Here is a 56294-nt window from a genome sequence, read left to right as displayed (position 1 = left end):
GCCGCACCGAAACCACCGCTCCGATCTGGGTGTACCGACCGGGCAGCCGACCGCAGGTCACGACCGACCGCAGGACCTACCGGGTCGGAAGCCCGATCCGGGTCAGCTGGACCCGGGCGCCCGGCAACAACCTCGACTGGGTCAGCTTCTTCCGGTGCCGCCTCAGGTGCGACGGCCCGGGCGGCTACCTGGCCTATCGGTACACCGACACGGCTGTCGTGGGCTCGGTGACCTTCGGGAGGGACAACTACCTGAACTATGGCTCCGTCAGGTCTCTGGCTCCCGGCCAGTACGTCGCGCGCCTGCTCACCGACGACGGCTACCACGCGATCGGGGTGTCCTCGCGCTTCCGTATCGTCCGCCGCTGAGCCGCACGCCTACCTGGCCTGCGAGACGCTCGACATGTTGAAGTCGGGCACCCGCAGGGCCGGCATCGCGGTGCGTGAGAAGTAGTCGTCACCCCATTCGCGGCTGAACGCAGGCAGGGTCGCCGACGCGTGGCTGAAGCGACGGAGCAGGTCGACCGGGCTCTCGTTGAAACGGAAGTTGTTCGCCGCGCCGGTGATCTCGCCGTTCTCGACGAGGTAGATGCCGTCGCGGGTCAGGCCGGTCAGCAGGAGCGTCTGCGGGTCGACGGCGCGGATGTACCACAGGCAGGTCAGCAGGAGCCCGCGCTCGGTGGCGGCCACGAGGTCGTCCAGGGACTCGCTCGCACCGGCGACGTCGAGGACCAGGTTGTCGATCGACGGCGTCACCGGAAGGCCGGTGAGCGCCGCGGTCTCGCGAGTCTGGCGGAGCGCGGACAGCGTGCCGCCGCTGATCCATTCGGTGCGTGCCAACGGGATGCCCGTGTCGAAGACCGAACCGTCGTTGTCGGAGGACTCGTTCACGACATGTGCAGCGCACTCCAAGCCGGGGTACGCCGGGTCGGAGGAGAGGGTGACCTCGGGCCGGGCCACCGGCTCGCCGACCCGGGTGCCGCCGCCCCGGCGGCTGAACACCGACTGCCCGTCGTGGGCGTCGCGCGCCCCGGCGTACCAGTAGGCGTCGATCATCAGGTCGGCCATCGCCGTCGGCGGCAGGATCGTGTCGTAGCGGCCGGCCGGCAGGTCGACCCTCCGGGACCCCCAGCCGAGCCGTCGCTCGAGCTCCGACTCGAGCGCGAGCGCGTCGACGCCGACGAAGTCGCGGGTGGCCCCGCCGACCCAGGCACTGTTGGTCAGGTCGGCGGTCTTGCCGGTGCATCCGTAGTGACCGGTCGGCTGGACGTGCCGCAGCCGCAGGCCCGTCGACGATGCGACGTACGTCGTGGTGAGGCGGTGGTCGACGAAGCCGTACAGCACCCTGTCGCCCGAGCGCGCCCGCCCGAACGCCTCACCGAGCGCAGGGGCGAACCGGTCGAAGACATGGATGTCGGTCTCTGCGGGCGGCTCGGCCCAGTCGGACCCGGCGACGTCCCCGACGAGCTCCTGGGCGTCTGTCGCCGGGTCGGCGGCGCGGGCCTCGGCGTCGGCCGCGGCGACCAGCGCTCCGACCTGCTCGGGCGTGGTGGCGCTCCCCGACATCGAGCCGGCGGCGGGACCACCGGCCTGCCGCACGAACGACACGACCGCGATGTCGATGCGGCGCATGGAGCCGTTCGTGGTCAGGGTGTTGTTGGCCCAACGCAGGTTGGCGCTGGTGGTGTGGTGGGCGATCACGATGCAGTCGTCGGCGGTGGAGACCGCGAGCGCGTGCTCGACCAGCTCCTGGACCGGGGCGATCGTCGTCGCAGACATCAGTGAGCCGCCTCGTGGTCGGTGTTGAGGATCCGGACGCCACGGAACAGGGCCGTCGGGCAGCCGTGGCTGACCGACGCCACCTGGCCGGGCTGCGCCTTGCCGCAGTTGAAGGCGCCTCCCAGGACCCAGGTGTCGGGGCCGCCGACCGCCTCCATCGAGCCCCAGAACTCCGTGGTCGTCGCCTGGTACGCCGCGTCGCGGACCTGGCCGGCCAGTTGGCCGTCGCGGATCGCGTAGAAGCGCTGTCCGGTGAACTGGAAGTTGAACCGCTGCATGTCGATCGACCACGACTTGTCCCCGACGACGTAGAGGCCGCGCTCCACGCGTCCGATCAGGTCCTCGGTCGAGCTGTCGTCGGCGCCCGGCTGCAGGGAGACGTTGGCCATCCGCTGGATCGGGATGTGGCCGGGGGAGTCGGCGTAGGCGCAGCCGTTGGAGCGGCCGTCGTTCAGCTCCGGATGCAGCCGCGCCATCGGGCGGTCGAGCTGGTACCCGACCAGCACGCCGTCGTCGACGATGTCCCAGCCCTGCGTGGCCACCCCCTCGTCGTCGTAGCCGATGGTGGCGAGGCCGTGCTCGACGGTGCGGTCTCCGGTGACGTGCATGACCGGGGAGCCGTAGCGCAGCGTGCCGAGCTGGTCGATGGTGGCGAACGACGTGCCCGCGTAGTTGGCCTCGTACCCGAGCGCCCGGTCGAGCTCGGTGGCGTGCCCGATCGACTCGTGGATGTTCAGCCAGAGGTTGGACGGGTGGATGACCAGGTCGTAGGTGCCGGCCTCGACCGTCGGGGCGGCCAGCTTCTCGGCGAGCAGCTCCGGCACCTCGCCGAGCTCGGCGTCCCAGTCCCACACGCCGTCGGCGGGTGAGCCCACGACGTACTCCCAGCCGCGTCCGGCCGGGGGCGCGATCGAGCTCATGTCGTCGAAGACGCCGCGCTCGTCATCGGAGCCCATCGCGGTGAACGTCGGGCGCAGCCGGATGCGCTGCTGCGTCGTACGGGTGCCGGCCAGGTCGGCGTAGTACTTGTTCTCGTGGACCTGCAGCACCTCGGCCGTCGCGTGTTGCACAGCGGAGTGACCACGCAGGCGATCGGTCCAGTCGAGCAGCACCGCGGTCTTGTCGTGGACGGAGACCTCGAACGGGTCCTGCGCGTACGACGAGACCCAGGTGACGTCGTCGTACACCGGCTCCGGTGCGATCTCGACCGGGACCGCGGTCAGCGCAGCCGAGACCTTGGCGACCTCGACCGCCGACTCGGCCACGCGTGCCGCCTCGTCCACGGTGAGGTGGGCCCCCGACGCGAAGCCCCACGCACCTCCGTGGATCACGCGGACCGCGAAGCCGAGGTCCTCGTCGTCCGCGGTGCCCTGGAGGGCACCGTCGCGGACCCGGACGTCCTGCCAGCGCACACGTTCGAAGCGGAAGTCGGCATGACTCACCCCCAGGTCCTTGGCCCGCTGCAGCGCGGCGTCCCCGAGGGCGCGGTAGGGGAGCGAGACGAAACCGGGGTCGAGACCAGGCATGGCCCGAACCTAGCGTTCGGATCCGACCACCTCGAGGGTGGACCCCGAGCGAGCCTTGCGGACCACGAGCTGGGTCGGGATGCGGTCGCGCATCTCCGCGACGTGGCTGACGACGCCGACCGTGCGGCCGTTCTCCCGGAGGGTGTCGAGGATGTCGAGGACGTCGTCGAGGGTCTCGGCGTCGAGGGAGCCGAAGCCCTCGTCGACGAACAGGGTCTGCAGGTCGGTGCCGCCGGCCTCGTGCGCGACGACGTCCGCCAGCCCGAGCGCGAGGGCCAGGGAGACCACGAACGTCTCGCCACCGCTGAGGGTGGCAGGATCGCGGGACTCACCCGACCAGTCGTCGCGCACCACGAGGCTGAGGCCGCCGCGTGCCTCGCCCGCTCCTCGTCGGCCGACGTGCTCGAGGGAGTAGCGCTGGTCGCTCATCCCGGCCAGCCGGGCGTTGGCGGCGGCGACCACCTGGGAGAGGCGATGGGCGAGGACGTACGCCGACAGCCGCATCTGGAGGCGGTTGTCGGGTGCCTTGCCCTCGGCGAACGACGACACGGCCGTGGCCAGGGCCAGGCTCTCGCGCACCGGGGACCAGGCGGCGAGGGCGGCATCGACGCGCTCGGCCAGTCCGCGGACCCGCTCGTCGGTCCGCCGGGCCACCTCGTCGGTCGTGCGGCACCGCTCCGACTCCTCGGCCGCCATCAGGGCCGCCGCGTCGAGAGCCTCGACCTCGGGAGGCGGTGCACCGAGCAGGGCCGAGGACTCCGGCTCGTCGAGGACCTGACGCGCGGCCGCCAGCACCGTCCGGTGCTCCTGCACCGATCGATCGAGCTCGGCGAGAGACTCCGGGGAGAGCACCGCCCCGCGGGCCCCGTCGATGTCACCGAACCCGGCCTCGAGCGCGGCTCGACCGAGGGCGGTCGCGGCTTCTGAGAGAGACTCTCTGGCGGACTCGAGGGCCGTGGCGTCGCCCATGACCGTGCGTAGGAGGTCGCGGTTGGCGGACAGCGTCGCCACCGCCGCGCGGAGCTCGGGGTGTTCGCCGCGCGCCGCCGTGACCTGTGCCTCCAGCTCGCCCAGGCGGCACCGCAGGTGCTCCAACGAGGTGGTCAGCTGAGCCGCGCGTACCCGGCGCTCCGTGGTGGAGGCGTCGAGCTCCGATGCCCGGGTCGACGTCTCCTCCAGACGTGTGCGCAGGGCCTGGCAGCCGGAGGCTTGGCTGCGGAGGTCGGCGAGCGTCCGCAGAGCCTGACTGAGTCTGCACCGCACGTCGTCGGGGTCCTGTTCGCCGGCGCCTTCACGCACGACGGCCAGGGAGGCCTCGACCTCGCGCACCCGCAGCTGAAGGGCGAGCTCGACGGCCTGGGCGTCGTCGAGCGCCCGTTGCGCCGTGCGCTCTGCCTCAGCGTCGGGGTGGAGGTCGGACGGAAGCGCGGGGTGTGGGTGCTCGGGAGAGCCACACACGGGGCAGTCGCCGCCCACGACCAGGCCCCCAGCGAGCTCCGCTGCCATCCCGGCGATGCGGCGCTCACGGAGGTCGAGCAGGTACCCGCGCAGATCGAGCACGGTACGCCGCGCGGCGCCGTGATCCACCGAGATCGTCGCGAGCACGGCCGTCAGCCGGACCAGCTCCTCGTGGGCGTTCGCCACGGTCCGCAGGTGCTCGAGCTCGCTCTCAGCCGCCGGCACGGCCTGCGCCGCCGCGTCACCGGCCGCGACCGCATCACGCAGCTCGCGATCGAGCGCCGCCAGCGTGGCCAGCTCCGCCCGGGTGAGCTCGTCGGCCCGGCCGACCTCCTGGACCTGCGCCAGGAGAGCCGCCTCCTGCTCCCGCAGCTCGTCCACCAGCCGCTCGGCGGGCAGGAGCGCGGTCAGCGCGGCCAGCTCAACGGTCGTGCGTTCCAGCTCGATGGGAATCGTGGCGACGTCGATCCCGCTGCGTGCAGCAGCCTCCTGCGAGGCGGCGGCGCGCTGCTCGGCGTCGTCACACGCATCCCGGCGTTCGTCGGCCAAGCGAGCCAGTGGCGTCAAGCCTGCGGCCCGCCGGGCGCGGTCCAGCCGCGCAACGTCGGACGCGTGACGCTCGGACACCAGGTCAAGCCGCTCCATCGTCTCGGCCGCGGCGACCACCCGCGATCGGGCCCGTGCGAGGTCCTGCGCCGCCGCGAGCGCCGCCGTGGCCGACTGGTGTGCGACGGCGGCCTGCTCGGCCGCCGCCGCGGCGGAGGTACGTCGCGCGCACGACTCCGCACGGACTGCCTCGGCCCACTCCGCCACTTCCTCGTCGACGACCGACGCGAGGTCATCGAACTCCTCGGGGACCGTGTGGCGGGCCGCCTCGGACAGTCGGCTGACGAGATTGCCGACCACCAGGGCGTGCTGGTCGGAGCATCGCCGCAGGGTGAGCCGGTGGTCGCGGAGCCACGCCTCGACGCGCTCGAACCGCCCGGTACGGAACAGTCGCGCGAGCAGCTGGTGGCGCTGGGCCGAGTCGGCGCGCAGGAACGCCTGGAAATGACCCTGAGGCAGCAGCGCGACCTGGCAGAACTGGTCGAGGTTCATCCCGAGCAGCCCCGAGATCAGGTCGCCGGCCTCGTCGAGACGACTGGTCAGCGGCACCCAGTCGCCGTCGACGTGCTCGGTCACGCTCACCCGGGCCTGCTCCCGGGTGGTGCCGGTGCCGCGCTTCTTCGGGCGCTCCCAGGCGGGGGAGCGGACGATGCGGAACCGGCGTCCGGAGAGATCGACCTCGAGCGTCACCGAGGGCGCCCAGGTGGGTGGTGCCTGGTCGGAGCGGAGCCGCCCTGCGTGCTGACGGTCGCCCGGGACCGCGCCGTACAACGCGAAGCAGACGGCGTCGAGGACGCTGGACTTGCCGGCGCCGGTCGCGCCGGAGAGCAGGAACAGGCCCGCATCGGACAGCGCGTCGAAGTCGACGTCGGCGGTCTCGACGAACGGCCCGAACGCGGTCACGGAGAGGTGGTGGAGCCGCATCAGCCGCTCCCGTTCGCCGCCGTCACCAGCATGTCGACGTCGGGGTCGTCCGCGCAGGCGTCGCACGCCCGGAGGAGCAGGGCCGACTCGTCGTCGGAGGCCGGGGAACCGCGCAGCTCCTCGACGAAGTCGAGCGAGATCTGGTGGTCGCTGCGCCCGCGGGGTGCCGCCACGACGGACGGCGCCGGCGTGCCGGCCGGCGCGAAGGACAGCACCAGGGCGTGGGGGAAGCGGGCTCGTAGCCGTTCCATGGGCCGGTCGGGACGCACCTCGTCGGTGAGCGTCGCCTGCACCCAGTGGACTTCCGCGGAGGCGAGCCGCGGGTCGGTCAGCAGCGCCTCGAGGTCGCCGGTGAGGACCGAGAGCCGCCGAGGCACCGGCGCCTCTATGAACGTCGTACCGGTCACGCCGTCGCGCCCGAGGTCGACCAGCCAGCCGCCCTTGGTGTGGCCGGCCTCGGAGAAGGAGTAGGCGAGTGGCGAGCCGCTGTAGCGCAGGGTCTCGCCCAGGGTGGCACGCCCGTGCAGGTGTCCGAGGGCGGTGTAGGAGATGTCGTCGAAGAGCGCGCTCGTCACCACGGAGACGCCGCCCACGCTGATGTCCCGCTCGGAGTCGCTGGGCAGGCCGCCCGCGACGAACGCGTGGGCGAGGACCACGGACCGGGTCGGCCGCGCCGCGAGATCGGCGCGGACACGACGCATCGCCTCGGCCAGCGCCGCCTCGTGGGTGCGGGCGGCCAGCCCCCACGGCTCGTGGAGCGCCTGCGGGTCGAGGTAGGGGATGCCGTGCACCGCCACCGGCCCGTGCTCGTCGTCGACCACGATCGGGGTGCCGACCGACGACGCGTCGGTGCGGAGGTGGATGCCCGCGGCGTCGATCAGCCGGGACCCGAAGCCGAGACGCTGCGCGGAGTCGTGGTTGCCCGACGTGATCACCACCCGGGCCCGCGACGCGGCCAGCCGGGCCAGCGTCTCGTCGGCGAGGCGTACGGCGTCGACGTGGGGGAGTGCGCGGTCGTAGATGTCACCGGCCACGACCACGAGATCCACCCGCTCGGAGGCGACGACGTCGAGCAGGTGGTCGACGTACGTCGCTTGGTGCTCGAGCATGCCGACCCGATGGAACGAGCGTCCCAGGTGCCAGTCGGAGGTGTGGAGGATCCGCACACCACGAACCTAGGTTCGAGCGCCGACACCCCGGCGACCCCACGCCGTCAGGCCCCACAGGCATCGCCGAGTCGGCGCAAGCAGGCGTCGAAGGCGGTCAGGAGTAGCGGACGGTGCGCTCGTCGCGGGTGAACCCGAACAGGCCGAGGCCCGCCTCCCGCGCCAGGTGTACGGCGAGCGAGGACGGCGCGCCCACCGCGACCAGCGACCCGACGCCCGCGGCCACGGCCTTCTGCACCAGCTCGAACCCGGCCCTGCCGCTCACCACGAGGTACGCGTCGGCGACCGGGTCACCCGCGAGCAGCCGGGCTCCGGTGACCTTGTCGACGGCGTTGTGCCGCCCCACGTCCTCGCGTACGACGTGCCGCTCGCCGTCCGCGGTGAAGAGGCCGGCGGCGTGCACCCCACCGGTGCGCGCGAACACCGACTGCTCCTCGCGCAGCCCCGCCGGCAGCCGGCGTACGACGTCGGGGCTGGGCGGCGGGCCGTCCCAGCGAGCACCGCGCACCGTGGTCAGCGCCGCCTCGATGCTGTCCTTCCCGCAGACCCCGCAGGCAGACGACCCGGCGGACATCGCGTCGTGCCGGTGCCCCAGGTCCACCGGTCGTGCCGACCGCAGCGTGACGACGTTGAACTCCTGCTCCGGGGTGAGGTCCTCGTCGGTGCAGTAGGCCACCTCGGTCAAGGACTCCGCCCCGACGATCCCCTCGTGGAACGCCCAGCCGGCGGCCAGCTCGAAGTCGTTCCCCGGCGTCCGCATGGTCACCCAGGCCCGCTGCGGCTCCGCACCCGGCCAGGCGATCCGGATCTCGAGAGGTTCCTCCGCGACGACCAGGTCCTCCCGCTCGTGGTCGTCGGGCGAGGACTCCACGACCCGCACCCGCGCGGTGGGGCCGATCCGGCGTACCAGGTCTGTCACATGCCCAGCCTAGGTCCGCCGCGCGGTGGACATTTGGCTACGTACGCAACCGATCGCGAGACGGACGCGTCCATTCGGGCAACACGCCGGCCACGGGGGACGGCGCGTTCATGAGAGGGAAACAGATGAACACACGCACTCGGGCCCGGATGGCCGTCTCCGCTGCCGTCACGGCGGGGCTCTGCCTCGCCGGGACGGCAGCACTGGGCACACCGTCCCAGGCCGCCACGGGCACCTGCGACACGGCGTACCCGGTCGCCGACGTCACCCAGGGCCAGCCCGTCACCGGGCTCACCGTCAGCAACGGCACCACACCGTCCGCGTTCACCGGCACGGTGCTCGGCGTCATCACGGACGGAGTCGAGCCCGGCGTCGACCTGGTGATGGCCAAGCTGTCCTCGCCCGACATCGACGACGCCGGCATCTGGGAAGGCATGTCCGGCTCGCCGGTGTACGCCGCGGACGGCAGCCTGATCGGAGCCGTCTCCTACACGCTGGCCTGGGGCCAGACCCCGATCGCGGGCATCACCCCGTGGGAGGACATGCAGCAGTACGCCGGCAGCGCGACTCCGGCGAACCTGCGCGTCCCCGCCTCGGCGGCCGAGTCCATCGCCGGCCGCTCCGCGGTCACCCGAGCCCAGGCCGCACAGGGCTTCCACGAGCTCAAGGCGCCGGTGGTCGTCGCCGGCCTCTCGGACCGCGCCTTGAACAAGGCGCGTCACCGCCCGTACCTCAGCAAGGACACCAGCACCGCCGGCCACACGTCCACACCCTCGTCGCTCTCCGACATGGTCGCCGGTGGCAACCTCGTCGCCACGATGGCGACCGGCGACGTCACGATCGGCGGGCTGGGCACCATCACCTCGGTCTGCAGCGACCGCGTCGTGGGGTTCGGCCATCCGATGGACTTCGCGGGCAAGACGACCTACGGCCTGGCCGGTGCCTCGGCCCTGTACATCCAGAAGGACCCGATGGGTCCGTCGTTCAAGGTCGCCAACATCGGCAGCCTGCTCGGCACGATCGACCAGGACCGGATGACGGGCATCTCCGGCCTGCTCGGCACCACACCTGCGGACCTGCCGATCACCTCGCGCGTGACCTACACCGACGGGACGACGACGCGGTCGCGCACCGGTACGTCGCACGTCCAGCTGCCCGACGCGGCGGCAGAGACGGCGTACTACGAGCTGGTGGCCAACACCCAGGCCGTCGTCGACGCGGTGCAGCCGGGTGGCGAGGAGCAGCGGTGGACGATCAAGGGTCACACGGCCGGCGGCCCGTTCACGTTCACCGGTAGCAACGTCTACACCGACACCTACGACATCTCGTACGGCTCGTCGTACGACGTGCCCGACCTGCTGTACCTGCTCACGCGTCTCAAGCGCGTGACGGTCGACTCCGTCGACGTGCACTCGGCGGTCAACGACAGCACCTCGCGGCTGAAGATCACCGGCGTGCAGCAGCGCCGCGGTGGCACCTGGGTCGCCGTCGACCGGCACCACAGGGCGATCGTGACCGCCAGCTCGACCGCCACGATGCGTCTGGTCTTCAAGGGTGGCACGACCCGGAAGTTCCACCTGGCCGTCCCGGCCAAGGCTCAGGGCATGGACGCGGAGATCGACATCTCGGGCGCGAACAGCTACCCGTTCGAGCGTGGCGGTCTGGGCACCTTCGCGGCGATCAGGAACGCGGTCGACCACCTGACCCGCAACGACCAGGCACAGGTCCGGTTCCTGGCCTTCGGCAAGCGTCACGTGGTCAAGGTGAACACGACCACCGCGCCCGCCGGGAAGGTCCTCAGCGGGCGAGCGTTCATCCCGGTGAAGGTCAAGTAGCCCCGACACCAGAGCGGCACCCGACGGCCGCGTCCCTCGCCAGGCGCGAGGGGCGCGGCCGACCTTGGGTCGGCTCCCGAGATCGCCTCGACTGTGTCGGGCGCGACCCCTGATCGGTCATGGTCGGAACGGGTGTGGGAAATCGATCGGTCGGGTCGGGGCCACTACCGTGGCGGGCATGAGCGAGGAGACCCTGCGTCAGCTCGACCTGACGCAGATCGGTGAGGGTCGGTACAAGGCGGTCAACGCCCGCGGGGGAGTGCTGCCCGTCGGCTCGGGCGGCGACCCCGACTTCACGCCGGTCGAGCTGCTGCTCGCCGCGCTCGCCGCCTGTACCGCGATCGACGTCGGGCTGATCACCGGCAAGCGAGCGCAGCCGGACTCGTTCGACGTCCACGTCGAGGGCCAGAAGGTCCGCGACGACGGTGGGTCCCACCTGGTCGACCTCGAGGTCACCGTCGCGATCTCGTTCCCCGAGGGGGAGGGCGGCGACAAGGCCCGCGAGGTGCTGCCGATGGCGATCCAGCGGAGCGCCGACCGGCTCTGCACGGTTGGCCGGACCCTCCAGCTCGGGACCACGATCGAGTACCGACAGGAGTGACGCGAGTGCTGTTCAGCCGCCGGTGACGCTGTCGATGGTGACCGGGACCTTCGGGTGGCCGTCGCCGTCGCCGAAGGCGTTGTCGGTGCCCTGCTTCGCCACCTTCTGCACCGCCTTGAGGCCGGCCGCGTCGACCTGGCCGAACACCGTGTAGTTCGGAGGCAGGGGAGTGTTCTGGTAGACGATGAAGAACTGGGAGCCACCTGAGTTCGGCTGTTGCGTCTTGGCCATCGCCAGCGTCCCCGGGCCGTAGGTCTCGTTGCCCGAGAGCTCGTCGGGGATCGTGTACCCGGGACCCCCGGTGCCGGTGCCGGTCGGGTCGCCGCACTGCAGGACGAAGATGGTGGCCGGAGTCGTGGTCAGCCGGTGGCACGGGGTCTTGTCGAAGAAGCCCTGCCTGGCCAGCGACACGAAGGAGTTCACGGTGCACGGCGTCTTGTCGGCGTCGAGCTTCGCGCCGATAGAGCCGATCGACGTGGTCATCGTGACGTCGACCGTGCCCTGCACATCTGGTGTCGACGGCGGCTTGGAGACGTTGCCCGTTGCCCCCTGGGGTGCGTCGGGGTAGTCGCAGGTGACGTTGCTCGTCGGGCTGCTCTGAACGGGGGACTGGGCGGAGTCCTGTGCCGTGCTGCTCGAGGAGCCACCACCACTGCCGCAGGCGGCGAGCAGGGAGACCAGAACGGCGGCCGCGCCAGGGACGGCGTACCGCCTCAGCGCTGGCTTGGACACGGGGTTCGGCACGGCGTCGAGAATAGGAGAGATGTGGTGAGGCGCCGACGGTCGGGTCCCTGGGAACACCTGCTAGACAAGGATCATGGCTACCACCTCGCCCGACCACGACGCGGCCGTCGCCGTCCGCGGCTGAGGCAGCTCACCCCATGTCACGGACCCTGCGGCGAGTGGTCGTCTTCGTCTCCGGGCTCCTGCTGATCATCACCGGGCTGGTGCTGATCGTCCTGCCAGGGCCGCTGACGATCCCGCCGATCCTGCTCGGGGTGTGGCTGTGGTCGCGTGAGTTCGAGTTCGCGCGCCGGTGGCTCCGCCCGATGCGGGCCAAGGGCGCGGTCGCTTGGGAACAGGCCAAGCGCAAGCCGGTCCACACCGCGCTTGTCACCGCCCTGGGGCTGGTCGGAGCGGCCGTGCTCATCTGGGCGTCGTTCCGTTACGACCTGATCGCCCGGGGCAGCGACCTGGTCGGGCTCGGCTGACCCGAACGGCCCGCCCGGACAGGGACGACCCCGGGCGCCGATGGCACCCGGGGTCGTCGTACGCCGCTTCGGGCCTCGATCACGCCTGGGGCGCGAGCGCGAACTGCACCCGACCCGCCTCGTCGACCGAGGCGTCGAGGATCTGGTCCTCGAGCTGCTCGGAGGCCGGAGGGTCGAGGTACACGACGGCGCCGTGCGCCTCGACGGTCTGGTCACCGGGGTGCGGTTGTTGCGCTGCGGTCACCATCAGACCCTGCTGAGGGTCCTCGGCGCTGATCCGCAGGCCGGTGGACTCGACTCCGCCCTGCTGGGCGGCGATGTCCTTCACGATCGTGCTGGCGTTCTCCGTCAGGGTGAGCATGTGCTCTCCTTCGTCGATTGCTGGCAGGACCCGTTCCACCATTCCTCGCATCCCGCGCCCATGCAAACCGGGCGTGTCGTGGGCGGGCGCTACCCCAGCTGGTCGCGGCGGCGGGTCAGGTAGGCGGTCTCGGCGGTGTTCCCCGCCAGCTCGATGGCTTCGTCGTACGCCGCGCGCGACTCCTGACTGCGGCCCAGCCGGCGCAACAGGTCGGCGCGGGTCGCGTGATAGGCGTGATAGCCGGCCAACGTGTCCCCGAGACGGTCGACGACCGCCAGCGCCACCTCCGGGCCGTCGAGCTCGGCGACCGCGACGGCCCGGTTGAGCGCGATCATCGGCGAGGGGTCGAGGCGGAAGAGCTGGTCGTAGAGGGCGACGATCTGCGACCAGTCGGTGTCGCGTACGTCGCGGGCGGAGGTGTGCACGGCGTTGATCGCGGCCAGGATCTGGTAGCGACCCGGAGCCACCCCCGCGGCCAGGCGCTCGAGCACCAGCCGATGTCCTTCGTCGACCAGCGCCGCATCCCAGGACCCACGGTCCTGCTCGTCAAGGGTGACCAGCTCGCCACCCGCCGAGACCCGGGTGGTACGGCGGGCCTCGGTGAGGAGCATCAGCGCCAGCAGCCCGGCCACCTCGCCGTCCTCCGGCATCAGGCCACGGATCAAGCGCGTGAGCCGGATCGCCTCGGCGGTCAGGTCGTGACGTACGGGATCGGTGTCGGGGCCGGTCGCGAGGTAGCCCTCATTGAAGACGAGGAAGAGGACGGCGAGGACACCGGAGACGCGTGTCGGGAGATCCTCCGCGGACGGCACCCGATAGGGGATGCGAGCCGCCTTGATCTTGGCCTTCGCCCGGGTGATCCGCTGCCCCATGGTGGTCTCCTGCACCAGGAAGGCCCGGGCGATCTCGGGCACGGTCAGGCCGCCGACCATGCGCAGCGTCAGCGCCACGCGGGTCTCCATCGCGAGCGCCGGGTGGCAGCAGGTGAAGATCAACCGGAGCCGCTCGTCGTCGATGGAGCCGAGAGGCTCGGGCGGGTCGTCGTCGTACAACATCTGAGCCTCCTTCTGCTTGTCGTCGCGCTTGTTCTCTCGGCGGATCCGGTCGATGGCCTTGCGGTTGGCGGTGATGGTCAGCCAGGCGCCGGGGTTGGGGGGTACGCCGTCCACCGGCCACCGCGCGACGGCGGTCGCGAAGGACTCGGCCGCCGCCTCCTCGGCGATGTCGAGGTCACCGAACCGTCTGGTCAGGGACGCGACGACCCGCGCCCATTCCTCGTGGTGGGCCCGGGTGATCGCCTCCTGGACGTCGACCACGCTCACAGGAACGGCCGCGCCTCGACTCTGACGGAAACCAGGCACCCCATCTCGGATCATCCCCTGTGGTCGGAGGCGCCCCTCATGGGCGGCCGCTCACTTCTGCTACGAACACGTCTGCCCCGATCCGACACCGCCATGCGGCCTTCTTTCAAGGACTCCGGGGCATTCGAGCAAGGTGATCCGGCGTGTGGTGGCCGGGGACGGACGCGTCGGGTCAGTCGCGCTTGCTGCTGCGCAGCCCGTCGGCCAGCAGGCCGAGCCCGATGCCGAGCATCCAGACGTCCTTCGAGACGGCGACGCCGCGCTGCGTCGGCCAGATGCTCCCGGGCTTGTGCAGGCCGTCGGTGCGCAGATACATGGCGACCAGACCACCCGAGAAGCCAGTGAGGGCGGCACCGGCGAGCGCGGGCGGGACGAACGGCGTCAGCAGCGCGGCTCCGAGCGCCAGCTCGCCGACCGAGAGCCTCTTGAGGAAGTCGGTCGACTTCATCGAGTTGAACGCCGGGAACGCGTTCGCCGCCATGCCATGGACGGCCGCGGCCCGCTCCTCGTCGCCGTGCCACTTCTCCCAGCCGGTGTGCACGATGTAGGCCCCGGTGGCCAGACGAGTGGGCACGTTGCGCAGCTTCATCAGGAACTCCCGAGCTCAGGTAGTTGAGGACTCAACCGTAGCGCGACCGTTGTCGCGGACAACCGTGGTGTGGACGCTCGGGGCATCGCCCGATCCCGGGGAAGTGCGGAGCGGTCGATCGCCCGTCAGTCATCTGAGGACAACGCACCGGATCGAACAGGTCGCCGCCCAACGCGGGCAGGCGATCACGCGGGATGGCGTGGATGCACGGAAGGGGAGCGGACTCTCTTCACGAGTTGACATAATGTCAGTTATCGGCGAAGCAGATGAGGGAGGCGGAGCGGGGTTCAAACCCGATCCCGGACCATGGAGGCACGGGCCTGAGCGGTCGTCATGCGCCGACGTACGCCGCGAGGTGCTGACCGGTGAGCGTCTCGCGTGACGCGACCAGGTCGGTCGGTGTGCCCTCGAAGACGACCCGGCCACCGTCGTGCCCGGCGCCGGGTCCGAGGTCGATGATCCAGTCGGCGTGCGCCATCACGGCCTGATGGTGCTCGATCACGATCACCGACTTCCCGGACTCGACGATCCGGTCCAGCAAGCCCAGCAGCTGCTCGACGTCCGCGAGGTGGAGACCGGTGGTCGGCTCGTCCAGGACGTAGACACCGCCCTTCTCACCGAGGTGTGTGGCCAGCTTGAGGCGCTGGCGTTCGCCACCTGAGAGGGTCGTCAGCGGCTGGCCCAGACTGACATAACCGAGTCCCACGTCCGCGAGGCGCTGGAGAACCTTGTGCGCCGCCGGCGTCGCCGCCTCGCCTTCCCCGAAGAAGGTCGATGCCTCGTCCACGGACATCGCGAGCACCTCGCTGATGTTCTTCCCCCCGAACGTGTACTCGAGCACCTCTGCCTGGAACCGCTTGCCCTCGCACGCCTCGCACGGCGTGGCGACGCCCGCCATCATGGCCAGGTCGCTGTAGATCACCCCGGCCCCGTTGCAGCTCGGGCAGGCGCCCTCCGAGTTGGCGCTGAACAACGCCGGCTTGGTGCCGGTGGCCTTGGCGAAGGCCTTGCGGATCGGGTCGAGCAGACCGGTGTACGTCGCCGGGTTGCTGCGGCGCGACCCCCGGATCGCGGCCTGGTCGACCGCCACCACGCCGTCCCGGCCAGAGACCGACCCGCGGAGCAGCGAGCTCTTGCCCGAGCCGGCGACCCCGGTGACCACGGTCAGGGCACCGAGCGGGATGTCGACGTCGACGTCCTGCAGGTTGTTCGTGGCGGCGCCGCGCACCTCGAGCGCGCCCGACGCCTCCCGCACCGACTCCTTGAGCGAGGCGCGGTCGTCGAGGTGGCGACCCGTGATCGTGTCGCTCCTCCGGAGCCCCTCGACGGAGCCTTCGAACACGATCTCGCCTCCCGCGGTCCCCGCGCGCGGCCCGAGGTCGACGACGTGGTCGGCGATCGCGATCGTCTCCGGCTTGTGCTCGACCACGAGCACGGTGTTGCCCTTGTCGCGCAGCTGCAGCAGCAGGTCGTTCATCCGCTGGATGTCGTGCGGGTGCAGTCCGATGGTGGGCTCGTCGAAAACGTACGTGACGTCGGTCAGGGACGACCCGAGCTGCCGGATCATCTTGACCCGCTGCGCCTCACCACCGGACAGCGTGCCCGACGGCCGCCCGAGCGAGAGGTACCCGAGCCCGATCTCCACGAACGAGTCCAGGTTCTCCCCCAGCGCCTCGACCAACGGGGCCACCGACGGCTCCTTCAGCTTCTGCACCCACTCCGCGAGGTCGCGGATCTCCATCGCGCAGAGCTCGGCGATGTTGACGCCCTTGACCTTCGCCGACAGCGCCTCCTTCGTGAGCCGGGCGCCGTCGCAGTCGGGACAGGTCGAGAACGTGACCGCCCGCTCCACGAAGGCGCGGACGTGGGGCTGCAGCGAGTCGACGTCCTTGGAGAGCATCGACTTCTGGATCTTGGTGATCACGCCCTCGAAGGTGAGGTTGATGCCGTCGACCTTGATCCTCGTCGGCTCCTTGTAGAGCAGGTCCTCCAGCTCGCGCTTGGTGTACCTCGCGATCGGCTTGTCCATCTCGAAGAACCCGCTGCCGCCGAAGATCCGGCCGTACCAGCCGTCCATGCTGTAGCCCGGCACGGTCAGCGCGCCGTCGTTGAGCGACCGGGTCTCGTCGTACACCGCGGTGAGGTCGATGTCGTTGACCGAACCCCGTCCCTCACAGCGCTGGCACATGCCGCCGAGATAGACGACCTTGCGTACGACCTTCCGCTCGCCACGCCCCTTGGCGACGTCCATCGCCCCGCTGGCGGTCCGGGTCGGGACGTTGAAGGAGAACGCCGTGGGCGGGCCGATGTGCGGCTCGGCGATCCGGCTGAACAGGATCCGGAGCATCGCGTAGGCGTCCGTGGCGGTGCCCACTGTCGATCGCGGGTCGCTCCCCATCCGCTCCTGGTCGACGATGATCGCCGTGGTCAGACCGTCGAGGAGGTCCACCTCGGGCCTAGCCAGCGACGGCATGAAGCCTTGGACGAAGGCGCTGTAGGTCTCGTTGATCAGGCGCTGCGACTCCGCCGCGATCGTGCCGAACACCAACGAGCTCTTACCGGAGCCCGAGATCCCCGTGAACGCCGTCAGCCGCCGCTTGGGCAGCTCGACGCTCACGTCCTTGAGGTTGTTCACTCGCGCCCCGGTCACCCGGATCAGGTCGTGGCTGTCGGCGGCGTGCGAGGTCGACGCCTTGCTCATCGTTCTCCATCCGTCGGGCTTGTCGTGATCACGCTACGACGCGGTCTCCCAGGCGAACCCGTCCAGGTCGGTGAACGACCCCGTGTCCCCGGCGACGACGATCCGGTGCGACCCGGTGCCCTCCGCGGGCACGCCCGCGTCCTTGGCCAGGGCCCGGTGTCCGTAGAGCGCCAGCTTGACCCGCGACCCGGGGACGTCGAACTCGACGTACTTGCTGCCGAAGCTCTTGCCCACGGCCAGGCCGCGCTCGACGTAGAACTGCTTGGTGGCCTTGACGGCCGCGACACCGAGCAGCAGCACCACGTCGTCCACCGTCCGGGTCGTCGGACCGGTGTCCTTCTTCGAGGAGGTGGCGATCTTCCAGATCGTGCCGTCGGGGGCCTGCACGACGCCGCCGTAGCCCCAGAAGCTCTTCCGCGCCGGCTTCAGCTCGCGGGCGCCGGCCTCGAGCGCCGTGCCGACCAGGCTGTCGACTGTGCTCGGCTGGGACACCACCAGCGAGAGGTTGAAGCCACGGAACCCCGAGGTCGCCTCCTGTGACTCTCGGACCTGGACCAGGTCTCCGAGGTCGAACGCGGTCTTGTGGAACAGGTCGGACTCGGCGGTGTCGGACACCTCGAGGACGACGTGGTCGATGGCAGGCATGACGGCTCCTTCGTCGGTGATGGGTGAGGGGCGATGGTGATGCCGCGGACCGGTCGTGGCCGCGCACATCACCGCCGGGTCGAGCCCGGGGTGACACATGGCGTGATGGGGCGGCTCAGGGCCGCTGCTGGATGCGGACCAGATTGCCCGCGGGGTCTCGGAAGGCGCAGTCGCGGATGCCGTAGGGCTGGTCGGTCGGCTCCTGGACGACATCGAGGTCATGGGTCGTGAGCTGCTCGAACGCGCCGTCGACGTCGCCCGATGCCAGGAGCAGGACGCCGTACGTGCCCTTCGCCATCATCTCGCTGATGGTGCGGCGCTCGTCGTCGGTGATCCCCGGGTCGAGGGCGGGCGGGGTGAGCACGATGTTGGTGTCGGGCTGGTTCGGCGGCCCGACCGTGATCCAGCGCATCGTGCCCTGGCCCACGTCGAGCCGCACCTCGAAGCCGAGGGCGTCGCGGTAGAAGGCGAGGGAGGCGTCCGGGTCGGTGTGCGGGAGGAAGCTCGAGTGAATCGTGATGTCCATGCACGCCACGCTAGGGGCGCGTGGGAGTGGGTGCTTCTCGATTCCTGATCGGTCTGGTCACCTGCTTGGTGATGCACGACGGGGTCTCCGCGACGCTGTCGGTCAGCTGCGCCGCCATCCGCTCGCGGTAGACGCTCGGCGAGACCCCGACCAGCTCGGTGAAGCGGGTGCTGAACGTCCCGAGTGACGAGCAGCCCACCTCGAAACAGACGTCGGTCACGCTGAGGTCACCGCGTCGCAGCAGCGCCATGGCGCGCTCGATCCGACGGGTCATCAGGTATGAGTACGGCGGCTCGCCGTACGCCCGCTTGAACTCGCGACTGAGGTGGCCGGCCGACAGGTGCACCCCGCGTGCCAGAGCCTCGACGTCCAGCGGTTGTGCGTAGTCGCGGTCGATCCGGTCGCGTACACGACGCAGCAGCACGAGATCCTTCAGGCGCTGGTCGTCGGCCGCACTGCTGGTCACGATGTCATCGTGCCATGCTGGGGCGCGAAGTCGACGGCGTACCCGAACCTCTCGGCATCGACTGAGGTTCACCGCTCCAGGTGCAGGTCGATGAACGGCACGTTGTGGCCGTCGAGGACGTACCGGTCGTGCTCGACGAAGCCGTGCGCAACTGCGAAGGCGAGCCCGTCGCCGTTCGACTCGAGGACGACGGTCTCGATCCGGGCTGCCCCCATGCCCCGGGCGTCCGCGAGCACCTGCTCCAGGTACGACGTTCCGAGTCCGCGTCGGCGGAACGGCTCGAGGATCCGGACGATCAGCGTGGCCGTGCCGGACTCCCCCGCCGGGGGACGGACCGTGGCGCAGCCGACCAGGGCCTCACCGACGTATGCGACGGTGAGATGGTTGCGGGTGGCGCGCTCGGCGACCTCGTGCTCGCTCAGCGGCGACGTCGGGATGATCTGGTTGTGGATCTCGCGCCACGGAGCGAGCAGGTCGGGCGCCGCCGGGACGATCCGCAGCAGGTCCGCACCGAACACGAGCGCGTCGCCGCCGTTCTTGAACACGCGCCGCTCGAGCCGCAGGCCGATCTTCTGGGCCACCCGCCGCGACGGGAGGTTCTCCGGCCGGATGATCGCCACCAGGTGATCCACACCGGCCGCCGTGGCTGCCGCTCGAACCGCCGTGGCCGCCTCGGTCGCGAGCCCGTCACCGCGCAGGTGCAGGTCCACGTGGTAGCCGACCTCCACGTACCAGTCGCCCGCGATCTCCTGCATGGTCAGACCGCAGTCACCGACGAACCTGCCGTCGTGGGTCTCGACGATCCACAGGCCGAAGCCGTGCTCTGCGTAGTTCCGCTGGTTCCAGGCGATCCAGCGCTCGGCGTCGTCGCGTGTGCGCCTGCGCCGGTTCGGACGCACGGGGTCGGGTGCCCCGAGAACCGCAGCCATCTCGTCCAGGTCGCCCGGGGTCATCTTGCGGAAGCGCAGGCGGTGGGTGGGGCTCGGCAACACCCACCTCAGCCTAGGGCCGGTCCGGGTCGCGGTCCGGGGCCGGCGCGTCGAGTCCCGCCGCCGACACCCAGCGACCCAGGATCCGCTCGAGCCAGGCACGATCACGCGTCGACAGCGGAGCCAGCATCTCCTCGTCGGCCGCGATCACGGCCGCGAACACCTCGTCGAGCTTGGCCGAACCGCCCGGCGTCAGGGCGACGTACACGGTCCGCCGGTCGTGGTCCTCGCGCACGCGCTCGACGTACCCGTCCTGCTCGAGCCGCTGCACGCGCTGCGTCGTGGCCCCCGGCGTGACCCGGCACCGACGCGTGAGCTCGCCCGCGGTCAGCCGGTACGGCGTACCCGTGCGGCGCAGCGCTCCGAGGACGTCGAGCCGGCTCTGGTCCAGCCCGAACCCGGCCAGCGCCTCTGACCTTGCGTGTTCGAGCGCCGCCCCGAGCCGCCAGATCGGCGTCACCACGAGGATGGACGACACGTCGTCCTCCGGCCGCTCACGCCTCCAGGCAGCGACGATCTCCCCCACCGCGTCTCCCTGGCCGTTGGTCATGGAATTATTTTAGCGCTAAAATGAGTTCATGACCGACGACACCCAGCACCTCCTGGTCGTCACCGGGGCCGGCTCCGGCATCGGCCGAGCCGTCGCCGTAGCGCTCGCGAGCCGTCCCGAGATCCTCGTCCTCGTCGGACGCAGGCGCACGGCTCTCGTGACCACCTGCCGGGAGCTCTCCACCCCCTCTCCTCCCCTCCTGGTCGACGCCGACCTGTCCACCCCGGACGGCGCAGCGCATCTCGCAGAGGCGGTCGGCGATCGACCCGTCGCCGGCCTGGCGCTGGTCGCCGGCGGTGTCGGCGCCTCGTCGGGGCGTCCCGGGCTCGCCGGCGTCGCCGAGTCGTGGGAGGCCTCGTGGCGCATGAACGTGCTGACCGCCGTCCTGACCGTCCAGGCTCTCCGCGACACCCTCACGGACAAAGCCTCGGTCGTCGCACTCGGGTCGATCGCCGGCACCCGTGGCGGCGGCGCCTACGGTGCGGCCAAGGCCGCCCTGACGCCCTGGGTACGCGACCTGGCCCGCGCGCTCGGCCCGCGCGGCGTCACCGCGAACATCGTCGCGCCGGGCTTCACCGAGGGCACCGAGTTCTTCGGAACGTCCATGACCTCCGACCGCCGCGAACGTCTGCTCGCCGAGACCTTCACCGGTCGCGCGGGGAGGCCGGAGGACGTCGCCGGGGTGGTGGCTTTCCTGATGTCTCCGGCTGGACGGCACCTCTCCGGACAGGTCCTCCACGTCAACGGCGGAGCCCTCCTGGCGGGCTGAGGGGCGAGAAATCTTCTCCGACCGACTCTCGCCGTCGGGTCTTCTACTCGTTGCGGTTTGGTCCCAAACCGCAATTTGGATCGATCCAACCATGCGGTTTGGTCCCAAACCGCACTCCACGGTCGACCTGGACGGCTCACTCCTCGGCGGCGGCGAGGAGTCGCCGGCCCAGCTCGTCCATCGCCGCCCGGACCTCGGGCGAGCCGACCAACCGGAACGACATCGGCAGATGGGCGAGCTGCGCGGCGTACCACTTCGGCTCGTCGGTGGTGGCGACCAGGCGCGTGGCGTGCTCGTCCACCCCCTCGAGCCGGCCGAAGCTGCGCGGCAGCCAGTGCCGGCACTCGTCTACCGGAGCGTCGATGATCACCTCGACGGCGTGCTTCCAACCCATCGAGAGCTGCTCCTCGACGGCCTCGAGCGCATCCAGGCCGGCCGGTGTCTCGAACCGCTCGGGCAGCACCTCCACCCCCTTGACCCGGTCGACGCGCAGCACACGCCGGGCACCCTTGTCGTGCGACCAGCCGAGCACGTACCACCGCCGGTGCCGGACGACGACCGCCCACGGGTCGAGCTCGATGTCCCACTCGCGGCCGGGGTCTTGGCCGTACCGCAGGCGCACCCGCTCCCCCGCGTCCGAGGCCTGCACCAGTCGAAGGGTCACATCCACGTCGGGTACGACGACGTGCCAGCCACGAGCCGGCACCCGGCGTACGGCGTCAGCGGGCCGCGCGAGGGGCTCGGGCAGGGCGCGCACGATCTTGCCGAGGGCCTGGCCGACGGGGTCGTCCTCGCCGGCCGGGTGGCCCTCGAGCACGGCCATCACCAGGCCCAGCGCCTCGGTCGGGGTGAACATCAGCGGCGGCAGCCGGAGTCCGCGCCCGATCCGGTAGCCGCCGTACCTCCCCCGCGTCGACTCCACCGGGATGCCGGCCTCGCGGAGGATGCCCACGTGGCGGCGGATCGCGCGTTCGCTGAGGCCGAGCCGCTCGGCCAGACGGTCCGCGGTGATCCCGGGCGCGTTCTGGATCATCTCGAGGACCAGCAGGGCCCGCGCGGCGGGGCTGGCATCGTGCACTACCACAGGTTGCCTCGGTATCCGGAAGAGAAGCGTCCGGAAGGCATTCTAGGGTTCCAGCCATGACCACGACGAACCAGACAGCCATCGTCTCCCTCCCGGTCGCCAGTGAGGAGATCGAGACCCTGATCGGCGCCCTGGAGCGGAACCGACGCACCTTCGTCTGGAAGTGCACCGGCCTCGGCCCAGACGACATGAGGCGCACCCTCGGACCGGGCTCGGTCACGCTCGGGGGCCTGCTCAAGCACCTGGCGCTGGTCGAGGACGACGCCTTCGTCCGGCAGCTCACCGGCGCCCCGACGCTGTCCCCGCCGTTCGACGCGGTCGACTTCGATGCCGACCCCGAGTGGGAGTGGCGCACCGCCGCCGACGACTCACCCGAGGCACTGCTGGCCCTGTGGGAGGCCGTGGTTGCCCGCTCGCGCGAGAACATCGCCGCGGCGTACGCCGAGGGCGGCCCGGAGGTGCACACCCGCATCGCCTGGGCCGACGGCCACACACCGACCCTGCGCCGGATGATGGTCGACATGATCGAGGAGTACGCGAGGCACACCGGCCACGCGGACCTGATCCGCGAGTCGATCGACGGCCTGGTCGGCGAGGGAGTGCCGTCCGCCTGACCCGTCGCTCGCCGCCTACTCGGAAGGAGACCCCGTGTCCGACCGCGTCTACCCGCCGTGGGAGCCACCCTTCGCCGGCACCGAGACCGAGCACCTGCTCGGCTCGCTCGACCGCCTGCGCGCGACGTTCCGCTGGAAGGCCGACGCGCTCGACGCCGAGCAGCTCACGACGCGCATGCCGTCCTCCACCCTGACCGTCGGTGGACTGCTCAAGCACCTGGCCGCCCAGGAGGACTACGCCTCCTCGGTCAAGGTCGCCGGCGGCGAGCTGCCGCCCGTCTGGAACGACAACGGCTGGGACGGCGACGACGACTGGGAGTTCACCTCGGCCGCCGAGCAGTCCGCGGAGCAGCTCTACGCGCTGTACGACGCGGCCGTCGACCGCTCCCGGGCCGTCATCAGAGCGGCGGTCGAGGCCCGCGGGCTCGACGGTGACTCCGGGGTGACCCTCGACGACGGCACGAAGGCCAGCGTCCGCCGGATCCTGTTCGACCTGCTCGAGGAGTACGGCCGACACACCGGCCACCTCGACCTCGTGCGCGAGGCGGTCGACGGCCGGACCGGTGAGGACCCTCCCAGCGACTGGCCCTGAGCGCCGGTCACCCGTACGTCGGGCGCTGGGGCCTGCCGTCGGGTGTTGTTGGATGAGGGCATGGAACCCGAGTCGGCCGAGGACTTCTACGCCCGCGTGCAGGCGGCCACCGGCCCGGACGGCAGGCTCGACGTCGCCGTTGAAGAGATGCCCGGATGGGACATCTACCCGTTCGAGATCGACTCGCTCCGGATGAAGCCCCTGCAGCCGCTGGCCGCCGAGGAGCCACCGCGAGGCGGTGAGGACCCGGCCGAGTGCTACTGCGCCCGTCCGCCCGACCCGGCCGCGGACGAGCGATTGGTCTGGAGCAACGAGCGCTGGCAGCTCCACCTCGCCCCCGACCTGAAGCTGCCGATCGGCCTGAACCTCGGCCCGCGTGAGCACTGCGACCTGCCGACGGTCCCCGACCACCTCGCCGGCGAGATGGGCCGACTCCTCGTCGCGGTCTCCGCCGGCGTCGAGTCCCTCCCCAGCGTCGGCCGCGTCCAGATCGCCAAGTACGGCGACGGCGGCGCGCACCTCCACCTGTTCGTGTTCGGCCGCCCGGCCCGGATGCTGCAACTGCGTGGCTCGCCGCTCCTCGACTGGGAGGAGAACCTCCCGCCCGTCCCGCTCGAGGTGCAGCGAGCGAACGCCGAGCACGTCGCGACGCACCTGCTCGCCACCGTCGGTGGGACGGGTCCGGGCTGGCTCTGAGTTATACAAGAGCTCTTGTACGACGGGTGGTGACGCGGTCAGGCTGGGGCCATGACCCGACGTACCGCCCAGCAACGCCACCGGGACACCGTCCCGACGCGCCCTGCCGGACAGGAGTCCGGCGGCGACCTGCTCGACGTCCTGATGGCCTTCCACCACCCGACCCGGCGCTGGCTGGCCGAGCTGCTGGAGATCGAGGGCCCGGCCACGGTGGGCCGTCTGGCCAGTCGCACCGGTCTGGCCGTCGGGTCGGTGAGCCATCACCTGAAGGCACTGCACCGCCACGCCTTCATCGAGCCGGCGCCCGACCTGGCGCGGGACACCCGGGAGAGCTGGTGGCGCTCGGTCCGCCGGCCGCTCAGCTGGAGCGCCGACGACTTCGCGGAGGGAACCGGCGGGCGTCGTATCGCCGACGCTGCGGAGGCGGAGAACTTTCGGCACCAGGTCCGGGCCGTGGGTCACTGGCTGCGCCACTCCCACGAGGTCGGAGTCGACTGGCGACGAGCCGCGAGCGCCACCGACACCGTCGTCCCGGCGACCCGCCGGCAGCTCGCGGATCTCTCCGAACGGCTCCGTGACACCGCCGAGGGATGGGCACTCGAGTGTCTGGAGGACCGTGCCGCGAGTCCGGACGAGGATCGGCTCCCGATCCGTGTCGTCCTGCGGGCCTTCCCGAGCGGGCCGGTGCGACCCTGAGCACCGCCACTGAGCCCGAGCTGGTCGGCGCTCCGCCACCGCCGGTCCGCAAGGACGCCATGGTGCTGGTCTGGCTGGCCGCCGTGGGCTTCTCGTGGTTCGGTGACTACGCCTGGAGTGTGGCGCTCGCATGGACGGCCGCGCACACCCTCTCGCCGGTGCTCGCCGGCGTCGTCCTCGGCGCGGAGATGCTCCCCCAGGCGCTGCTGGTGCTCGTGGGCGGTGTGATGGCCGACCGCTATGACCCGCGCCGGATGCTCGTGGCCGGGCAGATCGGGCAGGCAGTCGTGCTGGTGCTCGGCGCACTCGCCTGGTCGTCCGGGATCCACGGCGCCCCGATCCTCCTCGCGATCGCGATCTCCTTCGGGATCGCCAGCGGCCTGACCATGCCCTCCGGCACCACACTGGTGCGGCAGATCGTGTCGGGTGACGACCTGGGGACGGTCCAGGGCTGGAACCAGATCAGCAGCCGGGCGATGAAGCTGCTCGGCGCCCCGGTGGGCGGCGTCCTCGTCGCCTGGCGCGGACCGGTGGCCGTGATGTTGGTCGATGCGGCGACGTTCTTGGGGATCGCTGCGGTGCTGATGCTCGTCGTACGCGCCCGCTACCGGCTGCCTCGGGCCACGCACGACCGGTGGCGCGACTCGTTCGCCGACGGGCTGCACTATCTCCGCAGCCACGACACGGCCAAGCTCTTCGTTCTCGGGCTGACCGCGCTCAACGTCTTCGTCACGCCCGTCACGGGGCTCGGTGTCGCGCTGCGGGTCAGCGGTTCGGGCTGGGGCGCCCACTGGCTCGGCGTCGCCGACGCCTGCCTGGCGGCCGGGGCGATCGTGGGCAGCGTGGTCGGCATCCGCTGGCAGCCGACGTACGGCGCAGCGGCGGCGTTCCGGATGCTTGTGCTGCAGGGCCTGGCGATCGCCGCGGTCGGGATCGGCTGGCGCCCGACGCTGGTGGTTGCGATGACCGTGCTGGGCTTCACCGCAGGTGCGGCGTCGGTCTGGCTCAGCGCGGCGTTCATCCGCGCGATCGATGCCTCGCACCTGGGCCGGGTCTCCTCGGTCACCAGCCTCGGCGACATGACGCTGATGCCGCTGTCCGTGCCGGCCCTGGGTGCCGTCGTCCGGGCGTCCAGCGTGCAGGCCGCGACGCTGATCTTCGGCCTGGCGATGTCGGCGCTGTGCCTGTGGTTCGCCTCTCGGCGCGCCATCCGCTTCCTCGCGGCCTGAGCCATCCGCGTCATGACGTGGGTCGATGGTCCTGTTCTCGTAGCACGTTGTGACCATTTGTCATCTTTCCGACTGTCGCTGACCAACCAGCAGAGCAGCATGGGATCCACTCCGGGTGAACAGCAGCCGGGGAAAGGACAGACGTCATGTGGGACACGGTCAGCGACAACGACCAGCACCTCTCACACGACCTGCCCTGCCCCCGGTGCGGTCACGCGATGCACACCTTCCTGGTCTGCGACGAGCACTGCGACTGCGCGCCATGTGAGATGCCGGGCAGTCAGATGCTGAGTGCGCGTCACCGCTAGCCCACCCGGACCGGCCATCCCCGGCCAATCCTCCGACCGGCTCCCACGACCAGTGGGAGCCGGTCGTCATTTCTGTTGCGGTTTGGTCCCAAACCGCAACATTTCCACTCCGATCTCTGCGGTTTGGGACCAAACCGCGCACCTGACCGCCCCCGTCACTACCCCGCTGTTGTCGATCACCTCGAGCACCGAGCCGATGTCGAGCACCACGGCCGGATCAACGCAGACTCCCCGGCCGGCTCCCGACCGGACCCGGAATTGCTCCCCTCGCCCACTTGGGTAACGTCATGCCGGACATTCGGACCCCCCACCGAACACGCCGAGCAGGGAGAGTGGACTTATCTCACACATGAGATACCGTGGCATCATGACGGAGGACTTCAAGGGCCGCATCGGGAAGCTGATCCGCGACGCCCGCACCCACCGTGGGCTCACGCAGCAGCAGCTGGCCGAGCGCCTTCAGACCAGCCAGAGCGCCGTGAACCGCATCGAGAAGGGCCACCAGAACCTCTCCCTCGAGATGGTCGCCCGCATCGGCTCGGCCCTCGACTCCGAGATCGTCGCGCTCGGTGCCGGCCCGACCCATCTGCGGATCACCGGCCCGACCACCCTCTCCGGCGAGATCGACGTCAAGACGTCGAAGAACGCCGGCGTCGCCCTGCTCTGCGCCTCGCTGCTGAACCGCGGCAAGACCACGCTGCGCAAGGTCGCCCGCATCGAGGAGGTCAACCGCCTGCTCGAGGTGCTCGGGAGCCTGGGCGTCCACACCCGTTGGATCGGCGACGAGGGCGACCTGGAGATCGTGCCGCCCAAGGAGCTCGACCTGAGCTCGATCGACGAGGCCGCGGCCCGCCGGACCCGCTCGGTGCTGATGTTCCTCGGCCCGCTGCTCCACCGCGCCGACACCTTCGAGCTCCCGTACGCCGGGGGCTGCCAGCTCGGCACGCGCACCGTGGAGCCGCACATGGCGGCGCTGCGCCCGTTCGGCCTCGAGGTGAAGGCGACCGAGGGCTACTACCACGCAACGGTCAACCGCGCGACGGTGCCGAAGCGCCCGATCGTGCTCACCGAGCGCGGCGACACGGTCACCGAGAATGCACTGCTGGCCGCGGCCATGCATTCCGGCACGACCGTGATCCGCAACGCGTCCTCGAACTACATGGTCCAGGACCTCTGCTTCTTCCTCGAGAAGCTCGGCGTCGCCGTCGAGGGCATCGGCACCACCACGCTCACCGTGACCGGTCAGGCCGAGATCGACGTGGACGTGGACTACGCCCCCGCCGAGGACCCGATCGAGGCGATGTCGCTGCTCGCCGCCGCCATCGTCACCGAGTCGTCGATCACGATCCGGAGAGTGCCGATCGAGTTCCTCGAGATCGAGCTGGCGGTGCTCGAGGACATGGGCTTCAAGTACGACCGCTCCGAGGAGTACGTCGCGGCCAACGGCCACACCCGGCTGGTCGATCTCACCACCCACCCGTCGCTGCTCACCGCTCCGCTGGACAAGATCCACCCGATGCCGTTCCCCGGCCTCAACATCGACAACCTGCCGTTCTTCGCGCTGATCGCGGCGGTCGCCGACGGGCAGACCCTGATCCACGACTGGGTCTACGAGAACCGCGCCATCTACCTCGTCGAGCTCAACAAGCTCGGCGGGCAGGTGAAGCTGCTCGACCCCCACCGGGTCATGGTCGAGGGCCCGACCCGCTGGACCGGCACCGAGATCGTGTGCCCGCCGGCCCTCCGACCGGCCGTCGTCGTGCTGCTGGCGATGCTCGCGTCGAAGGGCACCTCCGTGCTGCGCTCGACGTACGTCATCCACCGCGGCTACGAGGACCTTGCCGAGAGGCTCAACCAGCTCGGGGCCCACATCGAGACCTTCCGCGATCTCTGACCGCGCAGCCGGGCACGAGGCACGAGTGGACGGCGTCAGCGCGGACAGAACGAGCGAGACCGTGCCCGAGCTTGCGAGGACGCGGCCGCGAGACACTGGGCCGGCGCCCGTCGCCGTCCTGGTCGAGGGAGCCAGCGACGCCGGCGTCGTGCGCCTCCTGTGCGAGACTCGCGGGCTGACCGAGTCCGTCGCGACGTACCAGGTCCGCGACATGGGCGGGGTCACCAACGTAGGCCACCACCTGCGCGCCCTGCACAGCGAGAGCGACCGCGACACCGGCGACGGGGTCCGGGTGCTCGGCCTGTACGACGCGCCCGAGGAGCGCTTCGTCGTTCGCGCCCTCCGCCGCGAGGGGTACGACGTGGGCGACGCCCGCGACCTGGCGGGTCTCGGCTTCGTGGTCTGCGACCGTGACCTGGAGGACGAGCTGATCCGCGCGCTCGGGCCCGAGCGCGTGGAGACTGTGCTGTCCGAGCTCGGGGAGCTCGAGCGCTTCCGCGCCTTCCAGCGCCAGCCGCAGTGGCGCGGCCGCGACCGCGTCGAGCAGCTGCGGCGCTTCGCCGGAACCGCCTCGGGCCGCAAGCTCGTGCTGGCGCGCCGTCTGGCCGAGGAGCTCACCCCCGCGACGACCCCGGCCGCCCTCACCGCGCTGGTCGACGCGATCGAGAGCGCAGCGGCTCCGCGATGAGGACCGGCTACCCGTTCCTCGACGACGGTGGCCCCGTGCTCGCCTTCGCCCACCGCGGTGGTGCCCGCCACCCGGAGCTGGCCGGGCTCGAGAACACCCAGGCCGCGTTCGCCCACGCGGTCGCCCTCGGGTATCGCTACCTCGAGACCGACGTCCACGTGACCCACGACGGCGTGCTGGTCGCCTTCCACGACGCGCTGCTCGAGCGGGTGACGGACGGTGCCGGCAGCCTCGAGCAGCTGGACTCCCGCGAGCTGGCGGAGGTCCGCGTGGGCGGGCGCGAGCCCGTGCCCACGCTCGCCGCCCTCGTCTCGGCGTTCCCGGATGTTCGGTTCAACATCGACCTCAAGGCCGGCGCGGCCGTGGCTCCCCTCGCGGCGTTCGTCCGCGAGCACGGCCTGGAGGACCGCGCACTGGTCGGTTCGTTCTCCGGCCGCCGGCTCCGCCGGTTCCGTCGCCTGGCCGGCCCGCGGGTCGCCACCTCGGCCTCCCCCGGCGAGGTCGCGGCATACGTCGTGCTCCCGGCCCGGCTCGCACGGCTGATCACCCCGGGCGGGCCCGCCGCTCTCCAGGTCCCGCACCGCCGCGGACCCCTCGTGGTCGCCTCGGCCCGCCTGGTACGGCGCGCGCACGCAGCGGGGCTGCCGGTGCACGTATGGACCGTCGACGATCCCGACGAGATGCGGCTCCTGGTCGACCGCGGTGTCGACGGCCTGATGACCGACCGCACCGACATCCTCCGAGACGTGCTGCGCGAGCGCGGCCTGTGGGCGGACCGGCCGCACAGAGGACGGGAGGGCGCCTGATGGCGCTGTGTCGATGAGCGACATCGCCGATCTGGAGCCGCTGGCGCGGTCGAGGGAGCAGAAGGCGTGGAACTGGTACGACTGGGCCAACTCCGCCTACTACACCACCGTCCTGAGCGTGCTGTTCGCACCGTTCATGATCACCGTCGCCGGTCGTGCCGCCGGTTGTGGCAACTCCGCCGACGACACCTGCTCCAAGACCGTCGACGTGCTCGGCCTGCACCTGGCCGCCGGGGCGCTGCCGTTCTACCTCACGAGTTTCGCCACCATCGCCAGCGCGTTCGTGCTGCCGATCATCGGGGCCTTCGTCGACCGCTCGTCGCGCAAACGGTTCCACATGGCGGCGTTCGCGTGGTCCGGCTCGTTCTTCGCGGCGCTGCTGTTCCTGATGCGAGGCGACCACTGGCAGCTCGCGGCGGTCGCGGTCGTGATCAGCAGCATCCTCGGCGGATGCTCGCTGGTGAGCTACTACGCGATCCTGGTCGACATCTCCACCGAGGACGAGCGCGACCGGGTCTCGTCCCGCGGCTGGGCTTGGGGCTACCTCGGCGGCGGGGTGCTGCTCGCGATCAACCTGGTGATGGTGCTGGCCCACGGCGCCATCGGCCTGGACAAGGAGATGGCGGTCCGCCTGTCACTCCTCTCGGCGGCGCTGTGGTGGGCCGGCTTCACGTTCATCCCGTTCCTGCGACTGCGTGACCACCCGGCCCAGGACGTCGTCCCCGAGGTGGGCGGGTTGCTGAGCCGGTCCTTCGGCCAGCTGTTCACCACGCTGCGCGGGATGCGGCAGTTCCCGATGACGCTGACCTTCCTGGTCGCGTTCCTGTTCTACAACGACGGCATCCAGACCGTGATCGGCGTGGCCTCGACCTACGGCTCCAAGGAGCTGGGGTTCGGCGACAGCGTGCTGATCGCGACGATCCTGATGATCCAGTTCGTCGCCTACGGGGGCGCGCTGCTCTTCGGTCGGCTGGCTGCGACGTACGGCGCCTACCGGTGCATCCTCTGGGGCACCTACGCCTGGATGGTGATCGTGGTCCTGGCCATGTTCCTGCCCCGGAAGAACGTCGCGACCTTCCTGCTGGCCGGGGTCGCGATCGCGATCGTGCTGGGCGGCACCCAGGCGCTGTCGCGGTCGTTCTTCAGCCTGCTCATCCCGCGCGGCCGAGAGGGTGAGTACTTCGCCCTCTACAACGCCTGCGAGCGGGGGACGTCGTGGTTCGGCACGTTCCTGTTCGGCGTGGTCTTCCAGATCACCGGGTCGTACCGGCCGGCCATCGTCGCGCTGATCGTCTTCTTCGTCCTCGGCGCGGTGTTCCTGCTCCGGCTCGACCCCCGGCGCGGCATCGAGGAGGCCGGCAACACGGTCCCCGCAGTTGTCTGAGTCGGCGGGTTCTGTGGGATCGTGAATCGAGACCGAACCGGTGTGACCGGACTCGCGTCTTCATGGTGGAACAGAGCGCGACCGGCGTACGTTGAGCAGGACAGGAAATCCGTGAGTGTGACCATCACGAACACGGGGTACGGACGTCTTGTTGATGTACGCCTTTGGGAGCGTACCGGGGGCGACACTAGCTGGAGGTGAACCTTCATGGCAGAGCGCACACTTCGTGGCGCGCGGCTGGGAGGACAGAGTTTCGAGGACGAGCGGGGCATCGAGTTCGCGGCTCGTCAGCAGTGCGGGTACCGCTGCGTGAACGGTCACGAGTTCGAGGTGACCATGTCGGTCGAGGCCGAGGTCCCGGCGGTCTGGGAGTGCCCGCGATGCGGCGCCGAGGCGCTGAGCACGTCGGGCATCCGGCCCGAGGAGAAGGCCGAGAAGCCCGCACGCACCCACTGGGACATGCTGCTCGAGCGGCGGTCCGAGAAGGAGCTCGAGGTCATCCTCAAGGAGCGGCTGGAGCTGCTGCGCGAGGGTGAGATAGGGCCTGCCCACCTGCACCGTACGAACGCCAAGCGCCGGGTCCGAAGCAAGGCCTGAGAGTTGCGCGCGCAGCGCGCAACTCTCAACGGCGCGAGCGCCGCAGCGGGCTTGCTCGCCAGGCTGCTGCTACCTCAGCGCATCACTCGTCGATGACCTCGCCCCGGACGACGGGCCCCTGCGGCCCGGATCCGTTGCGACGTACGACGACAAGGCGGCGCGCCACCACACGGGTCAGCAGGCGTCGCGCCAGCGGCCGGGTGAAGGGCAGGATCAGCAGGATCCCGATGATGTCGGTGACGAACCCCGGGCTCAGCATCAGAGTCCCGCCGACCAGGATCAGGGCGCCGTCCGCGAGCTCGGTCGCCGGCATCCGACCGGACTCGATCGTGACGGTGAGCGCCTGCCAGGCCCGGCGGCCCTCACGCCTGATCAGCCAGCTTCCGAAGATGCTGTCGGCGATCAGCAGCGCGATCGTCCACCAGGCGCCGATGACCTGGCCGACCTGGATGATCACGTAGATCTCCAGGATCGGCACCGCGATGAAGGCCGCGATCAGCAGCCACCACGGGAAGCGGCGTCGACGGCCGACGCGGAATTGGCTCGAGCTCATGTCCTCCGCCTCCACTGCCCGGTGAGCTGCTCACGGCGCTCACGCAGCCCCCACGTGGTGACTCGTCGCAGGGACTCGGCGGCGACCTGGCCGCTCATCTTGGAGTCGCCACGGACCCGCTCGATGAACTCGATCGGGACCTCGCGCACGCGCAAGCCGATCCGCAGGCACCGGGTCACCATGTCGGTCTGGAACACGTAGCCGGTGCTCTCCACGCTCGCCAGGTCGATGGCCTCGAGGGCCGATCGGCGGAAGAGCCGATAGCCGGCCGTCGCGTCGCGCACGCTCACCCCGAGCAGAAGGCGCACGTAGAGGTTCCCGCCGCGGGAGAGCAGCTCGCGCCGGAACGGCCAGTTCACGACGCTGCCGCCCGGGATCCAGCGCGAGCCGATCACGAGGTCGGCCTCACGCAGCGCGTCGAGCAGCAGGTGGAGCTGCTCCGGCTGGTGGGAGCCGTCGGCGTCCATCTCGCCGATCACGTCGTACCCCTGGTCCAGGGCGACCCGGAACCCGTGCTTGTACGCCGCGCCGAGGCCGCCCTTCTCGGTGCGGTGCAGGACCTGCACGGAGTCGTCCGCGGCGGCGAGCTCGTCGGCGATCTTGCCCGTGCCGTCGGGTGAGTTGTCGTCGACGACGAGCACGTGCACGTCCGGCTGCGCCTCGCGGAGCCGGCGCACGATCCAGGCCAGGTTGTCGGCCTCGTCGTACGTCGGCACGACCATCACGACGCGCCCGAGCGGTGCGGGCGCTGAGCGTCGGTCGGAGGTCATGCGGTGATCCTGTCGGTGGGGGTGAGCGAGGTGTGCTCGGCCGGCACCGCCCCGCGGGTCCGACGATACTGGCCCCAGGCCAGCAGCCAGCCCAGGATCACCAGCCCCGCACACCCGAGCCCGAGCCACGGCCCGATCCGGACCGCGGGCGTGACCGCGTCGTACAACCCGACCCGCATGTCGACGTAGGCCTGGGTGCGGACCGGTACCGAGGTGACCACCGAGCCGTCGGGGGCGATCACGCCGGTGATGCCGTTGATGGCCGCGACGACGACGTAGCGGTGGGTCTCGATCGCCCGGAGCCGACTGATCGCGAACTGCTGGTCGATCTGGGCGGTGTGGATGAACATCGCGTTGCTGGTCTGGACGACGACGAGCTGGCCGCCATGGGAGAGCTGGGCGTAGAGCCCGTCGTCGTAGGCGACGTCGAAGCAGATCGCGTCGGCGACCTTCGTGCCCGCCACGTCCAGCGGCTCCACGCGCGTGCCGCGCACCATGTCCCGCGGGACCTGGTTGAGCTGGGCGAGGTGGGTGCCGAACAGCCACCGCCACGGGATGTACTCGCCGAACGGCACCGGGTGCCACTTGGTGTAGCGGTCCCCCGCACCGGTGACCGGGTCGAAGACGATGCCCTGGTTCAACACGTGCTTGTGGCCCCCGTCGACCACGACCCCGGCCAGGATCGGGACGTCGATCGTGTCGAGCGCACCCTCGATGTCCGCCCTCATCTGCTGGTCCTCGAACGGGTCGACCGCCGTGGAGTTCTCGGGCCAGACGACGAAGTCGGGCTTCGGCGCGCGCCCGGCTCTCACGTCGGCCGCGAGCCGGGCGGTCTCGTCCTGGTGCTGGGCGGTGATCTGTCGGAAGTGTGCCAGGACGTCGGTGCCGTTCCCGGGGACGTTGCCCTGCACGGCGGCCACGTCGACGTCACCGACCTCATCGGCGGAGTACGGCGCGACCACCGGCACCGAGGCGAGAGCCAGCACACCGACGACGGCTGCCAACGGCATGAGTCGGCGCCGACGACCACCACCGCGGTACGCCGCAGCGAGCAGCGCGCCGCTCAGCGCGAGGACCAGGCTGACCCCGGTCGCCCCGATGAAGGGCAGCGAGCCGGCCACGGGGGTGCCGACGACGGCGTACGACAACCTGCCCCACGGCATGCCGCCGGCCGGCCAGGTGCAGCGGAACGACTCCATCGCCACCCACGCGGCGGCCAACCAGACGGGTGCGGCGGGCAGGCGCCGCAGCGGCACCACGGCCGCGCCGAGCACGCCGTACCAGAGGGTCTGGGTCAAGGACAGGCCCAGCCATGGGACGGTGCCGACCACGTGCAGCCACCACAGCAGGGTGACCTGGAACGAGACGCCGAACACCAGACCGGGCACCCACGCACGGCGCGCAGGGAGCTCGTCGGTGACGACGAAGAACGCGGCGACGGCGAACGGCAGCACGACGTACAGGTGGGTGGGCGGGAAGGCCAGGGCGAGCGCCAGCCCGGCGACAAGGGCCACCAGGCAGCGGGTTCGCATGGGGAGAAGGTAGCCGGGGGGCGGATGTCAGGCCTGCTTGCGAGCAAGCTCGCTGCGCCGTTCGCTCCGCTCGGCTTCGCGAAGGCTTCGCCTTCGCGAAGCCGTGCTCACTCAGGCCTGACCGGAGGGGGGTGCGGCCCTTCGGGCCGACCGGGCCGCGGCTGGGTGCCGCGACCACGGAAGTTGTCTAGGGGGACCACCTCCCCCTCCGGTCTCGCTCTCGCGGGGCAAGAACCGACCTCCGCGAACCAGCTACCCCGATGGGCGGACTCCCACCGAATGAGCCGGCCACTCGGACGTCGGTCTTGCTCCCGCGACTGCCTGAGCGAATGCTGCACCTTTGGTCATCCGCGACCGTGTTGTCAACCACCGGCTGACCTGCGAGAACACGAGAATCCGCAGGTCAGCCGCCGTCGCGTCGCTCGAAGTTCGCCGCGAATTTGCCGGGAATCGCGGCGTGTCCGGCGTCGACACACCGGGCCGGTGAACGCTCGCTAACCTGAGCGAGGACGCTTGGTTCCCGACGAAGGAGGGAACCAAACGGCTGCAGCGAACCGCGCAGGGCGCGAGCCTGCGAGCGCCCAAGCGGGTCTGGACAGTCGGCCGCAGCGAACCGCGCAGGACGCGAGCCTGCGAGCGCCCAAGCGGGCCTGAACAGCGGGCCTGGACAGTCAGCCGGGTACGACGACCGTGCCGGTGGCCGTGGTCGCCACCAGGGGCGGGTCGAGCATCTCCGCGGCGCCCGGCTGCTCCTGGTTCGGGTTGCCGCGGGCGACGATGCTGACCGAGAGCTCGAGCACCCGGCTCCGGGTGCCGACCTTCACGAGCTCACAGACGATCTCCAGCACGTCGCCGGCGCGGACCGGCTCCTTGAACTGGACGTCGGAGTACGACGCGAACAGGCCCTCGTCGCCGTCGGTGAGGATGCACATCTCGGTGGCGACGTCGCCGAACAGACCGAGGCTGTAGGCGCCGTCGACGAGGTTGCCGGCGTAGTGGGCGTGTGAGTAGGGCACGTAGCGCCGATGGACGACGCGGGTGCCGGCGTCCTTGCCGGTCTGGGTCGCCATGGGTCAGCTCACCTTCTTCTCGGTCAACCGGTGGACGAGGTACGACGCGACCTCGCCGGGCGTCGTACCCCGGGTGAACACGCGGTCGACACCGAGGTCCTTCGCCATCGTCTCGTCGAACCGTGGCCCGCCGACGATCAGGAGAGGGCGCCTTTCGGACGGGTAGGACTCGCGGAAGGCCGCCGACATCTCCCGGGTGTTGAGGAGGTGGGCGTCGCGCTGGCTGACGACCTGCGACACCAGAACCGCATCGGCCTTCTCCTCGCGGGCCCGCTCGACCAGTTGCGGGACGCTCACTTGGGCGCCGAGGTTCACGACCTTGAGCTCGCGGTAGTACTCCAGGCCCTTCTCCCCCGCGAATCCCTTGATGTTGAGGATCGCGTCGATGCCCACGGTGTGGGCGTCGGTGCCGATACAGCCGCCGACCACCACCAGGCGACGGCGCAGGGAGCTCTTGATCGCCGCATTCGCCTCCTTGGGCGTGAGCAGCGGGTAGTCACGTTCGACGACCTCGACCACTCTGGGGTCGACCAGATGGTGCACGCGGCCGTAGACGACGAAGAACGTGAAGCCCTCCCCCATCTGCTTGGCGTGCACGACCAGCGCCGGGTCCATGCCCATCTTGTTGGCGAGCTGGACGGCCGCGCCCTCGGCGACCTTCGAGTGCGGCATCGGCAGCGTGAAGCTCAGCTGCACCATGCCGTCGCCGGTGGTGTCGCCGTACGGCCGGATGGGGCTGGTCACCGGTGGTTGGGGAAGTCGCTCGGCGGCCGTCTCGAAACCACCCTTCGCCTTGCTCACGTCGCCTCCAGGATCTCTGAGGCCGGGTTCCAGTAGTCGCGCGCCTTCCGGGCGACGCCTTCGAGGCCCCTGCCCTTGTCGGCCGGACGCTTCATCAGGCCGAACGTGCCGTCCGCGATCGCCTCGAGGAGCGGGGCACTCTGGTTGGCAGACACCGGCTCGTCGGCGATCTTCTCCATCAGGTCGATCGTCTCGGCGAGAACCTGCCGTGCGCGCTGCGCGATGAAGCCGTCGGGCTCGGGGCGGAAGTCCTCGCGAAGGTTGCCGGCCGCGTTCATCACGTAGCGGACGTTCTGCAGAGCCAGGTCGCGGTCGGAGAGCCACGGCGTGACGACGGCCTCGGTCATCATCCCGACCAGCAGGATGCCCTGGCCGGTGAGCGCCCCGACCAGGTTGAAGAAGCCGTCCAGCAGGTAGCCGCGGAACACGTCGCCGGTCATGTGCCGGGTCGGCGGCATCCACTTCAGCGGGGCGTCGGGGAAGAGGTCGCGGGCCAGCATCGCGTGGGCGAGCTCGAGACGGAACGAGTCCGGGATGTCGGGATCGATCTCGAACGCGTGGCCCAGACCCAGCTGCCAGTTCTCGAGGCCCGCCTCCTTGGCGAAGTACTCGTTGAGGAGCTGGCTGGTGGTGACCGTGTGGGCCGCCCCGACGGCGTCGGCCGTCGTCAGGTAGTTGTCCTCGCCGGTGTTGATGATGATCCCGGCGCGGGCGTGGACCTGGCGGCTGAACCGCTGGTCGACGAAGGTGCGGATCGGGTTGATGTCGCGGAAGAGGATCCCGTACATCGAGTCGTTGAGCATCATGTCGAGCCGCTCGAGGCCGGCCAGTGCGGCGATCTCGGGCATGCACAGGCCGCTGGCGTAGTTGGTCAGCCGGACGTAGCGGCCGAGCTCCTTCGACGTCTCGTCGAGGGCAGCGCGCATCAGCCGGAAGTTCTCCTGCGTGGCGTAGGTGCCGGCGAAGCCCTCTCGGGTGGCGCCCTCCGGCACGAAGTCGAGCAGGCTCTGCCCGGTCGACCGGATCACCGCGATCACGTCCGCGCCTTCGCGGGCCGCGGCCTGCGCCTGCGGGATGTCCTCGTAGATGTCGCCGGTCGCCACGATCAGATAGATCCACGGGGTCGCCGGTGCATCGCCGACGCGCTTGATCAGGCGCTCGCGCTCGCGGCGGCGTGCGTCGATGCGTTTGATGCCTCCACCGACGGCCTTCGCCGCGGCGGCGCGGGCACGCTTCGCGTCCTGGCCCTCAGGCAGGCGGAACGTGACCGATCCTGCGGACGCCTTCTCGGCGAGCTCGCGCAGGTCGGCGCCCTCGGCGCGACGCAGCGCGTCCCAGACCGGCAGGGCGACGCCGTGCTCCAGCCCGACGTCGGCACGGACGACGTCGACCAGCCGGTTCACCCAGGGTGAGCCCTCGGCGTCGGCCCCCTCGAGTCCGGCGAGGCGCAGCGTCGCGCGCTCGACGGAGACGGTGGTGTGCTGCTGCGCGATGCGCACGATGGGCCGGCCGACCTTGCGGGCCAGCGAGCGCGCCTGCCGGACGGTCGCCGGATCGAGGTCGAGCTTGCCGCGTGGGGTGCGTGCCATTCAGAGCCTCCGCTCGAAGAGTCGGCGTACGCCGTCGTTCGACCGCAGCAGGTCCATGGCGTACGCCGCGTGACCGGGCGTGTAGCCGTTCCCGACCAGCATCGTGACGTCGGCCGCCACGCCCTCGGCGCCGAGCGCGGCGGCGGAGAAGGACGTCGCCATGGAGAAGAAGATGACGGTGCCGCGCTCGGCGGTGGCCAGGATGGCGCCCCCTTCGCACCCGGGGACGTCGACACAAACGACGGTGATGTCCGCCAGGCCCCCGGTGGACGCGACCGCGTCGCGCAGGGCGATCGGATCACGGGCGTCGGCCACCACCACGTCGTCGGCGAGACCGCTCTCCCGGAGCAGTGCCGCCTCGTCGTCGTTCGGGACGACACCGATCGTGCGCCGGCAGCCGGCCTTCGCGGCCGCAGCCAGGCTCAGTGACCCCGACTTCCCGGCGCCGCCGATGACCCCGACGACGGGCTGCTCGTATTCCGAGACGATCCGGTGGGTGAGTGCGGGAGCGCCGCAGACATCCATCACCGACAGGCTCAGCGCCGGCGGGAGGTCGTCGGGGATCGTGGCGGCGATGGAGCGGCCGAACAGGATGGCGTAGCCGTCGGCGGGCACCCGCTCGCCCTCCCCGTCCCAGCGCTCGAGGCCGTCCTCGATCACCAGCGGGGTCAGGCTCAGGGAGACCAGGGTGGCGATCCGGTCGCCGACCGCGACTCCCAGCCTGGACTCGGGGCCGACCTCCTCGACGGTGCCGATCAGCATGCCGCCCGAGCCGGTGGCGGGGTTCTGCATCTTGCCCCGGGTGGCGACGATCTCGAGCACCTCACGGCGTACGGCGTCCCCGTCGGGGCGACCGTCCACGGCGTGCTTGCCCTCGAGCTGGCGGAACGACGCGGCGTCGAGGTTCAGCGTCTCGACCCGCACGCGGACCTCGTCGGGCCAGATCTCGCGTCGGGTGTCGAGGCGCTGCGCTGCCTGGGGCAGCACCCGCCGACTGTCCGGGCCCCGGTCGAGGACCCGGTGCAGGCCGGTCGGGTCGCTCAACGTCCGCCTGACGGAATCGGTTAGGGGCACCGACATATTCTGGGTTTCCTCCGCTGGATTGCGAGTTGTGCGAAAGAATCTGCGGTGTGGCATTGGACTCGCCGCATGTTCTCCGCCTACTCTGACATGAGGGGGGCACGCCTCACAACTGGCGTGTCGTCCATCCGCACGCCCGACCGCTCGCCGTCGACCAAGGAGCACCCGCGATGAGCACCGAGACCTCGATCGGTCGCCAGACCGAGCAGCCCTACGCGTACCGCCGCGTGGAGCTCGTCGAGCCCGACTGGACCCGGTTCCCCGGCTGGAAGGACGTCACCGCGGAGGACTGGGCGTCGGTGCAGTGGCAGCGCGCCCACTGCGTCAAGAACCTCAAGCAGCTCCGCGACCTGATGGGCGACCTGGTCGACGAGTCCTTCTACGCCGACCTCGAGAAGGACCAGGCCGAGCGGGCCACCATGTCGATGCTCGTGCCGCCGCAGATGATGAACACGATCGCGCCACGGGTCGACCCGACCGGCCCGGGATCGCTGACGGACGCGTTCTTCGCCGACCCGGTCCGCCGCTACATGCTCCCGGTCTTCAGCGACCGCCGTACCGACTGGCCGTCGCACCCGCACGCCACCCGCGACTCGCTCCACGAGCACGACATGTGGGCGACCGAGGGCCTCACCCACCGCTACCCGACGAAGGTGCTGGCCGAGCTGCTGCCGACCTGCCCGCAGTACTGCGGGCACTGCACGCGGATGGACCTGGTCGGCAACTCGACCGCCGTGATCGACAAGCTGAAGTTCGTCGGCAAGCCCAACGACCGGCTCGGCGACATGCTCGACTACCTGCGCCGTACGCCGGGCGTGCGCGACGTCGTGGTCTCCGGCGGCGACGTGGCGAACATGCCGTGGCCGCGCTTGGAGGCGTTCCTCACCGAGCTGCTCGAGATCGAGAACATCCGCGACATCCGGCTGGCCACCAAGGCGCTGATGGGTATGCCGCAGCACTGGCTACAGCCCGACGTGGTCGAGGGCATGGCCCGCCTCGGCAAGGTGTCGCGGGAGCGCGGCGTCTCCATCGCTATCCACACCCACGTGAACCACGCGAACTCCGTCACCCCGCTGGTCGCCGAGGCCACTCGCACGATGCTCGAGACCGGCATCCGCGACGTCCGCAACCAGGGCGTGATCCTGAACGGCGTCAACGCCGACCCGCACGCGCTCCTGGACCTCTGCTTCGCGCTGCTCGATGGCGCGCAGATCATGCCGTACTACTTCTACATGTGCGACATGATCCCGTACTCGGAGCACTGGCGGGTCTCGGTCGCCGACGGCCAGCGCCTCCAGCACTCGATCATGGGCTACCTCCCCGGCTTCGCCACCCCGCGCATCGTCTGCGACGTCCCGTTCGTGGGGAAGCGGTGGATCCACCAGCTGTCCGACTACGACGCCGTCCGTGGCATCTCGTACTGGACGAAGAACTACCGCACCTCGATCGAGGCGTCCGACCCCGAGGCGCTGACACGTCAGTACGAGTACTACGACCCGATCCACACGCTGCCCGCCGAGGGTCAGGCGTGGTGGGCCGAGCACGGTCGCCTCGACGAGTCCGCGCTGAAGGCGGCCGAGGTCGCCGAGGCCTCCCGGCGTACGGCGGCGCTGCAGGCTCACTGAGCCCTCCCGCCACCTCGAGGTGCATGGGCCACGACAGCCCGGGTACGTCACGTACCACGGCGCGGCCCGAGACCGCGCCACGGGGAGGGAGGACGACGTGGCACACCACACGCATGGCGCCACCGGACTGTTGAGCACTCTGGTCTCAGGCGCGAAGGACATCCCACGCAACGCGTCCTGGCTGGCGGGAAAGGCCCTGCCGCATGACGGGACGACGAACGGGAGCACACGCAGCAACGCCTCCGCCGATAACGGTGGCCCGAGAAGCCTGGTCCAGCGGGCCGGCGACGCGGTGCGGGAGGCGATGCCCGGTCAGGACTCCGTCGAGAACCGCCTGACACAGGCGCGTGAGGGTGCCGATCGGGCCCAGGAGGCGGAGGACCGCGCGGTCGAGGCCGCGGAGCGGGCCCACGAGCTCACCGAGCGTGCCGAGGCGGTCGGGTCCGAGGAGAAACAGCGGCTCCAGGACGTGCGGCACCAGTTGTCCGCCGAGGTGGACCGACGGGTTCGTGCCGCCGCGAAGGAAGCCGAGGAGCACGTGGCCCAGGCACGTCACGAGGCCGAGGATGAGCTCGCGCGCGCCTTGGCGGAGCAGGAGGAGCTGTCGGCCCAGCGTGAAGAGGCCGCTCGCGCGGAGGCGGAGCGGGCGCAGCAGGACGCGCACGAGCGCTTCGCTGAGGCCACCGAGCGCCTCGCGCGAGCCCGCGAGCTCGCCGAGGAGGCGGCCGCCCTCGCCCAGGACGCCGCCGAGCGGGCCCGGAAGGACGCGGAGCGCATCAGCGCGGCCGCCCAGTCAGGCCGCAAGCAGGCCGACCAGACGGTCGCCCAGGCTCGTCAGCTCCGGGACAGGACTCAGCAGGAGGCGGCCACGGTCACCCGGAAGGTGAACCGCAGCGCCAAGCCCGGCACTCTCTCGACGATGTCCAAGTCCGACCTCCTCGTCCTTGCTCAGCAGCGAGCCGTGCCGGGACGTTCGTCGATGTCGAAGAAGCAGCTCGTCTCTGCATTGGAGAAGAAGCAGTGAACCCGAGCAACCTGGCCAAGCAGGCATGGCAGTTCCTGGGCCCCGACTCCGTCACCGATCATCTCCCGGACGCGTTGCCGCATCCGGAGCGTTCGAGCCTGGTGCGTTCGGGGGTCGCGGCCGGCGCCACCCTTGTCGCGCTCTCGGCGGCCAGCGCCGTCACATCGGCGATCAGGCGGCGTGTGGAGGCCTCATGAGGTTCTCGGCGCTCGGCGCTCTGGCGGTCGGCTACGTCCTGGGGGCTCGGGCCGGAAAGGAACGGTATGAGGAGATTCGGAAGCTCGCGAGCCGGGCGGCGCAACGGCTGGAGAGCTACGGCGCGTCGGGGAGCCTCGCGACCTGGGTTGCAGAGATCGACAAGCGGGACCGCACTCGCGCCTGACGGGGACGGCCGGCTCTCGAGCGGCGTACTGGTCGAGACGCACCTGCTGGCCCGGCTCCTCGGTGTGCGCCTGCTCCGCATCGACGGCGTGGTCACCGTGGCACCCGCCCGGATCTCGGCCTCGCCGGTCGACCCACGCTCGGTGCCGATGACCTCCACCATGGAGCTGGGCGCCGGCCTGGAGCGTGCGGCACACCTGCTCCGCGACTGCGAGCAGCGAGCCGACTGAGACCGCGGGCAGGCTTGGCCTTCCGGCCACACTGGTGACGTGGGTCCGGTCCGGAGGAGGTCAGCCGTCGCGCTCGGCGCCGGCCTACTGGTGGCCGGCTGTGGCGGTGGTGGCAGCCACCGGCCTGCGTCCGCAACCACGACTCCCCCGTCGAAGGCTCCGAGCACCGGCACGCCCTCCCCCACCGCCGAGGCCGCACCGCGGCTGCCCGCCGTGCACCGCTGGCGCCCGGACCCGAACGAGCTGTCTCCGCTCGCCAAGGTCACCGCCGTGCGCCGGATCGAGGCGGACGGCAACCGACCCGACGCCGCCCTCCAGGTGATCGACGCGCAGTACGGCGGGCTGCTCACCGACAGCGCGAGCGTCCTGGTGGTCACCAGGTCGTGGCGACGACACGGCTCGGAGCTCGTCTCCGGCGGCCACACCTTCGACGTCCGACTGACGCGTGCCGGCACCCGCTGGCGGATCACCGCCACCTATCCGTCCACCCCCGGCGCGCCGGCCGCTCGACTGACGAGCGCCGCCCGCCACGCGCTCGCCAGCGGCCGGATCGTGCTCCCACCGGCAGGGGCGGCCGACGTCCGCGCGGGCCTGGTCCACGACTCGGTGCTCCACGCCATGCTCGCGATGAGTACGACGTACCGGATCCACGTCAGCGTGGTCAGGTCGGGCCACCCGATCCACGTGTTCGGCACCGACCGCCTCAGCGACCATCCCCAGGGTCGCGCGTTCGACACCTGGGCGATCGACGGCCATCCCGTGGTGGCGCGCTCGACGCCACGCTCCCTGGTCGAGGACTACATGCACGCCGCGGCCGCGGCCGGCTCCTACAACGTCGGCGGGCCCTACCTGCTCGGGGCGGCCCCGCAGTGGTTCAGCGACGACACGCACCACGACCACGTGCACGCCGGGTTCCTCACCTGACGGTGGCGTGCCTACTCGGTCACCGTGCGGTTCTCGTACGGCGTGCTCAGCACGATCGTGGTGCGCGTCGACACGTTCGCCTCCGACCGGATCTGCGCCAGCAGGTCCTCCAGCGCGTGCGGGGTCTGGACGCGCACCTTGAGGATGTAGGACTCGTCGCCGGCCACCGACCAGCACGACTCGATGGCCCGGACGTTGCGGATGCGCTCGGGATAGTCGTCGGGCTGGCTGGGGTCGATCGGGGTGATCGAGACGAACGCGGTGAGGGCGAGGCCGAGCTCCTCGTGGCTGACCGATGCGCCGTACGCGGTGATCACGCCGCGCTTCTCCAGCCGCTTGACCCGCTGGTGCACCGCTGACGTCGACAGGCCGGTCGCCTTGCCGAGATCGGTGAAGGACATCCGGCCATCTGCGGCCAGCAGCCGGACGATCGTGCGGTCGGTGTCCTCCACGCCGCCGACCCTAGCGTTCCCGCACGCCAGCGATGCGTAGGCTCACGCCCGTGGCGAGCGAACAGCGACTGATGGTGCTGGACTCCGCGTCGATGTACTTCCGCGCCTTCTTCGGCATCCCCGAGGTCACGGCGGACGACGGGACGCCGGTCAACGCCGTGCGCGGCTTCCTCGACTTCATCAGCCGGCTCGTCGGCGACTACCGACCGAGCCACCTGATCTGCGCCTGGGACAACGACTGGCGACCCCAGTGGCGCGTCGACCTGATCCCGTCGTACAAGGCCCACCGCGTCGTCCGGGCCATGCCCGGTCCTCGGCCGGACATCGAGGAGGTCCCCGACCCGCTCGAGGTGCAGATACCGATCATTCTCGAGGTGCTCGCCGCCGCGGGGCTCTGCGTGGTCGGCGCCGACGGCTACGAGGCCGATGACGTGATCGGCACCCTCGCCACCGGGGCGCCGATGCCGGTCGACGTCGTCACCGGCGACCGCGACCTTTTCCAGCTGGTCGACGACGCCCAAGACGTACGCGTGCTGTACATCGCGCGCGGCGTCGGCAACCACGAACGGATCACCGACCACGTCGTGGTCGAGAAGTACAGCGTCCTCCCCAGCCAGTACGCCGACTTCGCCACCATGCGCGGCGACGCGTCCGACGGCCTGCCCGGCGTGGCCGGCGTCGGCGAGAAGACGGCGTCCTCGCTGTTGCTGAAGTACGGCGACCTCCGCGGCATCGTCGACGCGGCCGGCGACCCGCAGTCGGACATGTCACCCGGACCCCGCCGGAGGATCCTGGACGCCGCCGAGTACCTCCTGGTCGCTCCGACGGTGGTGGCCGTCGCGCGCGACATCGAGCTGGCGGCGTACGACGCGACCCTTCCCTCCGCGCCCCGAGACCCCGAACGCCTCGACGCGCTGGCGGAGCGCTACAACCTCGATTCGCCGGTGAAACGCCTGCGCGCCGTGCTCGCGGGCTGAGCGCCCCTCGGCTGGCCGCCGCCCTCGGCTGGGCCGCTCAGCGCAACATCTCCCCCACCGCGATCCGAGCAGCGGACGGGCAGCCCTTGGTGAACCCGTAGAACGGCCCGAAGTCGCGGGTCGCGGCGAAGCCGGTCACAAACAGGCCGGGCAATGACGTCTCGAAGCCAGGCGTCAGGTCCGGGAAGCCGTCGGTGACGGAGACCCGGTCGAGCACACCGGCGAGGTACGGCACGGCCGCCAGGTCGGCGCGGTAGCCGCAGGCGGCAACGACGTGGTCGACCTCGAGCCGGTCACCGTCCGACAGGGCCAGCCGCACCGCACGTGTGTCGACGACCTCGACGGAGACGACCTCCGTGCGAGGGCGTGAGGTGACGACTTCGCGGGCGAGTCGCGGTGTGAGCCAGGGCTCCAAGGTGAGGCGGCCGACCCGCCAGAACTCGAGCGTGATCTCCTGCTGACGCGCCGCGCACAGCGACCGCCACCAGCCACGCTCGGCCTCGGTCTGATCGACGTACGCGTTCACGAACGCCCAGCTGACCTTCGCGAACGCCGGGGTGTCGTGCCGATGGACCACGTCGATCCGCGCGGCGCCGTGGTCGCAAAGGAGGGCCGCCCACTCGTACGCGCTCTGGCGGCCACCGATGACCGCGACCCGGGCGCCCGACAGGTCGTCGAAGGCGACGCGTTCGCTGGTGTGGGTACGGCGGTCCGCCGGCACCTCGTCGTACCACTCGGGCAGGTGGGTGAAGTGGGCGATCCCGGGCGCCGCCAGCACCCGCTCGGCGGTGATCGTGCTCCCGTCGCTCATCGCGGCCTCGAACCGGCCGTCCGGAGCGGTCAGCGACGCGACCATCGCCTGCTCGACGTCGAGCCGCTTCTGCTCGCGGAACCACTCGGTGTGGTCGAGGAAGACCGAGATCGGGATCGGATCGTGCTCGTCGGGGTCGAGGCCACGTTCCTCGAAGTACGCCGCGAACGAGTGCACACCGTCGGCGTCGAGCGTCCAGTCGCGACCGGAGCGCAGGTACATGTCCGAGGGCATCTGCTCGCGCCAGAAGCTCATCGGGCGTCCGACGATCCGGGTACGGATGCCGCGCGCCCGGGCGTGCGCCGCCGCGGCGTACCCGTAGGGACCGGCGCCGATGACGAGCAGGTCCGTGTCGGGCATCCGCGGCTGTCCTAGGCTCCCGCAGCGCGTTGCCGGGCCCGGTAGGCCCGGGTCTTGAGCTTGTTCCCGCAGCCGTACTCGCAATAGGCCCGCGACCTGTTCTTGGAGTGGTCGTAGTAGGCCCACTCGCACTCGTCGAAGGCGCAGATCTTCAGCCGCGACCAGTCTCCCGAGGCCACCGCCTCGTGCGCGGACACCGCAACCCGGGCCAACCCACCCACGGCCCCCTGCGCGTCGGTGCTCAGAACGGGGGCGACGCCGTTCCAGGTGAGCGTCACCGGCAGCTCGGCCAGTGCCTCCCCCAGTGTCGGGAGCGAGCCGCTCTCACCGTCGTGGTTGAGCTCGAGGGCACGGCGCAGGCCCGCTCGCAGCCTGCGCCCGAGGTCCAGTTCCTTCGAGGTCACCCGATCGGCGCCCTCGACCAGACCCGCCTGCTTCAGCCAACGGCTGAAGCCCTCGGCGTTCTCCAGCTCGTCGGTGCCGAGCTCGTGGTCGTCGGTGTTCACGAAGTCGCGGACCACAGCCACCGCAGCCGGCACGTCGGCCGCTCCGTTCACCATGACACCAGCATAACCGTTTTACTGGTTGCCTCCCAAGCGACACCGGCGTACGTTGATGAGTGGTGTCGCACAGGCGCCCGATCCAAGGAGGAGTCATGCACTACTGGGGTTACGTCATGGAGCGGCTGTTGACCGGAGACCCGGACCGAGCGACACGGCGGTCCAGGGACTCGCGCCGAGGGCAGAGGGTCGCCAGGGGTGACCGCGCCTGGAGCCGGACCGCACCCTGGCAGTGAGCCGGCAACCAGCCGGCAGTGGGTCAGTCCTCCATCGGGGCCACGGCAACCACCCCCCGGCGGATCCGGCGTACGACGTCACGGACGTTTTCGCGCAACCGGCTGTCCCCGGCGGCGTCGGCGACCTGCCCACACAGGTCGATCAGCTGCTTGATCCAGCGCACGAAGTCGCCCGCGGTCAGGTCGCTCTCGTCGAGCACCTCGGCGAGGTCGTCGCCCTCCGCCCAGCGGTACGCCGCCCAGGCCAGCCCCGCGTCCGGGCGGCGGAGGAAGTCGAGCCGGTGCTCGAGCTCCACGCCTGAGAGCTCGCGCCACAGCCGCTCCAGGTCGTCGACGGCCCGCTGCGTGGCGCCGCCGGGCACGCGGGACGAGACGACGTCCTCCGGCCTGCGCGCCTCATAGACCAGGGTCGACAGCGCCGCCGCGAGCCCCGAGGGCGCCAACCCGTCGAAGACGCCGAGCCGGAGCGCCTCGGCCACCACCAGATCGAGCTCAGAGTAGATGCGTCGTAGCGGCCGGCCAAGGTCGGTGACGTCGTCGTCGGCCAGGTACCCGAGCGTCTCGAGCACGTCGCACACACGGTCGAACTGCCGCGCCACCGTGTTCGTCCGCTGCTCCACCCGGCGCTGGAGGGTCTTGGCGTCGCGGTCGAGCCTGAACCATCGCTCCGCCCATCGCGCGTGGTCCTCGCGGTCGGGACAGGCGTGGCACGGGTGCTCGCGCAGCCGGTGCCTCAGGTCCTCGATCTCTCGCTCCTCGCGACTCGGCCGTACGTCGCGGCGCTCGCGTCGCGGGGGCGGCGGAGCGAGCCCGTGGGTGGCGTTGCGGAGCGTCGAGGCCAGGTCGCGGCGCATCTGCGGGTTGCGCGCGTTGAACTGGCGCGGGATCCGGAGCCGGCTCAGGGCCGTCACCGGCGTCGGGAAGTCGACCACGCTGAGCCGCCGAGCCTGCCGCTCGGCCGTCAGCACCTGCGGCCGCGGTCCGTCCGTGGAGGTACCGCGGTCGAGGACCACGGCGTACCCGGCGAACTTGCCGCCAGGCACCTGGATCACATCGCCGCGGTGCAGCTGCGCCAGCGACGCGATCACCTCCTCGCGCTGGTCGGCCCGCTGGGCGCGGGCGGTGTTCTTCTCCAGCTCTGAGACCCGCTTTCGGAGAGCGGCGTACTCCATGAAGTCGCCCAGCTCGCAGGTCGCGGCATCGGCGTACCCCTGGAGCGCGTCCTCGCTCTTCGCGAGCTGCCTCGCAAGCCCCACCACCGCCTTGTCCGCCTGGAACTGGGCGAACGACATCTCCAGCAGCTCGCGTGCCCGCGACCGGCCGACCTGGTGCACGAGGTTGACCGCCATGTTGTACGACGGGCGGAAGCTCGAGCGCAGCGGGTAGGTACGGGTCGAGGCGAGGCCGGCGACCTCGGACGGGTTCATGCCCGGCTGCCACAGCACGACGGCGTGCCCCTCGACGTCGAGCCCGCGGCGTCCGGCGCGGCCGGTGAGCTGGGTGTACTCCCCCGGCGTGATGTCGGCGTGCGTCTCGCCGTTCCACTTGGAGAGCTTCTCGAGGACCACGGTGCGGGCCGGCATGTTGATCCCGAGGGCGAGGGTCTCGGTCGCGAAGACGGCCTTGCAGAGCCCGCGCACGAACAGCTGCTCCACACACTGCTTGAACGCGGGCAGCATGCCCGCGTGGTGTGCCGCGACCCCACGGGTCAGCCCGTCGAGGAAGTCCTGGTAGCCGAGGACGGCGCGGTCCTCGTCCGGCAGGTCGGCACAGGCCTCCTCGACGAACGCGAAGATCTCGTCTCGCTCCTCCGGGGTCGTCAGCCGGATCCCCGAGCGCAGGCACTGCTCGACGGCCGCGTCGCAGCCGACCCGGCTGAAGATGAACACGATCGCCGGCAGCAGCGCGGCGCCGTCGAGCCGGTCGAGGACGTCGACGCGGCTCGGGATCCAGACCCGCCGCCCGTTGCCCACGGGACGACGTCCGCCGCGCTGGGGCCGTCCCTTCGGGGTACGCCGGTCCTTGATGCGGGTGCTGGCCCAGTCGTCTCGCGCGATTCGCATGAGCTCGTGGTTGACCGGCGCATCCTCCTTGACGAACCCGGCGGCGGCGTCGACGTCCGATGTCGCGAACAGGTCGAGCAGGCGGCGGCCGACCAGGACGTGCTGGTACAGCGGCACCGGACGCCGTTCCTCGACGATCGTCACCGTGTCGCCGCGGACGGTCTCCAGCCACTCGCCGAACTCCTCGGCGTTGGAGACGGTCGCCGACAGGGACACCAGCGACACGGACTCGGGGAGGTGGATGATCACCTCTTCCCAGACGGCACCACGGGAGCGGTCGGCCAGGTAGTGGACCTCGTCCATCACGACGTACCCGAGGCCGGTGAGGGTGCCCGAGCCGGCGTACAGCATGTTCCGCAGCACCTCGGTCGTCATCACTACGACCGGCGCCTCCCCGTTGACCGACGTGTCGCCGGTGAGCAGCCCGACCCGGTCGGCGCCGTAGCGGGCGACGAGGTCGTGGTACTTCTGGTTGGACAGCGCCTTGATCGGCGTCGTGTAGAAGCACTTCCGCCTCGTCTCGAGCGCCAGATGGACGGCGAACTCCCCGACCACGGTCTTGCCCGACCCGGTGGGGGCCGCCACGAGGACCCCCTTCCCCTCCTCCACCACGTGGCAGGCGTCGACCTGGAAGCCGTCGAGTCCGAACTCGTACAGCTTCCGGAACGCGTCGAAGACCGGGTGGGGGGTCATGCGAGAACCGTAAGCGCGCCGGGTGCGCACTCGACGGTCAGGGGCAGCGGGCCGAAGCGCTCGCCGTCGGCGTACGACACGATGCCGGGCGCCGCGACGGTGACCGAGCGGACCAGATGGTGCTCGTACTGCGGGTGGTGGATGTGGGTGCCCTTGAAGAGCTTGGGGTAGGTCCGGATCAGGTCGGGCTTCGAGATCGGCTTGATGATGACGACGTCGAGGAGACCGTCGTCGAGGACCGCGCCCTCGGTGATGCGCAGGCCGCCCCCGAACGACGGTCCGTTCCCGACCGAGACCAGCATCGCCTCCAGGGAGACCCGCCGGTCGTCCAGCTGCAGTGTGTACGGCAGCGGCTCGAAGACCCGGAGCTCGGCGAGCGTGGCGATGTTGTAGCGCATCTGCCCCTTCGGCCACGTCATCCGGTTGGCCCGCTCGTTCACGACGGCGTCGAAGCCCGCGGCGAGCACGGTGACGAAGAACTGTGATCCGCTCCGGGCGAGGTCGATGGTGCGGGTGGCCCCGGCGATCACCCGGTCGACGGCGGCGTCGGCGTCCTTGCGGGGGATGTCGAAGTAGCGCGCGACGTCGTTGCCGGTGCCGGCCGGGACGATGCCCAGCGGGGTGCCCGTCGACGCGAGCGCCTGGACCGCGAGATGGACCATGCCGTCCCCACCGCACACGACCAGGGCGTCGACGCCGTCGGCGACGCACTGCCGGGCCAGGTCCAGAGCCTCGCCCGCGTCGCGACCCTGGAGGTCGCGGACGGTCAGGCCGGCGCCGCGCAGACGCGGGAGCGCCCGCTCCCGGGCGTTGGCGCCCTTGCCCTTGCCCGCGCTGGGGTTGGTCAGGAGGGCGATCTCCCTGCTCGGCACGCGCGCAGACTACCGGTCGGTAGTTCTGCGGTTTGGTCCCAAACCGCACGATTCGGAGGGGAAGAGTTGCGGTTTGGGACCAAACCGCAGTCCCTAGCCCTAGTCGTCGACGGACCCCACCCGGAGCCGAACGCCGTACGAACCCGGGCCGGCGCCGACAGCCCTGGCCAGGCGGCCGATCGCGTCGAGGGCGGTCTCGGCGTCGATCCGGGAGCCGGGCACGGCCAGGAGCATCCGCGGACCGTCCGCCGCGACCAGCACCTCGCCGTACCGCCACACCTGGTGGGTGCGGACCCGCACCGCATCCGCCGCGACCGGCTCCGGGTAGGCGTCGTCGACCGCCAGCAGGTCGCACGCCAGCGGCTCCCGGCCCTGCGCCGTCAGCGCGCCTGCGACGCGATGACCGGTGTCGAGTCCGCGCTCGGCCTCCCAGGTCACCTCGGCCTCCCCCAGCCAGTCGGGCAGGTCGAACGGGTCCGACTCGTCGTACGACGGCGGCTCGTGTGGCGGGGTCACAGGGAGATCACACCAGTTTCATAGGGGCGAGACTTCATCGTCGGCCCATTGATCGGTGCGATGTGTCCCGCGACCGCGGACGCGGTCGAGGATCCGGCAGATGACTTCGGAGATCATGAACAGGATCACCATCGGGATCGCCAGCATCAGCATCGAGAACGGGTCCGTCGACGGCGTCGCCACCGCCGCGAAGACCATGGTGCCGATGATGATCCAGGGGCGGTGCTTGCCCAAGGTGCGTCCGGTGATCACGCCGGCCAGGTTGAGCAGCACCACGAACAGCGGGATCTCCATCGCGATGCCGAACACCAGCAGCATCCGCATCAGGAACGAGAAGTACTTGGTGAAGTCCAGGAGGCTCACCGCACCCTTGGGCACGAACGAGATCAGGACCTCCAGGCCCTTCGGCAGGACGAAGTAGCCGAGGGCGACGCCGCCGATGAACAGTGGCCCGGCGACGCACGCGAAGAGCCGGGAGTACTTCTTCTCCTTCTCGTGCAGGCCGGGAAGGATGAACGCCCAGATCTGGTACAGCCAGTACGGGCTGGACGCGATCAGCGCGACCACGCCGCACAGCTTCATCTGCAGCAGGATGCCGCCGGTGGCGTCCTGGACGACGAGCGTCGAGACGACGCCCTTCTCCTTGAGCGTCACCTGCGCCTGGTTGTACGGATGCGTCACCAACTGGAGCAGTTGGTCGTAGAAGAGGATCGCGACGATGAACGCGATCACCAGGATCAGCGCCGAGCGGATCAGTCGCGCTCGGAGCTCCCGGAAGTGGTCCGACAGGGCCATCCGGCCGTCGGGGCCGACGGGGTTGCGCGGCTTTCCGCGCAGGACGTCGACGACACCGACGATGGACACCGGACCGGCCGCTCTCGCTCAGGCGCGGTCAGGCGGAGTCGTCGCGATGACTCGCCTCGCGATCGGCGGCCTGCTTGGCCTCGAAGGCCTCGCGCTCAGCGGCCTGACGGGCCTCGAGCTCCAGCTGCGACTGCGTCTTGGTGGCGCCATCTTCGTCGTCGTCGCCCAGGCTCTTGGTCTCGGCCTTGAAGATGCGCAGTGCCCGGCCGCTGCCGCGGGCGAGCTCGGGGAGCTTGGACGCGCCGAACACCAGGACGACGATCGCCAGGATGATGAGCAGCTCTGGCGTGCCGAGGTCGCCGATCAACAGGGAAGACATGAAGTGTGGTCCTGACGTTGAGGCTTCGATTGCTTCGCCAGTCTAGCCCGCGGGGTGGTCGTAGAGCGCCAAAGAGCGACGGATGGCCTCGGCCGCGCCGTCGCCGAAGTGGGCCGGCTGGAGGACCGCGGCGTACGGCGTGAGGCGGAGCAGGAGGCGCTGGAGCCAGCGTTCGTCGCCGACGAGGAGGTCGACCTCCGAGCTGCCGTCCGGACCGGGCCGGACCTCCTCCATCGCGTAGTACTCCTCGACCCAGCGGGCCTCGGGGTGTAGGTGGAGCGTGACCCGGGTGGCCTCCTCACCCCCGAACACACCGTCGGAGAGGTCGCGGGGCTCGGTCGGCTCGGTCGTGACCTCGGAGTCGAGCACGGTCGCCTCGTGGATCCGGTCGAGCCGGAACAGGCGTGGGGCGTCGGCGCTGTGGCAGTAGGCGTCGAGGTAGGCAACGCCGTGGTGGGACACGACGCCATGCGGGTCGACCACTCGCTCGGACTCCTCGTCGCGCGCGGGCACGTAGTAGGTGATGCGGACCTGGCGACGACGGCGTACGGCGTCCTCCAGCTGCGCCCGCAGCGCCAGGGTCGTCGGTACGTCGTCCCCCGGGTCGACCAGAGGGGTGCTGCCGGCAGCCGCGTCCTCGAGCTTGGCCAATGCCCGGTCGACGACCTCGCGGGTGTCGGGCTCGGAGCCGGCCCGCAGCGCGCGGAGCGCCACGATGATCGCGCTCGCCTCGGTCGGCGTGAGGCGCAACGGCCGCGCGAGGTAATCGGCGTTCGAGACCCGGATGACGCCCTCACCTTCGAGGGCATCGAGGTCGACGTCGATCAGGTCGTCGGGGTAGCCGCCCGGGAGCCCGCACAGGAACAGCACCCGGAGGTCCTTCTCGAGCTGGTCGGCCGGAACGCCGATGGCCAGGGCCGCCTCCTCGAGCGACACCTGGTCGCGGGCATGCAGGTAGGGCACGAGCCGCAGCAGCCGCGCGACCTGGTCCTTCGCCGCACCCGCGCTCGTGGCGCTCACGACGTCGCCCCGACGGCCGCGCGCAGCCGCGCGACCACCTCGTCGCGCACCGAGGCCGGCGCCTCGACGTAGAGGTCCGGTCCGAAGGCGAGGAGCTCGTCGGCCTGGGCCCGCTGGAGGCGCAGCCGGTCCCACGGGGTCTCCTCGTCGGGTCCGGCGACGTCGGGCTCGACACTGGTCGCCTCGCGACGCAGGACCGCCCCGGCACCCGGCCGTACCAGCACCACGACCTCCTCGGTAGGCGTGGCCGGCTCGAGCCGGCGGGTGGCCGCGCGGACGTCGGTGCCCGGCGGTACGACGAACGATCCGGCCGGTCCGGACATCGTGGCGGCACCGACGACCCGCGAGAGCCGGAACACCCGCTCCTCGCCACGGTCGATGTCCTGACCCACGACGTACCAGCGTCCGGAGAAGCGGACGACACCCCAGGGCTCGAGGTGTCGGGTGAGCGGCTGGTCGTACCCGGGTCTGCGGTAGTCGAAGGTCACCGGCCGCCGGGTCAGGGTCGCCTCCCAGAACACGTCGAACGACGGCTCGTCGGCGCTCAGCCGTGGCTGGGCGATCTCCAGGGCCTCCAGGTCGAGGTCGAGTCCGGCCGCGGTCAGCTTGCCGACGGCATCCGTCGTGGCCTCGGCCAGCCGGGCGTGCTCCCAGACCCGAGTCGCCAGAGCGACCACGGACGCCTCGTCGGACTCGAGGCTGATCTCGGGTAGGGCGAACTCGTCGGCCCGGATCCGGTAACCCGGCTCGTCGTCGAAGTAGGCGTCCATCTGGCCCACCTCGATCGGGACGCCGAGGCTGCGCAGCTCCTCCTTGTCGCGTTCGAAGGTCTTCTCGAACGCGTCGGTCGACGGCGCGTCGGCGTACAGGATCTCGCGGATGCGCTCCTTGGAGACGTAGTGCCGCTGGACCAGCAGCATGATCAGCAGGTTGAGCAGACGCTCGGTCTTGGACGTGCTCACCTTCGGCTCCGGGACGACATGCCGCTCATCCTGCTCAGGCGGCCCCGAGGATGTCGACCACGAAGTACAGCGTGTCGGTGCCCTTGATGCCGGCGTCGGGCTGCCCCTGCTTGCCGTAGCCCTCCTTGGGCGGGACGGCGAGCACCACGCGGCTCCCGACCTTCTGGCCGACCAGCGTCTTGTCCCAACCGGTGATCACCCCGCCGGTCCCGATGCTGAAGGTCGCGGGCTGCTTGGTGTAGCTCTCGTCGAATGGCTGCTTGGCCTTGTACACCTGGCCCAGGTAGTTCACGGTGATCGACTGGCCCTTCTTCACCGTCGCGCCCGTGCCCTGGATGAGCACCGCGGATCTGAGCTTGCCGTCGGGCTTCGGGGTCTTGGAGAAGTCCAGGGAGGTCACCTTGGTGCCCTTCGCGACGAGCTTCGGGGCCCACGCGGGCGACGGCTGCGACTTGCCCTTGGGTCCGTCCAGCGGCGGCTTCGGCTTGCTGAGCAGGTCGATCACGACCAGTAGCGGGTCCTTGTTCCCGATGCCGAGGTCGGCGTTGCCGCTGCCGCCCGGGATCAGCTTGTCGGCGGGCGCGGTGACCGCGACCCGGGATCCGACCGTGGCGCCTTTGATCGCGTCGGCGAAGACCGGGCTCAGCTGTTCGTTGAGGGTCAGGAGCTGGGCGCCACCCTGGTCGTAGGTGCTGTAGGCCTCTTTCTGGTTGAAGCCGTTCCCGATCCAGATCTGTGCCTGCACCTGGTCGCCTTCGGCGATCGTGTCGCCATCGCCCTTGGTCAGCGTCGTGGTCTGGACGTCGGTCGCGGTGAACGTGTCCTTCCACTCGACCTGCGGCTTCGTGCCCACGTCACCGGTGATGGTCACGGCGTCGAGCGGGTTGCCGGACGTCGCGGCCGGCGACGACGAGCCGCTGCTGCCGCAGCCGGCCAGGGCGAGCACGAGGACGGGCAGCAAGAGGAGCATCAGGCGTCGGAGACGTCGGAACACAGAATTCACCTTGGACGAGGATCGTCAGTTCGGGGTCAGGGAGGGCCGGTGGCTGGAGTGGCCCGCGGGCAACCCTAGCCGCCCGCCGGTGAGACTCCGCATCGGACGTGGACGGCTGGCCCGAGCTCACATGCCGTCGATCAGGCGCTGTACGCGCTCGTCGTACGCCCGGAACGGGTCCTTGCACAGCACCGTGCGCTGGGCCTGGTCGTTCAGCTTCAGATGCACCCAGTCGACGGTGAAGTCGCGCCGGCGCTCCTGCGCCTTGCGGATGAACTCTCCGCGCAACCGCGCCCGGGTGGTCTGAGGTGGCACCGACTTCGCCTGGAAGATCTTCAGGTCCGAGGTCACCCGGGTCACGGCGCCGCGCTTCTCGAGCAGGTAGTAGAGGCCGCGGTCGCGGCGGATGTCGTGGTAGGCGAGGTCGAGCTGGGCGACGCGGGGGTGTCCGAGCGGCAGCCCGTGCTTCGCCCGGTAGCGGTCGATCAGCTTCCACTTGATGACCCAGTCGAGCTCGCGGTCGACCAGGCCGAGGTCGTCGGACTCGACGGCCTTGAGCCCACGCTCCCAGAGGTCGAGCGCCTGCTCGATGATCGGTGAGGAGATCTCGCGGCGGTCGACGAAGTTCCGGGCCTTGGAGAGGTACTCGTGCTGGATGTCGAGCGCGCTCGCCTCCCGGCCGTTGGCGAGGCGGACCTTGCGCTGCCCGGTGACGTCGTGGCTGATCTCGCGGATCGCGCGGATCGGGTTCTCCATCGTGAGGTCGCGCATCACCACGCCCTCCTCGATCATCCGCAGCACCAGGTCGCAGCTGGCGACCTTGAGCATGGTGGTCGTCTCGCTCATGTTGGAGTCACCCACGATCACGTGGAGGCGGCGGAAGCGCTCGGCGTCTGCGTGCGGCTCGTCCCTGGTGTTGATGATCGGACGTGACCGGGTGGTCGCACTGCTGACACCCTCCCAGATGTGCTCCGCGCGCTGGCTCACGGCGTACGACGCACCGCGCGCCGTCTGCGTGACCTTGCCGGCACCGACCACGATCTGGCGGGTGACCAGGAACGGGATGAGCACGTCGGCCAGCCGGTTGAACTCACCAGAGCGGCTGACCAGGTAGTTCTCGTGGCACCCGTAGGAGTTGCCGGCCGAGTCGGTGTTGTTCTTGAAGAGGTAGATCTCGCCCGCGATGCCCTCGTCGTGCAAGCGCTGCTCGGCGTCCTTGAGCAGGCCCTCGAGCACCCGCTCCCCCGCCTTGTCGTGGGTGACAAGCTCCCCGACGTCGTCGCACTCCGGGGTCGCGTACTCGGGGTGGCTCCCCACGTCGAGGTAGAGGCGCGCGCCGTTGCGGAGGAACACGTTGGAGCTGCGGCCCCAGCTGACCACCTTGCGGAACAGGTACCGGGCCACCTCGTCGGGGCTCAGCCGCCGCTGGCCCTTGAACGTGCACGTG

57 protein-coding genes (1 of these 57 running past the window's edge) are annotated in these 56294 nt (G+C 70.7%); 22 read left to right on the top strand and 35 right to left on the bottom strand.

Annotated elements, in window-relative coordinates:
* Positions 1–368, top strand: partial view of an endonuclease/exonuclease/phosphatase family protein gene (locus VGJ24_RS04715; RefSeq protein WP_331499342.1) — the 3' portion only. Its footprint begins 1213 nt before the window's first position; the window shows 368 of its 1581 coding nt (coding positions 1214–1581); its start codon lies off the left edge, out of view; its stop codon occupies positions 366–368.
* A 9-nt stretch (positions 369–377) separates the two neighbouring features.
* On the opposite strand, the gene VGJ24_RS04710 is transcribed toward VGJ24_RS04715, so the two are convergent.
* The 5 genes from VGJ24_RS04710 to VGJ24_RS04690 all read right to left on the bottom strand — a co-directional run bounded on the left by VGJ24_RS04710 (position 378) and on the right by VGJ24_RS04690 (position 8377).
* Positions 378–1778: a metallopeptidase TldD-related protein gene (locus tag VGJ24_RS04710; protein ID WP_331499341.1), complete on the bottom strand. Its 1401-nt coding sequence runs from the start codon at positions 1776–1778 to the stop codon at positions 378–380.
* On the bottom strand, positions 1778–3304 hold the full coding sequence (locus tag VGJ24_RS04705) for a TldD/PmbA family protein (RefSeq protein ID WP_331499340.1): 1527 nt from the start codon (positions 3302–3304) through the stop codon (positions 1778–1780). Before VGJ24_RS04705 ends, VGJ24_RS04710 begins: the two co-directional genes overlap by 1 nt.
* 9 nt (positions 3305–3313) lie before the next feature.
* A complete protein-coding gene (locus tag VGJ24_RS04700; RefSeq protein WP_331499339.1) occupies positions 3314–6292 on the bottom strand; it encodes an SMC family ATPase in 2979 nt (992 codons plus the stop codon).
* Positions 6292–7458 (bottom strand): exonuclease SbcCD subunit D, encoded by a 1167-nt coding sequence (locus VGJ24_RS04695; RefSeq protein WP_331499338.1) that lies wholly within the window; start codon positions 7456–7458, stop codon positions 6292–6294. The genes VGJ24_RS04700 and VGJ24_RS04695 overlap by 1 nt, the downstream gene beginning before the upstream one ends.
* A gap of 97 nt (positions 7459–7555) precedes the next feature.
* On the bottom strand, positions 7556–8377 hold the full coding sequence (locus tag VGJ24_RS04690; protein ID WP_331499337.1) for a formate dehydrogenase accessory sulfurtransferase FdhD: 822 nt from the start codon (positions 8375–8377) through the stop codon (positions 7556–7558).
* 125 nt (positions 8378–8502) lie between these two features.
* On the opposite strand from VGJ24_RS04690, the gene VGJ24_RS04685 reads away from it, so the two are divergent.
* Positions 8503–10212, top strand: coding sequence for a hypothetical protein (locus VGJ24_RS04685; protein ID WP_331499336.1), 1710 nt, complete (start codon positions 8503–8505; stop codon positions 10210–10212).
* Between the two features lie 178 nt (positions 10213–10390).
* Positions 10391–10813, top strand: a complete 423-nt coding sequence (locus VGJ24_RS04680) for an OsmC family protein (protein ID WP_331499335.1) — start codon at positions 10391–10393, stop codon at positions 10811–10813.
* A 12-nt stretch (positions 10814–10825) separates the two neighbouring features.
* On the opposite strand, the gene VGJ24_RS04675 is transcribed toward VGJ24_RS04680, so the two are convergent.
* Positions 10826–11557 carry a peptidylprolyl isomerase gene (locus tag VGJ24_RS04675; RefSeq protein ID WP_331499334.1) on the bottom strand — a complete coding sequence of 244 codons (732 nt, stop codon included), beginning with the start codon at positions 11555–11557 and terminating at the stop codon, positions 10826–10828.
* 137 nt (positions 11558–11694) lie between these two features.
* Here VGJ24_RS04675 and VGJ24_RS04670 point away from each other — a divergent pair, with 137 nt between their 5' ends.
* On the top strand, positions 11695–12024 hold the full coding sequence (locus tag VGJ24_RS04670; RefSeq protein ID WP_331499333.1) for a PGPGW domain-containing protein: 330 nt from the start codon (positions 11695–11697) through the stop codon (positions 12022–12024).
* A gap of 79 nt (positions 12025–12103) precedes the next feature.
* Here the strand turns inward: VGJ24_RS04670 and VGJ24_RS04665 are convergent, their stop codons facing one another.
* From VGJ24_RS04665 to VGJ24_RS04625, 9 genes are all read right to left on the bottom strand, one after another.
* Complete coding sequence (locus VGJ24_RS04665; protein WP_331499332.1) at positions 12104–12385, bottom strand: Fe-S cluster assembly protein HesB; 282 nt, start codon at positions 12383–12385, stop codon at positions 12104–12106.
* Positions 12386–12474: 89 nt separating this feature from the next.
* The gene (locus VGJ24_RS04660) at positions 12475–13701 is read right to left on the bottom strand and encodes an RNA polymerase sigma factor (protein ID WP_331499355.1); all 1227 of its coding nucleotides are present in this window, start codon (positions 13699–13701) and stop codon (positions 12475–12477) included.
* A 217-nt stretch (positions 13702–13918) separates the two neighbouring features.
* Positions 13919–14335, bottom strand: coding sequence for a hypothetical protein (locus VGJ24_RS04655; RefSeq protein WP_331499331.1), 417 nt, complete (start codon positions 14333–14335; stop codon positions 13919–13921).
* A gap of 331 nt (positions 14336–14666) precedes the next feature.
* A complete protein-coding gene (locus VGJ24_RS04650; protein WP_331499330.1) occupies positions 14667–17036 on the bottom strand; it encodes an excinuclease ABC subunit UvrA in 2370 nt (789 codons plus the stop codon).
* A gap of 33 nt (positions 17037–17069) precedes the next feature.
* Positions 17070–17681: a glyoxalase gene (locus VGJ24_RS04645; protein WP_331499329.1), complete on the bottom strand. Its 612-nt coding sequence runs from the start codon at positions 17679–17681 to the stop codon at positions 17070–17072.
* A gap of 115 nt (positions 17682–17796) precedes the next feature.
* Positions 17797–18207, bottom strand: a complete 411-nt coding sequence (locus tag VGJ24_RS04640) for a VOC family protein (protein ID WP_331499328.1) — start codon at positions 18205–18207, stop codon at positions 17797–17799.
* 10 nt (positions 18208–18217) lie between these two features.
* The gene (locus VGJ24_RS04635) at positions 18218–18673 is read right to left on the bottom strand and encodes a helix-turn-helix transcriptional regulator (RefSeq protein ID WP_331499327.1); all 456 of its coding nucleotides are present in this window, start codon (positions 18671–18673) and stop codon (positions 18218–18220) included.
* A 68-nt stretch (positions 18674–18741) separates the two neighbouring features.
* Positions 18742–19665: a GNAT family N-acetyltransferase gene (locus VGJ24_RS04630; RefSeq protein WP_331499326.1), complete on the bottom strand. Its 924-nt coding sequence runs from the start codon at positions 19663–19665 to the stop codon at positions 18742–18744.
* 10 nt (positions 19666–19675) lie between these two features.
* Positions 19676–20212, bottom strand: a complete 537-nt coding sequence (locus VGJ24_RS04625) for a MarR family transcriptional regulator (RefSeq protein ID WP_331499325.1) — start codon at positions 20210–20212, stop codon at positions 19676–19678.
* A gap of 28 nt (positions 20213–20240) precedes the next feature.
* Between VGJ24_RS04625 and VGJ24_RS04620 the strand changes: the two genes are divergently transcribed.
* The gene (locus VGJ24_RS04620) at positions 20241–20981 is read left to right on the top strand and encodes an SDR family oxidoreductase (protein ID WP_331499324.1); all 741 of its coding nucleotides are present in this window, start codon (positions 20241–20243) and stop codon (positions 20979–20981) included.
* Between the two features lie 136 nt (positions 20982–21117).
* On the opposite strand, the gene VGJ24_RS04615 is transcribed toward VGJ24_RS04620, so the two are convergent.
* Entirely contained in the window at positions 21118–22059 is a 942-nt protein-coding gene (locus VGJ24_RS04615) for a helix-turn-helix transcriptional regulator (protein ID WP_331499323.1), read from the bottom strand.
* Between the two features lie 62 nt (positions 22060–22121).
* Here VGJ24_RS04615 and VGJ24_RS04610 point away from each other — a divergent pair, with 62 nt between their 5' ends.
* The 11 genes from VGJ24_RS04610 to VGJ24_RS04560 all read left to right on the top strand — a co-directional run bounded on the left by VGJ24_RS04610 (position 22122) and on the right by VGJ24_RS04560 (position 31569).
* A complete protein-coding gene (locus tag VGJ24_RS04610) occupies positions 22122–22679 on the top strand; it encodes a DinB family protein (RefSeq protein ID WP_331499322.1) in 558 nt (185 codons plus the stop codon).
* Between the two features lie 34 nt (positions 22680–22713).
* Positions 22714–23271: a DUF664 domain-containing protein gene (locus VGJ24_RS04605; RefSeq protein ID WP_331499321.1), complete on the top strand. Its 558-nt coding sequence runs from the start codon at positions 22714–22716 to the stop codon at positions 23269–23271.
* Positions 23272–23331: 60 nt separating this feature from the next.
* Positions 23332–23967: a hypothetical protein gene (locus tag VGJ24_RS04600; protein ID WP_331499320.1), complete on the top strand. Its 636-nt coding sequence runs from the start codon at positions 23332–23334 to the stop codon at positions 23965–23967.
* A 51-nt stretch (positions 23968–24018) separates the two neighbouring features.
* Positions 24019–24663 (top strand): ArsR/SmtB family transcription factor, encoded by a 645-nt coding sequence (locus VGJ24_RS04595; RefSeq protein ID WP_331499319.1) that lies wholly within the window; start codon positions 24019–24021, stop codon positions 24661–24663.
* A complete protein-coding gene (locus VGJ24_RS04590; protein ID WP_331499318.1) occupies positions 24558–25892 on the top strand; it encodes an MFS transporter in 1335 nt (444 codons plus the stop codon). The genes VGJ24_RS04595 and VGJ24_RS04590 overlap by 106 nt, the downstream gene beginning before the upstream one ends.
* A gap of 146 nt (positions 25893–26038) precedes the next feature.
* Positions 26039–26200 (top strand): hypothetical protein, encoded by a 162-nt coding sequence (locus VGJ24_RS04585; RefSeq protein WP_331499317.1) that lies wholly within the window; start codon positions 26039–26041, stop codon positions 26198–26200.
* A gap of 367 nt (positions 26201–26567) precedes the next feature.
* Positions 26568–28094: a UDP-N-acetylglucosamine 1-carboxyvinyltransferase gene (locus tag VGJ24_RS04580; RefSeq protein WP_331499316.1), complete on the top strand. Its 1527-nt coding sequence runs from the start codon at positions 26568–26570 to the stop codon at positions 28092–28094.
* A gap of 61 nt (positions 28095–28155) precedes the next feature.
* Positions 28156–28782, top strand: coding sequence for a hypothetical protein (locus tag VGJ24_RS04575; protein WP_331499315.1), 627 nt, complete (start codon positions 28156–28158; stop codon positions 28780–28782).
* A complete protein-coding gene (locus tag VGJ24_RS04570) occupies positions 28779–29588 on the top strand; it encodes a glycerophosphodiester phosphodiesterase family protein (RefSeq protein ID WP_331499314.1) in 810 nt (269 codons plus the stop codon). Before VGJ24_RS04575 ends, VGJ24_RS04570 begins: the two co-directional genes overlap by 4 nt.
* A 13-nt stretch (positions 29589–29601) precedes the next feature.
* Positions 29602–30972 (top strand): MFS transporter, encoded by a 1371-nt coding sequence (locus tag VGJ24_RS04565; RefSeq protein ID WP_331499313.1) that lies wholly within the window; start codon positions 29602–29604, stop codon positions 30970–30972.
* Between the two features lie 207 nt (positions 30973–31179).
* Positions 31180–31569: an RNA polymerase-binding protein RbpA gene (locus VGJ24_RS04560; protein ID WP_331499312.1), complete on the top strand. Its 390-nt coding sequence runs from the start codon at positions 31180–31182 to the stop codon at positions 31567–31569.
* An 82-nt stretch (positions 31570–31651) separates the two neighbouring features.
* On the opposite strand, the gene VGJ24_RS04555 is transcribed toward VGJ24_RS04560, so the two are convergent.
* The 7 genes from VGJ24_RS04555 to VGJ24_RS04525 form a co-directional block, all read right to left on the bottom strand.
* Positions 31652–32122, bottom strand: coding sequence for an FxsA family protein (locus VGJ24_RS04555; RefSeq protein WP_331499311.1), 471 nt, complete (start codon positions 32120–32122; stop codon positions 31652–31654).
* Positions 32119–32892 (bottom strand): polyprenol monophosphomannose synthase, encoded by a 774-nt coding sequence (locus VGJ24_RS04550; RefSeq protein WP_331499310.1) that lies wholly within the window; start codon positions 32890–32892, stop codon positions 32119–32121. The genes VGJ24_RS04555 and VGJ24_RS04550 overlap by 4 nt, the downstream gene beginning before the upstream one ends.
* Positions 32889–34424 (bottom strand): apolipoprotein N-acyltransferase, encoded by a 1536-nt coding sequence (gene lnt, locus VGJ24_RS04545; RefSeq protein ID WP_331499309.1) that lies wholly within the window; start codon positions 34422–34424, stop codon positions 32889–32891. The genes VGJ24_RS04550 and lnt overlap by 4 nt, the downstream gene beginning before the upstream one ends.
* Before the next feature lie 671 nt (positions 34425–35095).
* The gene (locus tag VGJ24_RS04540; RefSeq protein WP_331499308.1) at positions 35096–35494 is read right to left on the bottom strand and encodes a hotdog domain-containing protein; all 399 of its coding nucleotides are present in this window, start codon (positions 35492–35494) and stop codon (positions 35096–35098) included.
* Positions 35495–35497: 3 nt separating this feature from the next.
* Positions 35498–36295: an OAM dimerization domain-containing protein gene (locus tag VGJ24_RS04535; RefSeq protein ID WP_331499307.1), complete on the bottom strand. Its 798-nt coding sequence runs from the start codon at positions 36293–36295 to the stop codon at positions 35498–35500.
* Positions 36292–37884: a lysine 5,6-aminomutase subunit alpha gene (locus VGJ24_RS04530; protein WP_331499306.1), complete on the bottom strand. Its 1593-nt coding sequence runs from the start codon at positions 37882–37884 to the stop codon at positions 36292–36294. The genes VGJ24_RS04535 and VGJ24_RS04530 overlap by 4 nt, the downstream gene beginning before the upstream one ends.
* Positions 37885–38964: an L-erythro-3,5-diaminohexanoate dehydrogenase gene (locus VGJ24_RS04525; protein ID WP_331499305.1), complete on the bottom strand. Its 1080-nt coding sequence runs from the start codon at positions 38962–38964 to the stop codon at positions 37885–37887.
* Positions 38965–39134: 170 nt separating this feature from the next.
* Here VGJ24_RS04525 and VGJ24_RS04520 point away from each other — a divergent pair, with 170 nt between their 5' ends.
* The 5 genes from VGJ24_RS04520 to VGJ24_RS04500 all read left to right on the top strand — a co-directional run bounded on the left by VGJ24_RS04520 (position 39135) and on the right by VGJ24_RS04500 (position 43148).
* The gene (locus VGJ24_RS04520; RefSeq protein ID WP_331499304.1) at positions 39135–40589 is read left to right on the top strand and encodes a lysine 2,3-aminomutase; all 1455 of its coding nucleotides are present in this window, start codon (positions 39135–39137) and stop codon (positions 40587–40589) included.
* A gap of 97 nt (positions 40590–40686) precedes the next feature.
* On the top strand, positions 40687–41613 hold the full coding sequence (locus VGJ24_RS04515) for a hypothetical protein (RefSeq protein ID WP_331499303.1): 927 nt from the start codon (positions 40687–40689) through the stop codon (positions 41611–41613).
* On the top strand, positions 41610–41810 hold the full coding sequence (locus VGJ24_RS04510) for a hypothetical protein (protein WP_331499302.1): 201 nt from the start codon (positions 41610–41612) through the stop codon (positions 41808–41810). The genes VGJ24_RS04515 and VGJ24_RS04510 overlap by 4 nt, the downstream gene beginning before the upstream one ends.
* 147 nt (positions 41811–41957) lie before the next feature.
* Entirely contained in the window at positions 41958–42224 is a 267-nt protein-coding gene (locus VGJ24_RS04505) for a hypothetical protein (protein WP_331499301.1), read from the top strand.
* A 39-nt stretch (positions 42225–42263) separates the two neighbouring features.
* Entirely contained in the window at positions 42264–43148 is an 885-nt protein-coding gene (locus tag VGJ24_RS04500; protein WP_331499300.1) for a hypothetical protein, read from the top strand.
* Between the two features lie 11 nt (positions 43149–43159).
* Here VGJ24_RS04500 and VGJ24_RS04495 read toward each other — a convergent pair whose 3' ends face one another.
* Positions 43160–43600 (bottom strand): Lrp/AsnC family transcriptional regulator, encoded by a 441-nt coding sequence (locus VGJ24_RS04495; RefSeq protein WP_331499299.1) that lies wholly within the window; start codon positions 43598–43600, stop codon positions 43160–43162.
* 50 nt (positions 43601–43650) lie between these two features.
* Between VGJ24_RS04495 and VGJ24_RS04490 the strand changes: the two genes are divergently transcribed.
* Positions 43651–44577 (top strand): 5'-3' exonuclease, encoded by a 927-nt coding sequence (locus tag VGJ24_RS04490; RefSeq protein WP_331499298.1) that lies wholly within the window; start codon positions 43651–43653, stop codon positions 44575–44577.
* 37 nt (positions 44578–44614) lie between these two features.
* On the opposite strand, the gene VGJ24_RS04485 is transcribed toward VGJ24_RS04490, so the two are convergent.
* From VGJ24_RS04485 to pafA, 11 genes are all read right to left on the bottom strand, one after another.
* Positions 44615–45748: an FAD-dependent oxidoreductase gene (locus VGJ24_RS04485; protein ID WP_331499297.1), complete on the bottom strand. Its 1134-nt coding sequence runs from the start codon at positions 45746–45748 to the stop codon at positions 44615–44617.
* An 11-nt stretch (positions 45749–45759) separates the two neighbouring features.
* Positions 45760–46308: a CGNR zinc finger domain-containing protein gene (locus tag VGJ24_RS04480; RefSeq protein ID WP_331499296.1), complete on the bottom strand. Its 549-nt coding sequence runs from the start codon at positions 46306–46308 to the stop codon at positions 45760–45762.
* 259 nt (positions 46309–46567) lie between these two features.
* Entirely contained in the window at positions 46568–49300 is a 2733-nt protein-coding gene (locus VGJ24_RS04475) for a DEAD/DEAH box helicase (RefSeq protein WP_331499295.1), read from the bottom strand.
* The gene (locus VGJ24_RS04470) at positions 49297–50172 is read right to left on the bottom strand and encodes a diacylglycerol kinase (protein WP_331499294.1); all 876 of its coding nucleotides are present in this window, start codon (positions 50170–50172) and stop codon (positions 49297–49299) included. The genes VGJ24_RS04475 and VGJ24_RS04470 overlap by 4 nt, the downstream gene beginning before the upstream one ends.
* Before the next feature lie 99 nt (positions 50173–50271).
* Positions 50272–50688 carry a hypothetical protein gene (locus VGJ24_RS04465; RefSeq protein ID WP_331499293.1) on the bottom strand — a complete coding sequence of 139 codons (417 nt, stop codon included), beginning with the start codon at positions 50686–50688 and terminating at the stop codon, positions 50272–50274.
* An 18-nt stretch (positions 50689–50706) separates the two neighbouring features.
* A complete protein-coding gene (gene tatC, locus VGJ24_RS04460) occupies positions 50707–51552 on the bottom strand; it encodes a twin-arginine translocase subunit TatC (protein ID WP_331499292.1) in 846 nt (281 codons plus the stop codon).
* Positions 51553–51580: 28 nt separating this feature from the next.
* The gene (tatA, locus tag VGJ24_RS04455) at positions 51581–51871 is read right to left on the bottom strand and encodes a Sec-independent protein translocase subunit TatA (RefSeq protein WP_331499291.1); all 291 of its coding nucleotides are present in this window, start codon (positions 51869–51871) and stop codon (positions 51581–51583) included.
* Between the two features lie 42 nt (positions 51872–51913).
* Entirely contained in the window at positions 51914–52891 is a 978-nt protein-coding gene (locus VGJ24_RS04450) for a WYL domain-containing protein (RefSeq protein WP_331499290.1), read from the bottom strand.
* Positions 52888–53853, bottom strand: coding sequence for a helix-turn-helix transcriptional regulator (locus VGJ24_RS04445; RefSeq protein WP_331499289.1), 966 nt, complete (start codon positions 53851–53853; stop codon positions 52888–52890). The genes VGJ24_RS04450 and VGJ24_RS04445 overlap by 4 nt, the downstream gene beginning before the upstream one ends.
* A gap of 34 nt (positions 53854–53887) precedes the next feature.
* Entirely contained in the window at positions 53888–54847 is a 960-nt protein-coding gene (locus tag VGJ24_RS04440) for an FKBP-type peptidyl-prolyl cis-trans isomerase (protein ID WP_331499288.1), read from the bottom strand.
* A gap of 126 nt (positions 54848–54973) precedes the next feature.
* Positions 54974–56294 (bottom strand): Pup--protein ligase (gene pafA / locus VGJ24_RS04435; protein ID WP_331499287.1); only part of this gene is annotated, 1321 nt, incomplete at its 5' end.

It is taken from the genome of Nocardioides sp. (assembly GCF_036493135.1).
In the GTDB taxonomy this organism is placed as follows: domain Bacteria; phylum Actinomycetota; class Actinomycetes; order Propionibacteriales; family Nocardioidaceae; genus Nocardioides.
The sequence above is the reverse complement of the archived record's forward strand: the minus strand, read 5'-3'. Positions and strand labels throughout refer to the sequence as shown.

What these genes read in the sequence shown, in the direction of transcription:
- VGJ24_RS04710 (WP_331499341.1), bottom strand. Translation starts at nt 1,778, where the DNA reads ATGTCTGCGACGACGATCGCCCCGGTCCAGGAGCTGGTCGAGCACGCG.
- VGJ24_RS04705 (WP_331499340.1), bottom strand. Translation starts at nt 3,304, where the DNA reads ATGCCTGGTCTCGACCCCGGTTTCGTCTCGCTCCCCTACCGCGCCCTC.
- VGJ24_RS04700 (WP_331499339.1), bottom strand. Translation starts at nt 6,292, where the DNA reads ATGCGGCTCCACCACCTCTCCGTGACCGCGTTCGGGCCGTTCGTCGAG.
- VGJ24_RS04685 (WP_331499336.1), top strand. Translation starts at nt 8,503, where the DNA reads ATGAACACACGCACTCGGGCCCGGATGGCCGTCTCCGCTGCCGTCACG.
- VGJ24_RS04680 (WP_331499335.1), top strand. Translation starts at nt 10,391, where the DNA reads ATGAGCGAGGAGACCCTGCGTCAGCTCGACCTGACGCAGATCGGTGAG.
- VGJ24_RS04670 (WP_331499333.1), top strand. Translation starts at nt 11,695, where the DNA reads ATGTCACGGACCCTGCGGCGAGTGGTCGTCTTCGTCTCCGGGCTCCTG.
- VGJ24_RS04665 (WP_331499332.1), bottom strand. Translation starts at nt 12,385, where the DNA reads ATGCTCACCCTGACGGAGAACGCCAGCACGATCGTGAAGGACATCGCC.
- VGJ24_RS04655 (WP_331499331.1), bottom strand. Translation starts at nt 14,335, where the DNA reads ATGAAGCTGCGCAACGTGCCCACTCGTCTGGCCACCGGGGCCTACATC.
- VGJ24_RS04650 (WP_331499330.1), bottom strand. Translation starts at nt 17,036, where the DNA reads ATGAGCAAGGCGTCGACCTCGCACGCCGCCGACAGCCACGACCTGATC.
- VGJ24_RS04645 (WP_331499329.1), bottom strand. Translation starts at nt 17,681, where the DNA reads ATGCCTGCCATCGACCACGTCGTCCTCGAGGTGTCCGACACCGCCGAG.
- VGJ24_RS04640 (WP_331499328.1), bottom strand. Translation starts at nt 18,207, where the DNA reads ATGGACATCACGATTCACTCGAGCTTCCTCCCGCACACCGACCCGGAC.
- VGJ24_RS04625 (WP_331499325.1), bottom strand. Translation starts at nt 20,212, where the DNA reads ATGACCAACGGCCAGGGAGACGCGGTGGGGGAGATCGTCGCTGCCTGG.
- VGJ24_RS04620 (WP_331499324.1), top strand. Translation starts at nt 20,241, where the DNA reads ATGACCGACGACACCCAGCACCTCCTGGTCGTCACCGGGGCCGGCTCC.
- VGJ24_RS04610 (WP_331499322.1), top strand. Translation starts at nt 22,122, where the DNA reads ATGACCACGACGAACCAGACAGCCATCGTCTCCCTCCCGGTCGCCAGT.
- VGJ24_RS04600 (WP_331499320.1), top strand. Translation starts at nt 23,332, where the DNA reads ATGGAACCCGAGTCGGCCGAGGACTTCTACGCCCGCGTGCAGGCGGCC.
- VGJ24_RS04595 (WP_331499319.1), top strand. Translation starts at nt 24,019, where the DNA reads ATGACCCGACGTACCGCCCAGCAACGCCACCGGGACACCGTCCCGACG.
- VGJ24_RS04590 (WP_331499318.1), top strand. Translation starts at nt 24,558, where the DNA reads ATGGGCACTCGAGTGTCTGGAGGACCGTGCCGCGAGTCCGGACGAGGA.
- VGJ24_RS04585 (WP_331499317.1), top strand. Translation starts at nt 26,039, where the DNA reads ATGTGGGACACGGTCAGCGACAACGACCAGCACCTCTCACACGACCTG.
- VGJ24_RS04580 (WP_331499316.1), top strand. Translation starts at nt 26,568, where the DNA reads ATGACGGAGGACTTCAAGGGCCGCATCGGGAAGCTGATCCGCGACGCC.
- VGJ24_RS04570 (WP_331499314.1), top strand. Translation starts at nt 28,779, where the DNA reads ATGAGGACCGGCTACCCGTTCCTCGACGACGGTGGCCCCGTGCTCGCC.
- VGJ24_RS04565 (WP_331499313.1), top strand. Translation starts at nt 29,602, where the DNA reads ATGAGCGACATCGCCGATCTGGAGCCGCTGGCGCGGTCGAGGGAGCAG.
- VGJ24_RS04560 (WP_331499312.1), top strand. Translation starts at nt 31,180, where the DNA reads ATGGCAGAGCGCACACTTCGTGGCGCGCGGCTGGGAGGACAGAGTTTC.
- VGJ24_RS04555 (WP_331499311.1), bottom strand. Translation starts at nt 32,122, where the DNA reads ATGAGCTCGAGCCAATTCCGCGTCGGCCGTCGACGCCGCTTCCCGTGG.
- VGJ24_RS04550 (WP_331499310.1), bottom strand. Translation starts at nt 32,892, where the DNA reads ATGACCTCCGACCGACGCTCAGCGCCCGCACCGCTCGGGCGCGTCGTG.
- lnt (WP_331499309.1), bottom strand. Translation starts at nt 34,424, where the DNA reads ATGCGAACCCGCTGCCTGGTGGCCCTTGTCGCCGGGCTGGCGCTCGCC.
- VGJ24_RS04540 (WP_331499308.1), bottom strand. Translation starts at nt 35,494, where the DNA reads ATGGCGACCCAGACCGGCAAGGACGCCGGCACCCGCGTCGTCCATCGG.
- VGJ24_RS04530 (WP_331499306.1), bottom strand. Translation starts at nt 37,884, where the DNA reads ATGGCACGCACCCCACGCGGCAAGCTCGACCTCGATCCGGCGACCGTC.
- VGJ24_RS04525 (WP_331499305.1), bottom strand. Translation starts at nt 38,964, where the DNA reads ATGTCGGTGCCCCTAACCGATTCCGTCAGGCGGACGTTGAGCGACCCG.
- VGJ24_RS04520 (WP_331499304.1), top strand. Translation starts at nt 39,135, where the DNA reads ATGAGCACCGAGACCTCGATCGGTCGCCAGACCGAGCAGCCCTACGCG.
- VGJ24_RS04485 (WP_331499297.1), bottom strand. Translation starts at nt 45,748, where the DNA reads ATGCCCGACACGGACCTGCTCGTCATCGGCGCCGGTCCCTACGGGTAC.
- VGJ24_RS04480 (WP_331499296.1), bottom strand. Translation starts at nt 46,308, where the DNA reads ATGGTGAACGGAGCGGCCGACGTGCCGGCTGCGGTGGCTGTGGTCCGC.
- VGJ24_RS04475 (WP_331499295.1), bottom strand. Translation starts at nt 49,300, where the DNA reads ATGACCCCCCACCCGGTCTTCGACGCGTTCCGGAAGCTGTACGAGTTC.
- tatA (WP_331499291.1), bottom strand. Translation starts at nt 51,871, where the DNA reads ATGTCTTCCCTGTTGATCGGCGACCTCGGCACGCCAGAGCTGCTCATC.